At 44.3% G+C, this 57,201-nt stretch carries 58 protein-coding genes (2 of these 58 only partly in view); 32 read left to right on the top strand and 26 right to left on the bottom strand.

The annotated features are described in order from the left end of the window. The 4 genes from nuoL to B0I27_RS11900 form a co-directional block, all read left to right on the top strand. A protein-coding gene (gene nuoL / locus B0I27_RS11915; protein WP_245925500.1) for an NADH-quinone oxidoreductase subunit L crosses the window boundary here: on the top strand, positions 1-1,204 show its 3' portion. Its footprint begins 848 nt before the window's first position; the window shows 1,204 of its 2,052 coding nt (coding positions 849-2,052); its start codon lies beyond the left edge, outside the window; the stop codon is at positions 1,202-1,204. Next, on the top strand, positions 1,201-2,802 hold the full coding sequence (locus B0I27_RS11910) for a complex I subunit 4 family protein (protein ID WP_106293584.1): 1,602 nt from the start codon (positions 1,201-1,203) through the stop codon (positions 2,800-2,802). The genes nuoL and B0I27_RS11910 overlap by 4 nt, the downstream gene beginning before the upstream one ends. Before the next feature lies 1 nt (position 2,803). After that, positions 2,804-4,300: an NADH-quinone oxidoreductase subunit N gene (locus B0I27_RS11905; RefSeq protein ID WP_106293582.1), complete on the top strand. Its 1,497-nt coding sequence runs from the start codon at positions 2,804-2,806 to the stop codon at positions 4,298-4,300. 86 nt (positions 4,301-4,386) lie between these two features. Further along, entirely contained in the window at positions 4,387-6,288 is a 1,902-nt protein-coding gene (locus tag B0I27_RS11900; RefSeq protein WP_106293580.1) for a class II glutamine amidotransferase, read from the top strand. A 12-nt stretch (positions 6,289-6,300) separates the two neighbouring features. Here the strand turns inward: B0I27_RS11900 and B0I27_RS11895 are convergent, their stop codons facing one another. Next, positions 6,301-6,915, bottom strand: a complete 615-nt coding sequence (locus B0I27_RS11895) for a LysE family translocator (RefSeq protein WP_106293578.1) — start codon at positions 6,913-6,915, stop codon at positions 6,301-6,303. Between the two features lie 133 nt (positions 6,916-7,048). On the opposite strand from B0I27_RS11895, the gene B0I27_RS11890 reads away from it, so the two are divergent. Next, positions 7,049-7,513: a deoxycytidylate deaminase gene (locus tag B0I27_RS11890; RefSeq protein ID WP_106293576.1), complete on the top strand. Its 465-nt coding sequence runs from the start codon at positions 7,049-7,051 to the stop codon at positions 7,511-7,513. Here B0I27_RS11890 and B0I27_RS11885 read toward each other — a convergent pair. After that, complete coding sequence (locus B0I27_RS11885; RefSeq protein WP_106293574.1) at positions 7,500-7,985, bottom strand: CinA family protein; 486 nt, start codon at positions 7,983-7,985, stop codon at positions 7,500-7,502. The two genes, B0I27_RS11890 and B0I27_RS11885, sit on opposite strands and share 14 nt — an antisense overlap. A gap of 67 nt (positions 7,986-8,052) precedes the next feature. Here B0I27_RS11885 and B0I27_RS11880 point away from each other — a divergent pair, with 67 nt between their 5' ends. Then, a complete protein-coding gene (locus tag B0I27_RS11880; RefSeq protein WP_245925499.1) occupies positions 8,053-9,021 on the top strand; it encodes a 1-phosphofructokinase family hexose kinase in 969 nt (322 codons plus the stop codon). Here B0I27_RS11880 and B0I27_RS11875 read toward each other — a convergent pair. Then, on the bottom strand, positions 9,011-9,982 hold the full coding sequence (locus tag B0I27_RS11875; protein WP_106293572.1) for a Gfo/Idh/MocA family protein: 972 nt from the start codon (positions 9,980-9,982) through the stop codon (positions 9,011-9,013). The genes B0I27_RS11880 and B0I27_RS11875 overlap by 11 nt on opposite strands. 6 nt (positions 9,983-9,988) lie before the next feature. Continuing rightward, complete coding sequence (locus B0I27_RS11870; RefSeq protein WP_106293570.1) at positions 9,989-10,903, bottom strand: alpha/beta hydrolase; 915 nt, start codon at positions 10,901-10,903, stop codon at positions 9,989-9,991. A gap of 89 nt (positions 10,904-10,992) precedes the next feature. Here B0I27_RS11870 and B0I27_RS11865 point away from each other — a divergent pair, with 89 nt between their 5' ends. The 7 genes from B0I27_RS11865 (at position 10,993) to B0I27_RS11835 (ending at position 17,634) form a co-directional block, all read left to right on the top strand. Then, positions 10,993-11,826 carry an alpha/beta fold hydrolase gene (locus B0I27_RS11865; protein WP_106293568.1) on the top strand — a complete coding sequence of 278 codons (834 nt, stop codon included), beginning with the start codon at positions 10,993-10,995 and terminating at the stop codon, positions 11,824-11,826. Next, positions 11,801-12,871: a DNA topoisomerase IB gene (locus B0I27_RS11860; RefSeq protein ID WP_245925498.1), complete on the top strand. Its 1,071-nt coding sequence runs from the start codon at positions 11,801-11,803 to the stop codon at positions 12,869-12,871. The genes B0I27_RS11865 and B0I27_RS11860 overlap by 26 nt, the downstream gene beginning before the upstream one ends. Positions 12,872-13,224: 353 nt before the next feature. Next, positions 13,225-14,697, top strand: coding sequence for an IMP dehydrogenase (gene guaB / locus B0I27_RS11855; protein ID WP_106293566.1), 1,473 nt, complete (start codon positions 13,225-13,227; stop codon positions 14,695-14,697). A gap of 3 nt (positions 14,698-14,700) precedes the next feature. Beyond that, positions 14,701-15,285 (top strand): LOG family protein, encoded by a 585-nt coding sequence (locus B0I27_RS11850; protein WP_106293564.1) that lies wholly within the window; start codon positions 14,701-14,703, stop codon positions 15,283-15,285. A 52-nt stretch (positions 15,286-15,337) separates the two neighbouring features. Further along, complete coding sequence (trxB, locus tag B0I27_RS11845; RefSeq protein WP_106293562.1) at positions 15,338-16,294, top strand: thioredoxin-disulfide reductase; 957 nt, start codon at positions 15,338-15,340, stop codon at positions 16,292-16,294. A gap of 80 nt (positions 16,295-16,374) precedes the next feature. After that, entirely contained in the window at positions 16,375-16,956 is a 582-nt protein-coding gene (locus tag B0I27_RS11840) for a DUF4230 domain-containing protein (RefSeq protein WP_106293560.1), read from the top strand. Between the two features lie 42 nt (positions 16,957-16,998). Next, complete coding sequence (locus tag B0I27_RS11835) at positions 16,999-17,634, top strand: hypothetical protein (RefSeq protein ID WP_106293558.1); 636 nt, start codon at positions 16,999-17,001, stop codon at positions 17,632-17,634. Here the strand turns inward: B0I27_RS11835 and B0I27_RS11830 are convergent. Genes B0I27_RS11830 through B0I27_RS11820 form a run of 3 tightly spaced genes read right to left on the bottom strand, consistent with a single transcriptional unit; the run spans position 17,631 to position 19,257 of the window. Further along, on the bottom strand, positions 17,631-18,221 hold the full coding sequence (locus B0I27_RS11830) for a hypothetical protein (RefSeq protein WP_106293556.1): 591 nt from the start codon (positions 18,219-18,221) through the stop codon (positions 17,631-17,633). The two genes, B0I27_RS11835 and B0I27_RS11830, sit on opposite strands and share 4 nt — an antisense overlap. Further along, on the bottom strand, positions 18,208-18,705 hold the full coding sequence (locus B0I27_RS11825) for an RNA polymerase sigma factor (RefSeq protein ID WP_106293554.1): 498 nt from the start codon (positions 18,703-18,705) through the stop codon (positions 18,208-18,210). The genes B0I27_RS11830 and B0I27_RS11825 overlap by 14 nt, the downstream gene beginning before the upstream one ends. Positions 18,706-18,735: 30 nt before the next feature. After that, positions 18,736-19,257 (bottom strand): hypothetical protein, encoded by a 522-nt coding sequence (locus B0I27_RS11820; protein ID WP_146133125.1) that lies wholly within the window; start codon positions 19,255-19,257, stop codon positions 18,736-18,738. Positions 19,258-19,323: 66 nt separating this feature from the next. On the opposite strand from B0I27_RS11820, the gene B0I27_RS11815 reads away from it, so the two are divergent. From B0I27_RS11815 to pncA, 3 genes are read left to right on the top strand one after another with little or no spacing between them, the layout of a single operon-like run. Next, a complete protein-coding gene (locus B0I27_RS11815) occupies positions 19,324-20,682 on the top strand; it encodes a dicarboxylate/amino acid:cation symporter (RefSeq protein ID WP_106293550.1) in 1,359 nt (452 codons plus the stop codon). A gap of 7 nt (positions 20,683-20,689) precedes the next feature. Beyond that, entirely contained in the window at positions 20,690-21,190 is a 501-nt protein-coding gene (locus B0I27_RS11810) for a hypothetical protein (protein ID WP_106293548.1), read from the top strand. Between the two features lie 38 nt (positions 21,191-21,228). Further along, positions 21,229-21,843 carry a bifunctional nicotinamidase/pyrazinamidase gene (gene pncA, locus B0I27_RS11805; protein ID WP_106293546.1) on the top strand — a complete coding sequence of 205 codons (615 nt, stop codon included), beginning with the start codon at positions 21,229-21,231 and terminating at the stop codon, positions 21,841-21,843. Here the strand turns inward: pncA and B0I27_RS11800 are convergent. Further along, a complete protein-coding gene (locus B0I27_RS11800) occupies positions 21,840-22,040 on the bottom strand; it encodes a DUF3606 domain-containing protein (RefSeq protein ID WP_181276761.1) in 201 nt (66 codons plus the stop codon). The two genes, pncA and B0I27_RS11800, sit on opposite strands and share 4 nt — an antisense overlap. Positions 22,041-22,190: 150 nt before the next feature. Between B0I27_RS11800 and B0I27_RS11795 the strand changes: the two genes are divergently transcribed. Together B0I27_RS11795 and lysA are read left to right on the top strand one after the other, a co-directional pair. After that, the gene (locus B0I27_RS11795; protein ID WP_106293542.1) at positions 22,191-23,501 is read left to right on the top strand and encodes an aspartate kinase; all 1,311 of its coding nucleotides are present in this window, start codon (positions 22,191-22,193) and stop codon (positions 23,499-23,501) included. A gap of 42 nt (positions 23,502-23,543) precedes the next feature. Further along, positions 23,544-24,707, top strand: a complete 1,164-nt coding sequence (gene lysA, locus B0I27_RS11790; protein ID WP_106293540.1) for a diaminopimelate decarboxylase — start codon at positions 23,544-23,546, stop codon at positions 24,705-24,707. Here the strand turns inward: lysA and B0I27_RS11785 are convergent. The 7 genes from B0I27_RS11785 to B0I27_RS11755 all read right to left on the bottom strand — a co-directional run bounded on the left by B0I27_RS11785 (position 24,694) and on the right by B0I27_RS11755 (position 33,845). After that, positions 24,694-25,287: a chemotaxis protein CheB gene (locus tag B0I27_RS11785; protein WP_106293538.1), complete on the bottom strand. Its 594-nt coding sequence runs from the start codon at positions 25,285-25,287 to the stop codon at positions 24,694-24,696. The genes lysA and B0I27_RS11785 overlap by 14 nt on opposite strands. Continuing rightward, positions 25,269-26,093 (bottom strand): CheR family methyltransferase, encoded by an 825-nt coding sequence (locus B0I27_RS11780; protein ID WP_106293536.1) that lies wholly within the window; start codon positions 26,091-26,093, stop codon positions 25,269-25,271. The genes B0I27_RS11785 and B0I27_RS11780 overlap by 19 nt, the downstream gene beginning before the upstream one ends. Then, positions 26,094-26,462: a response regulator gene (locus B0I27_RS11775; RefSeq protein ID WP_106293647.1), complete on the bottom strand. Its 369-nt coding sequence runs from the start codon at positions 26,460-26,462 to the stop codon at positions 26,094-26,096. A gap of 1 nt (position 26,463) precedes the next feature. Continuing rightward, positions 26,464-30,096, bottom strand: a complete 3,633-nt coding sequence (locus tag B0I27_RS11770) for a response regulator (RefSeq protein ID WP_106293534.1) — start codon at positions 30,094-30,096, stop codon at positions 26,464-26,466. A gap of 26 nt (positions 30,097-30,122) precedes the next feature. Next, positions 30,123-31,607 (bottom strand): hybrid sensor histidine kinase/response regulator, encoded by a 1,485-nt coding sequence (locus tag B0I27_RS11765; RefSeq protein ID WP_106293532.1) that lies wholly within the window; start codon positions 31,605-31,607, stop codon positions 30,123-30,125. 123 nt (positions 31,608-31,730) lie between these two features. After that, positions 31,731-32,918 (bottom strand): glycosyltransferase family 2 protein, encoded by a 1,188-nt coding sequence (locus B0I27_RS11760; protein WP_106293530.1) that lies wholly within the window; start codon positions 32,916-32,918, stop codon positions 31,731-31,733. A 3-nt stretch (positions 32,919-32,921) separates the two neighbouring features. After that, positions 32,922-33,845, bottom strand: a complete 924-nt coding sequence (locus B0I27_RS11755; RefSeq protein ID WP_106293528.1) for a glycosyltransferase family 2 protein — start codon at positions 33,843-33,845, stop codon at positions 32,922-32,924. A gap of 77 nt (positions 33,846-33,922) precedes the next feature. On the opposite strand from B0I27_RS11755, the gene B0I27_RS11750 reads away from it, so the two are divergent. From B0I27_RS11750 to B0I27_RS11720, 7 genes are all read left to right on the top strand, one after another. Continuing rightward, positions 33,923-34,474 carry a hypothetical protein gene (locus tag B0I27_RS11750; protein WP_106293526.1) on the top strand — a complete coding sequence of 184 codons (552 nt, stop codon included), beginning with the start codon at positions 33,923-33,925 and terminating at the stop codon, positions 34,472-34,474. Continuing rightward, positions 34,467-35,597: a fused response regulator/phosphatase gene (locus B0I27_RS11745; protein WP_106293524.1), complete on the top strand. Its 1,131-nt coding sequence runs from the start codon at positions 34,467-34,469 to the stop codon at positions 35,595-35,597. The genes B0I27_RS11750 and B0I27_RS11745 overlap by 8 nt, the downstream gene beginning before the upstream one ends. Positions 35,598-35,612: 15 nt before the next feature. After that, positions 35,613-35,957 carry an STAS domain-containing protein gene (locus tag B0I27_RS11740; protein ID WP_106293522.1) on the top strand — a complete coding sequence of 115 codons (345 nt, stop codon included), beginning with the start codon at positions 35,613-35,615 and terminating at the stop codon, positions 35,955-35,957. Positions 35,958-35,974: 17 nt separating this feature from the next. After that, positions 35,975-36,505: an ATP-binding protein gene (locus tag B0I27_RS11735; protein ID WP_146133124.1), complete on the top strand. Its 531-nt coding sequence runs from the start codon at positions 35,975-35,977 to the stop codon at positions 36,503-36,505. Between the two features lie 124 nt (positions 36,506-36,629). Then, complete coding sequence (gene ald, locus B0I27_RS11730) at positions 36,630-37,745, top strand: alanine dehydrogenase (RefSeq protein ID WP_106293518.1); 1,116 nt, start codon at positions 36,630-36,632, stop codon at positions 37,743-37,745. 60 nt (positions 37,746-37,805) lie between these two features. Further along, the gene (gene queD / locus B0I27_RS11725) at positions 37,806-38,159 is read left to right on the top strand and encodes a 6-carboxytetrahydropterin synthase QueD (RefSeq protein ID WP_106293516.1); all 354 of its coding nucleotides are present in this window, start codon (positions 37,806-37,808) and stop codon (positions 38,157-38,159) included. Between the two features lie 99 nt (positions 38,160-38,258). After that, entirely contained in the window at positions 38,259-39,383 is a 1,125-nt protein-coding gene (locus tag B0I27_RS11720; protein ID WP_106293514.1) for a porin, read from the top strand. Between the two features lie 53 nt (positions 39,384-39,436). Here the strand turns inward: B0I27_RS11720 and htpG are convergent, their stop codons facing one another. From htpG to B0I27_RS11700, 4 genes are all read right to left on the bottom strand, one after another. Beyond that, complete coding sequence (gene htpG, locus B0I27_RS11715; RefSeq protein WP_106293512.1) at positions 39,437-41,320, bottom strand: molecular chaperone HtpG; 1,884 nt, start codon at positions 41,318-41,320, stop codon at positions 39,437-39,439. A 272-nt stretch (positions 41,321-41,592) separates the two neighbouring features. Beyond that, positions 41,593-42,231, bottom strand: coding sequence for a uridine kinase family protein (locus tag B0I27_RS11710; RefSeq protein WP_106293510.1), 639 nt, complete (start codon positions 42,229-42,231; stop codon positions 41,593-41,595). Beyond that, positions 42,224-43,054, bottom strand: a complete 831-nt coding sequence (locus tag B0I27_RS11705; protein WP_106293508.1) for a septal ring lytic transglycosylase RlpA family protein — start codon at positions 43,052-43,054, stop codon at positions 42,224-42,226. The genes B0I27_RS11710 and B0I27_RS11705 overlap by 8 nt, the downstream gene beginning before the upstream one ends. A 36-nt stretch (positions 43,055-43,090) precedes the next feature. Next, complete coding sequence (locus B0I27_RS11700) at positions 43,091-43,864, bottom strand: DUF4905 domain-containing protein (RefSeq protein ID WP_106293506.1); 774 nt, start codon at positions 43,862-43,864, stop codon at positions 43,091-43,093. 17 nt (positions 43,865-43,881) lie between these two features. Between B0I27_RS11700 and B0I27_RS11695 the strand changes: the two genes are divergently transcribed. From B0I27_RS11695 to B0I27_RS11685, 3 genes are all read left to right on the top strand, one after another. Next, a complete protein-coding gene (locus B0I27_RS11695; RefSeq protein WP_106293504.1) occupies positions 43,882-45,225 on the top strand; it encodes an NfeD family protein in 1,344 nt (447 codons plus the stop codon). 49 nt (positions 45,226-45,274) lie between these two features. Beyond that, a complete protein-coding gene (locus tag B0I27_RS11690) occupies positions 45,275-45,754 on the top strand; it encodes a Dps family protein (protein WP_106293502.1) in 480 nt (159 codons plus the stop codon). Between the two features lie 742 nt (positions 45,755-46,496). Then, complete coding sequence (locus tag B0I27_RS11685; RefSeq protein WP_106293500.1) at positions 46,497-46,751, top strand: hypothetical protein; 255 nt, start codon at positions 46,497-46,499, stop codon at positions 46,749-46,751. A 1-nt stretch (position 46,752) separates the two neighbouring features. On the opposite strand, the gene B0I27_RS11680 is transcribed toward B0I27_RS11685, so the two are convergent. From B0I27_RS11680 to B0I27_RS11660, 5 genes are all read right to left on the bottom strand, one after another. Further along, on the bottom strand, positions 46,753-47,514 hold the full coding sequence (locus B0I27_RS11680; RefSeq protein WP_106293498.1) for an SGNH/GDSL hydrolase family protein: 762 nt from the start codon (positions 47,512-47,514) through the stop codon (positions 46,753-46,755). A gap of 57 nt (positions 47,515-47,571) precedes the next feature. Further along, on the bottom strand, positions 47,572-48,195 hold the full coding sequence (locus B0I27_RS11675; protein ID WP_106293496.1) for an HAD family hydrolase: 624 nt from the start codon (positions 48,193-48,195) through the stop codon (positions 47,572-47,574). Between the two features lie 16 nt (positions 48,196-48,211). Beyond that, complete coding sequence (locus B0I27_RS11670; RefSeq protein WP_106293494.1) at positions 48,212-49,597, bottom strand: MBL fold metallo-hydrolase RNA specificity domain-containing protein; 1,386 nt, start codon at positions 49,595-49,597, stop codon at positions 48,212-48,214. Between the two features lie 57 nt (positions 49,598-49,654). Next, complete coding sequence (locus tag B0I27_RS11665; protein ID WP_106293492.1) at positions 49,655-51,478, bottom strand: ABC transporter ATP-binding protein; 1,824 nt, start codon at positions 51,476-51,478, stop codon at positions 49,655-49,657. A gap of 110 nt (positions 51,479-51,588) precedes the next feature. Then, positions 51,589-52,368, bottom strand: a complete 780-nt coding sequence (locus tag B0I27_RS11660) for an SAM hydrolase/SAM-dependent halogenase family protein (protein ID WP_106293490.1) — start codon at positions 52,366-52,368, stop codon at positions 51,589-51,591. A 103-nt stretch (positions 52,369-52,471) separates the two neighbouring features. Here B0I27_RS11660 and B0I27_RS11655 point away from each other — a divergent pair, with 103 nt between their 5' ends. The 4 genes from B0I27_RS11655 to B0I27_RS11640 all read left to right on the top strand — a co-directional run bounded on the left by B0I27_RS11655 (position 52,472) and on the right by B0I27_RS11640 (position 55,797). Beyond that, positions 52,472-53,437 (top strand): PhoH family protein, encoded by a 966-nt coding sequence (locus tag B0I27_RS11655; protein ID WP_106293488.1) that lies wholly within the window; start codon positions 52,472-52,474, stop codon positions 53,435-53,437. A 78-nt stretch (positions 53,438-53,515) separates the two neighbouring features. Next, positions 53,516-54,466: a phosphoribosylaminoimidazolesuccinocarboxamide synthase gene (locus B0I27_RS11650; RefSeq protein WP_106293486.1), complete on the top strand. Its 951-nt coding sequence runs from the start codon at positions 53,516-53,518 to the stop codon at positions 54,464-54,466. Between the two features lie 34 nt (positions 54,467-54,500). After that, positions 54,501-54,878 (top strand): anti-sigma factor antagonist, encoded by a 378-nt coding sequence (locus B0I27_RS11645; RefSeq protein WP_106293484.1) that lies wholly within the window; start codon positions 54,501-54,503, stop codon positions 54,876-54,878. Positions 54,879-54,885: 7 nt separating this feature from the next. Next, on the top strand, positions 54,886-55,797 hold the full coding sequence (locus B0I27_RS11640) for a ribonuclease Z (protein WP_106293482.1): 912 nt from the start codon (positions 54,886-54,888) through the stop codon (positions 55,795-55,797). A gap of 14 nt (positions 55,798-55,811) precedes the next feature. Here the strand turns inward: B0I27_RS11640 and B0I27_RS11635 are convergent, their stop codons facing one another. Both B0I27_RS11635 and B0I27_RS11630 read right to left on the bottom strand, forming a co-directional pair. After that, positions 55,812-56,756: an MlaD family protein gene (locus tag B0I27_RS11635; RefSeq protein WP_106293480.1), complete on the bottom strand. Its 945-nt coding sequence runs from the start codon at positions 56,754-56,756 to the stop codon at positions 55,812-55,814. A 20-nt stretch (positions 56,757-56,776) separates the two neighbouring features. After that, positions 56,777-57,201, bottom strand: partial view of an N-acetylmuramoyl-L-alanine amidase family protein gene (locus B0I27_RS11630; protein WP_106293478.1) — the 3' portion only. 385 nt of this gene lie beyond the right edge of the window; only the last 425 of its 810 coding nucleotides appear in the window; its start codon lies off the right edge, out of view; it ends in the stop codon at positions 56,777-56,779.

The raw sequence follows: 57,201 nt of genomic DNA, 5'->3' as shown, positions 1-57,201 counted from the left end.
AATTGCACGCGTTTATCCCCTCTTTGACGATACGGTACTACTTGTTATTGCTTCGATAGGAGCTTTTACCGCATTTATGGCCGCTACTATTGCTTTGACGCAGAACGACATTAAGCGTATTCTGGCTTATTCTACGATCTCACAGCTCGGTTTTATGATGCTTGCCATGGGAGTGGGTGCTTCAGGTTCCGCGCTGTTTCACCTGGTGACGCATGCATTTTTCAAGTGCCTGCTGTTCCTGGCGGCCGGTGCGATTATTCATGAGATGGCGCATCTGAAAGAGAAGTCGGGCAAGGATTTTGATCCCCAGGACATTCGGAATATGGGTGGGCTAAGAAAGCATATGCCCGTCACCTTCATCACCATGGCAATAGGATCTCTGGCTCTCGTGGCCCTGCCTCTCACATCCGGATATCTTTCGAAAGACGCGATCCTGATCCAGTCATTTGAATGGGCAGAAGGCTCCGCTGGCTGGCATAGGCTGATCCCCGTTTCGGCGATGATCACATCCTGGCTAACGGCGTTTTATATATCGCGACTGATCTTCAAGGTTTTCTTTGGCGAGTTCAGGCTTTCGGCATTGACAGGAGGTCATGTGCATGAGGCTCACGCAGCGATGAGATATGTGCTGGTTATTCTCAGTGTTTTTTGTTTGTTTCCAGTGTTTTCTTTCCATCCCCTGCTGTTTGAAGACGCCTGGATACTGCAGGGTTTTCCACAAATTGATAGTATGACGCGTGTTAACGCCTTCCATACTGTTGTGCCGGCAGCGGTAAATCTGATTTCTATTGCGTTGATCTGCCTGTGTTACAGGTGGTATGCGGCGACAGCTAAAGCACCCGATTACAGCCGAAGCGTATTGTTTAAGTTTTCACAGGATCAATGGCATATCGACCGGTTTTATTCGTCGGTACTGGTAAGCGGAACTACTCGCTTCGCCGGATTGCTATACTGGATTGATCGCCATATTGTAGATGGGCTGGTCAACACAGCAGGCGCGCTGGGAAGGCGGCTGGCGGCTGGTTCACGGTGGATCGACCGGTATGTGGTTGACGGACTGGTAAACTTTTCGGGATACCTGGCAGGCGTTGTGGGAAACTTCGTTCGCCATTTTCAAACAGGACGCCTGCAGCATTATCTTGTTACGATGCTGATCATTATATTGACACTTTTTATTTTTAAATACTACACTGCAGCTATATGAGTTTGCTTTCGATATTAATTTTCCTGCCTTTGCTGGCAGGGCTCCTGATTCTCATCATTCCTGCATCCGCAAGGAACAGCTATAAATATGTGGCGCTGGCTGCGGTGTGTATCCAGGTATTGATAAGCGCTTATATTTATCTGAACTTCAATGGAGACGTCTATTCAGGAGTGGATACAGAAGCGAAGTTTCAATTGGTGGAACGTGTGCCCTGGATAAACTTGAATCTCGGTGCGATGGGTAAGCTGCAGATTGATTACTTCCTGGGGATAGATGGCTTATCAATGCCGTTTCTGGTGCTGACATCCATCGTCATGCTGGTAGCATTAATTGCGTCCTGGGAGATTAAAGTTAACCTGAAAGGGTACTTTGCGCTGTTCTTATTACTGGACACGGCTGTCTTGGGTGTCTTTTCGGCTTTAGACTTCTTCCTGTTTTATATTTTCTATGAGTTGATGTTATTACCGCTTTACTTCCTGATCGGGATGTGGGGAGGAATACGCCGGGAATATGCTGCTATCAAGTTTTTCCTGTATACCCTATTCGGCTCGGTATTTATGCTGCTGGTGATTATTGGGCTGTACTTTTCGGTGACAGATCCGGTTACGGGCAATCATACATTCAACATGCTGAGTATGATGGATCCAAAGAACTACGTTGATGGTTCTATTTTTTCCGCATTGGCTAATGCTGAGTTTTTTGGAATCTCCGCGCGACTGATAGGATTTATTGTGCTTTTTATAGCCTTTGCTATCAAGGTTCCTATTGTTCCGTTGCATACCTGGCTACCGGATGCGCACGTGGAAGCTCCGACACCTGTATCGATCATACTTGCAGGTATCCTGTTGAAGATTGGGGGATATGGAATTTTGAGGGCTTGTGTGAGTATATTTCCCGATGCGGCGGTTCAGTCAGCGTGGTGGTTGGGACTTATTGGTGTGATTTCTATTCTCTATGGTGCATTGAATGCCCTTGCTCAGAAAGACCTCAAGAGGATGATCGCTTATTCTTCGGTATCGCATATGGGTTTCGTGCTCCTGGGAATAGCTTCCGTTACTGCGGAAGGAATCAGCGGAGCGATGATGCAGATGATTAGTCACGGTTTTCTCTCATCGATGTTGTTTTTTCTGGTGGGGGTGATCTACTCCAGGGTGCATGACCGCTCGATACCTAATTTTAGAGGACTTGCGCTGATCATGCCTCGGTACACCGCTTTCATCATGATCGCTTTCTTTGCCTCGCTGGGGTTGCCGGGCTTTTCGGCATTTATAGCGGAGGCTTTTAGTTTAATTGGGGCGTTTAACTCATCGTCGATAAACGGGCTCCTTCCGAGATGGATGGCTGTTTGCGGCTCTATCGGAATATTCCTGAGTGCCTGCTACTTCCTCTGGACGTTGCAAAGGATGTTCTTTGGAGAAACGAGACTAATGGGAGGCGATAAATGGAAGGCGCTTCTTACTGATGTCAACCCGAGAGAGTTGACTGTGCTGTGTATTTTGACGTCTTTCGCACTGGTGCTGGGTATTATGCCGTCTCTGGCTTTTGATAAAATGAACGCTTCTGTGCTTGAACTGATTCGTCTAGTTAATCTGAAATAATATGAACGAGTTTGCAAGTCAGGTACCATCGCTCATGCAAAGTATCCGGGAGGGAATTCCTTACTTTCTTCCGGAGATCGTGCTTATAGCGACTTTCGTTTGTGTGATTGTTACCGACCTCTTCTTCCCGGGAAAAAAGTCAGTATATACGCTCGGCGTGGGAATAGCTGGAATAGCGGTATCGCTTTTTTTTAGTGTATTGCAGTTTCAAGCCCTAAGCGAACCTTTACGTCTCTTTCATGGATCCCTCACGATTGATAGGGTAGCTGGCATCTTTAAAATATTATTTAGCGGAATAGTGCTTGTATATGCACTTTTTATACGGGGAAATACACGCTTGCAAGACCACGTAAAAGGTCCGGGCGATCTATATCTGCTGTTGCCGGGGGTGCTTCTGGGACTAAATCTGATGGCGATGTCGTCTGGTCTGCTGATGATCTATCTTTCCATAGAGATGATCTCCATCGTTTCTTATCTGATGGTGGGTTATGTATCTGATAGTCCCAGGCAATCGGAAGCTGCTATGAAATATGCCTTGTTCGGGGGTGTTTGTTCAGCGATTATGCTATATGGAATATCTCTTCTGTATGCTTTTACGGGTACGCTGATATTGTCAAACCCAGCCTTTATGAATGGATTATCGGAGATGCCGCAGGCTGCGGTTGCCATCGCTGTTATCCTGGTGTTGGTCGGAATAGGCTTTAAGTTGTCTTTTGTCCCGCTTCACTTTTGGAGTCCTGACGTGTACGAGGGGGCACCTCTTCCGGTAACGGCGTTCCTTTCTACAGGACCCAAGCTCGCCGGTTTTGCGATCCTACTTCGTTTCCTTGATCCGTATTATGCTTTTCAAGCTAATGGCCACGCAACAGTGTTTGATTTTATGCCGGTACTTTCGCTTATAGGTATCAGCTCGATGATTGTTGGGAATTTTGCAGCCATTTGGCAGGACAACGTAAAAAGGATGCTTGCCTATTCGTCAATTGGACATACTGGTTTGTTGATGATGGCTGTGGTAGTGCACTCTGCAAACGGAGTAAAAGCTCTAATTTTTTACCTGATGATGTACGCGATTATGAATATGGCCGCATTCATTTTTGCCGCTAAGATTGAAGAGGGCTCGGGTGCCATCAACATCTCAGACTACAAAGGACTGGGCAGAAAATTTACGCTCGAGATGGTTTGCTTTGTGGTGATACTCATGTCGCTCACGGGCCTGCCGCCGCTGGCCGGCTTTATCGGAAAGGTTCTTATTTTTACGGCAGCTATTGAGCAGTATTCGTCAACGAGCTCGGTTTGGTTGCTGCTTCTATTGATTGTAGCTGCCATCACAACGGTTGTTTCTTTATTTTACTACTTCAAAATCCCGTTAAATGCTTTTCTGCGAAGTTCTGAGAAAATGGAGAACATGACGCCGAAGCGTGACTTTCTCACTTATATCGCAGTTGTTCTGACCATGCTGTTATTGGTTTGGGGCATCATGCCAGGGATGCTGGTGTAATTAGATGTTTAGAGTTGTGTCATCTTTTGATATTTAACTTCATTATTACCTTAAATGTTCTAATTTTGCGGGCTCATTGATATTCCATGAGCGAAGCAATAAAACATGAGTGCGGAATAGCATTCATTCGTCTATTAAAACCCCTTTCTTTTTATCAGCAAAAATATGGTACGGCCTTATACGGCTTGAATAAATTGTACCTATTGATGGAGAAACAGCATAACCGAGGCCAGGACGGCGCCGGGATTGCGACCATTAAGCTCGATGTGACGCCAGGAAACCGATACATCAGCCGCTACCGGGCTATGGGTTCTACAGCGGTGTCTGAGGTATTTGAATATGTGCAGAAAAAGTTCGCAGATATTCAAAGTGTTCCGGAACTATTTCAGAATGCTGAGTGGCTAAAAGAAAACGTAAGTTTTACAGGCGAGGTATTGATGGGGCACCTGCGCTATGGTACCCACGGTAAGAACAGTGTAGAAAACTGTCATCCTTTTCTGCGTCAGAACAACTGGATGAGCAGAAACCTGGTGATTGCCGGTAACTTCAACATGACCAATGTTGACGAGCTGCTGGATCAGTTATTTGAGCTGGGGCAGCATCCGAAAGAGCGTGCAGATACCGTGACGGTTCTCGAAAAGATCGGTCATTTTCTGGATGACGAAAATCAGCAGCTTTTTGATCAGTTTAAGCATGAAGGACATACTAATGCAGAGATCAGCAGGCTGATTGCCGATAATATTGATGTTGCGAAAATTCTTAAGCGTTCTGCAAAGACCTGGGACGGAGGCTATACGATAGAAGGGATCTTTGGGCATGGCGATGCATTTGTGATGCGCGATCCTTCAGGAATTCGTCCGGCCTATTATTATCAGGATGACGAGATAGTAGTGGCGGCATCTGAGCGTCCTGCGATTCAGACAGCATTTAACATTCCGATAGACGCTGTGAAGGAGATAAAGCCCGGACATGCGCTGATCGTTAAGAAGAACGGACAGGTTTCAGAGGAGATGTTTCGCGAGCCTGAAGTGCAGAAGTCATGTTCTTTCGAGAGAATCTATTTTTCAAGAGGAAGTGACGCATCTATTTACCGTGAGCGTAAGCAGCTGGGAAGACTACTTTGTCCGCAGATCCTTGACGCTGTTGATCATGACTTAAAGAATACGGTATTCTCTTTCATTCCAAATACTGCTGAAGTAGCTTTTTACGGGATGGTTGAGGGTTTGCATAAATACATCAAACGTTATCAGAAAGATACGCTGCTGAAAAGAAGCGATAAAATTTCTGATGCTGAGCTTGAAGAAGTGCTGAGTATTGCTCCCCGCGTTGAAAAGATTGCGATTAAGGATGTTAAGCTTCGTACGTTTATTACCCAGGATGCCGACAGGCAGGATATGGTGTCCCATGTTTACGATACTACTTATGGCCTTGTAAACGCCCATGCTGATAATCTGGTGGTGCTGGACGATTCGATCGTAAGAGGAACGACGCTGAAGCAGAGTATTCTGAAAATCCTTGATCGTCTTAAACCTAAACAAATCGTTGTGGTTTCGTCTGCTCCGCAGATCAGGTATCCTGACTGCTACGGTATAGATATGTCGAGGATGGGCGAATTTGTGGCGTTTGAAGCCGCGATAGCTTTGCTGAAAGAGACGGGCAGGGAGAATGTTATATATGAAACCTATGAAAAATGTCAGCAGGCTGTGTTGGATGGAAAAGAGAAGCAGGAAAACTTTATAAAGGCAATATATGCGCCATTTACTGATGATGAGATATCGGCCAAGATAGCTCAGATCATATCTCCGAAAGAGATAAATGCTAAAGTTGAGGTAATCTATCAGACGCTGGATAATTTACATAAAGCGTGTCCGGATCATTTGGGAGACTGGTATTTCTCAGGTAATTATCCTACTCCAGGTGGTAATAAGGTGGTGAACAAGGCCTTCATGAACTGGATGGAAGGGAAGAATCAGAGAGCTTACGTTTAAGTTCGCGTTCCGTTAGGACAGCAGATCATATATAAGCTTCAAAGCAAAAATCATAATGAGAGAACCCGCTACTCTGTTTAAGAGTACGATGGTTCTCTCTTTTATTTTATAGCGTAGTTTGTTTGCGTAATAGGCTTTGACGGAATCCATGCTGAACTGTGTGATGAGGATGGAACCGAAGAAGGGAAAGATCTGTTGGGCTTGTATTTCGCCGGTAACGGAGATAATGCTGCTGGTTACGGTGATCCAGTAGATTAAGAGTGATGGATTGAAGATACACATCAGGAAACCTTTGAAGAAGTAGCCCGTGTTTCTTTTGGTGGAAGTGATATTATCGTAGTTGATTTTGACTTTTTTCAGAAGATAGAAGAAGCCTATGCCCATCATAACCGCCGCGCCGGTGAGTCCGATCACATAACGGTATTCGTTTTCAAACTGGATGAAGGAAGAGCCATAAAGGGCTAGCGATACGTAAATTACATCGCTCATAAGTACACCTCCCGCAAGGGAAATGCCTGCATGAAAGCCTTTTTCAATGCTAGTCTTTAAAAGAGCGAAAAAAACCGGTCCAGTTGCAAAAGAAAGAACTATGCCAAGTCCTATACCAGAAATAATTGTTTCAAGCATCTATTAGTGGTTGGAAGTGTGCGAATATCCAAAAAACCTCATAATATCCCAGCAGTATTATAAATTAAATTATTTTTGAAAGGAGTTAGAATAGACTACTCATATACGCAGGAATGTTTTATTTATTGTTCAGATGAAAACAGAGAGACCGAGTTTCGAAAGTATATTTATGAATCTGGCGACTGAGCTTGCACAGCGGTCTCACTGTGTAAAGGCGCAGGTCGGCGCCGTGCTGACCAAGGATACACGAATCATTTCTATAGGGTATAACGGTCCTCCTGCCGGAACCCATAACTGTGATGAGGAATTCCCAGAGACCGGCTGTGCGCGGGATGCAAAGGGAAGCTGTTCACTGGCCCTGCATGCTGAAGAGAACGCGATATTGTATGCCTCAAAAAATGGTGCAGACCTGGAGGGGTCGACCTTGTATGTAACGCTTTCACCCTGCCTGCCCTGCGCCCGATTGATCTTTTCTTCTGGTATAAAAAAAGTATTGTACAGGAACTCTTATGCCGCATACAAGGGCCTTGCCAATGATGAGGGTGTAGATTTTCTGAACCGTTTCGGTGTGGAGACCTTACAAATCAGTGAAGCTTAGTCAGCTCGTCGAGGAGAATGCTGGCAATCGCATCGGAAGTTTGGGCGATGATTTCGTCGGGGCTACCCTCGAAGTATAGCCTGGTCATCCATGCTTTCTGTTTGATGTATCCATTCACAAATATTGTTCCGACCGGCTTTTCGGGAGACTCACTGCCTCCAGGGGAAGCCAGCCCTGTTACCGCAACGATTATGTCGGCGGGCATCAGCCTTTTTAAACCGTCAGCCAGGAGACGAGTAACTTCCTGAGATTCAGGTGTGTATTTTTCGATGATTTCCTCGCTAATTTTAAATAGCTCCTGCTTTACAGATGCGTCGTAGCATACTATTGAGCCTTTCAGGATTTTTCCGCAATCGGGAACTGAACTAAAATCGTATATCAGTTTTCCCGTAGTAACGCTTTCGGCGAAAGAGATGGTCAGGTTTTTTTCTAATAGGGTGTGACAGCAGGCAATGACTGATCTTGATACCATTTGTTTTTATTTTGGGTAGAATTTGGTTAATAACAAACACCATTGTGCTTGGTTTGTATTAAAATGTATGAAAGGATCAAGTATGAAAAATGTCTTAACTATAACATTGAACCCGGCAGTTGATAAAAGCAGTACTGTAGACCGTATTGCTCCTGAAAAGAAATTGCGATGTGAAACACCTGTATTTCAACCTGGCGGTGGCGGGATTAATGTTTCGAGAGGATTGATCAGGCTGGGTGTAGATTCGACGTCATTCTTCCTTTCAGGCGGTAGGACCGGCGCGTTGCTCGAGGAATTGGTGGAAGAAGAAAATGTGAGGGTTAATCCGTTCCCGGTTTCGGGGAATACGCGGGAGAACTTTATAGTAGTGGAAGGTAGTACAAACCAACAGTACCGCTTTGGGATGCCCGGAAATGAAATTACCGAGGAGGAGCAAAGCGGTATTCTGGATACGATCAGCGCCATGACGCCCTTTCCTGACCTCGTTGTGATCAGCGGCAGTCTTCCTCCGGGTATTTCGCCGGCCTATCTCAGGACGCTGGTTAAGTTGGCGAAGGACAAGTCGGCCAAAGTTATCGTGGATACATCTGGTGCCGCATTGAAGGAAGTATTAGAAGAAGGTGTTTATCTGGTGAAGCCCAATCTGGGCGAACTGGGAAACCTTACGGGCATTGATTCTCTGGATAACGATTCAGCAGACGAAGCCGCCCAGGAACTTGTGGATGCAGGAAAGGCCGAAGTAGTGGTCGTTTCTATGGGGGCTCAGGGTGCTTATGTGGTAACAAAAGATCTCAAAGAATATGTTCCGGCGCCTGCTGCGAAGAAATTGACTACGGTTGGTGCGGGAGACAGTATGGTGGCAGGAATGATTTCGGTGCTTGCCAGGGGAGGTGAATGTTCGGAAATGGCCAGAATGGGTGTGGCTTGTGGTACGGCAGCTACTATGAACCCCGGGACGGGATTGTTCAAGAAGCATGATGCGGACCGCTTGTTCAAGTGGTTAAACAAACGGTCTGCAAATGCTGTTACGACGTAAATGTATCCAAAAGCGTCATAACTTCTACACCAGTCTCTGCCGAACAAGGATTGGGCCCTTTATCCAGGAAGTAGTTTACCACTTCCTGGATAAAGGGCGCCTGAATATTCTCAGGATGTTCGAATTCAATTCTTTCTTCATGGCCGTTTTTTGAAAGGATGATGTGGCTGCCAAAAACGGAGAAGCTTATTTTTCCTTCTGAACCCATAATGATACACTGGTCCAGCCGCTCCTCTTTTGGAACGTTAAAACACCACAGGCCTTTGAACATTACGCCGTTATCAAAGAGAAGCGATCCGGAAACGAGATCGTCTGCCGCGTAACGCTGTGCCTGATTCAGTGAACAGCCGCCGGCATCCTTTACGCTGCCAAAGAAGTAGAGCATCAGATCAAGTTGGTGGGGTGCGAGGTCGTGAAAGAGGCCACCGCCGGATACAGCCGGGTTAAGCCTCCAATGATCATCGGTCTTGGTTATCAGATCAGATTCAGCATTCTGTAACATATGAAGGTCAGCGTAGCGGATATCGCCTATTTCTCTGCCATCAATAAGTTCTTTAATTTTATTGAACAGGGGAAGTCCACGGCGGTAATGTGCTACGGTTAGTTTAACGTTTGTTTCTGCTGCTGCGCTGGCCATTACTTCTGCAGACTCGCGTGAAAGTGTCATCGGCTTTTCGACATATACCGGCTTCCCCGCGCGCAGCGCCTCGAGTGTATATTGCTCATGTGAGTCGGGCGGGGTAGCGATGTATATAGCGTTTACCTCTGGATCGTTGATAAGTTGGGTGGCATCAGAATACCATTTGGACACGCCGTGCCGCCTTGCGTAATCTTCTGCTTTTACAGGATCGCGACGCATAACGGCAACCAGTTTTGAATTATTGACTTTGTTAAATGCTGGTCCGCTTTTTTTTTCGGTCACGTCTCCACAACCGATAATTCCCCAGTTAATAGTATTCATACAGTATTAATTAATTTTCTTTATTGCTTTTAACCAATGCTGGACCCGGTCTGTCCAGCGGTCGGGTGTACGACCCGGTACCTGTCCGAAACCATGCCCTCCGGTAGGGTACAAATGCATTTCTGCTGATACGCCATTTTTTATCAGTCCTTCATAGAATTTTATGCTGTTCCCTACCTTAACGCCTTTGTCATCGCCCGCATGTATCAGTAATGTCGGCGGTGTTTGTGCTGTGATTTGCAGGTCGTTGGAATACTGCCTGATCAAAGTTTCGTTTGCGTTGATGCCTAGTAGGTTGTCTCTCGATCCTTTGTGCATAAGGCTGTCGCTGAGGCTGATGACCGGATAGACAAGGACCATGAAATCGGGTCTCAGATTGGTGTTTTCTTTGTTTTCGATAACGGCTTTGCCGAAATGGGTGCCTGCCGTTGAAGCGAGGTGTCCGCCAGCTGAAAAGCCCAGGATACCCACCTTTGTAGGGTCAAGTTTCCATTCAGCCGCCCTCATACGTATCGTTTTGATTGCCTGCTGTGCGTCTTGTAAAGGACCGATAGTCTTGTCGGGCATAATTTTGTCGGAAGGAAGGCGGTATTTCAAAACGAATGCGGCCACACCGAAAGCGTTGAATTCTTTGGCGATATCTGTTCCCTCATGAGTATATGCAATGGCTCCGTATCCTCCACCGGGAATGATAACAACTGCCGCGCCTGTGCGTTTATCAACTGCAGGAAGATAAATTTCGAGTGTTGGCGTACTGACTTTGGTGTAACGGATCTGTCCCTGATCATTTACTGCCTTTTCTTCAAGGTAGTCGGCTTTGATCGAATTAGGGATTTTACCGTTATACAACGGAATAACTGTTTGTCCGGAACCCTGCATAGATGCGAAGATAAGGGACAAAATCATTAAATATTTACTCATATTGGCTAAGTTTTCTGCAATATAGTGATCCTGCAGAAAACACCGGATGAACCAAGTAGAAAGTTTTTTGTTAAGCTTTAAAGAATACTATGATAAAGGAAAAGCAGCTGGAGATTGATGATCTGCAGGTACATTATAAGATCAAAGAAGCTGACCATGCGGATTTAACGGTGGTTTTTATACATGGATTCCCATTTGATTGCAGCATATGGGATAGACAAATGGAAGGCTTACCGGACAATGTACGGGGTATTTCCTACGATATCCGCGGTTTTGGAAGGAGCAGAGGAGGACATCATTTTTTCAGCATAGACCTTTTTGCTTCGGATCTGATAAAATTTCTGAAGAACCTTTCCGTTCAGCGGATTGTACTTTGCGGCGTATCTATGGGAGGTTATATTGCTCTGCGAGCCGTCCAGCGATCTTCTGATCACCTGGCAGGACTTATTTTGTGTGATACAAATGCTTCAGCAGATTCCAATGAAGCCAAACTTAAACGCTTCGAATCTATAGATAAAATCACGAGTGGCGGCAAGGCGCAGTTTATCGAAGAGTTTCTGAAGGGGCTTTTCAGTGAAAAGACGAACGAGGAAAATCGGCAGCTGATCGATCAGATTGCCCATATCATTTCGGAAACCAATGACGACGTTATCTGCGCCGCACAACTTGCGATGGCATCCAGGACGGAGACCGTTTCTTTCCTGCCCGCTATTTCTGTTCCATGCCTGATTATTCGCGGGGCCGAAGATCAGTTGATGTCTATGGAGCAGGCGGAGCAGATGGACACTCAATTGAATTCTCACGGGATTTTGGAAATAGCCCATGCCGGGCATCTTCCCAACGCAGAGAATCCTGATGCCTTCAATGAAGCGATCATCAATTTCTTACAAGCCATTAATGAAGGTTCAGATGACAGAAGTTGAGCAATTATTGGAGGAGAATGATCTTTTTTATCTTTCGGACAACACCAGTGGCATTACCCGCGCCAAAGTTAAGGATGGGTTCGTGTATCATGACAAAAGCGGGAAAGAGATCAGCGACGAGAAAACGCTGGAAAGGATCAAAAAGCTAGCGATTCCACCGGCCTGGGAAAACGTTTGGATAGCACCAAAGAAAAATGCGCATCTACAGGCTACGGGTATTGACCAGGCGGGACGGAAACAATACCGATATCATACTAGCTGGTCTGAGCTACGTAATGAAAGCAAATTTTACAGGCTCCTTGAATTTGGGAAGAAGTTGCCGGAGTTCAGACGCAATCTTCAAAAAGACCTGCGTAGAAAAAATCTTGACGAGCGGAAAGTCTTGGCGGTGGCGGTTAATTTTATGCAAAAGACCAATATCCGCATAGGTAATGAGTCTTACAAAGAACTCTATGGATCTTACGGACTGAGCACCCTGCGTGACAGGCATATTCAGATCAAGGGAAGCAAAATGAAGTTGAGCTTCAAAGGAAAGAAAGGCGTTATGCATGATATGGACATTACCGATGTAAAGCTGGCGAGGTTGGTTCAGAAGTGCAAAGACATACCAGGGCAAGAGCTTTTCCAATACTATACCGCAGAAGGGGAGCGGTGTTCTATAGATTCGGGGATGGTCAACAAGTATATCAAGGAAATTACTTGCTGCGACTTTACGGCTAAAGATTTTCGAACCTGGTCGGGCACACTGGAAGCACTTAGAGCTTATGCCGCTATAGATTATCCGGATAGCCTAACAGCAAGAAAGAGGGTGACTAATGAGGTGCTCGATATGGTGTGCCGTAAGCTGGGAAATACACGGACTGTCTGTAAAAAATATTACGTCTTTCCACCGCTTATAGCAGCATATGAGGATGGTACGTTGGAATCTTATTTGAAGAAGGTCGATACGGAATCATCGCTTGGAACGGAAACCTCGCTTAATCAGGATGAGAAAGTTCTGTTGTCCTTCCTGAGAGCGGAAAGGAAGAAGAAGTCTTTTAGTTAGATCCTGAAATATACGGCGATGATTTGCTGCACACCCCCGACAACGGTCCACATCTTCACTCTTAGTTTTTCGTAAGTTTTCATAAGTATTTGCTTTATACTTAATATCATAGATAAAACCCTGCCAGAAAGTTGAAAATAGTCTTCCTCGACAGGTTTTTTCATTTTGAAGCTGAATATAGAGGGGATCCGAATTGCAAAATTTGCGTATTCTTAGGGGCAATGAGCGGATGGGGTTTATTGTGTCCTAATTCCTGTACGTAATTTGGATTATTTTAGCATTCAGATGATATTCATTTTTGTAATAATTGTGGATTTTTAGTAGCTTTGCCCCGCAAATAATCATTATTTGCTATGCAGCTCGATCCAGAAAAATTCGTTTCAGAAGGTCTCACATACGACGACGTTTTACTTATCCCCGCTTATTCCGAAGTTCTTCCAAGAGATGTGAATACCAGCACTAATCTCACGAAATCTATTCGCTTGAATGTTCCTATTGTATCCGCAGCTATGGATACTGTTACGGAGTCGGGTCTTGCGATTGCGATTGCTCAGGCAGGAGGTATAGGTATATTGCATAAGAACATGACCATAGAGCGTCAGGCTGAGCAGGTCAGAAAGGTAAAGCGTTCTGAAAGCGGGATGATTCAGGATCCGGTCACTCTACCGGAAGATGCTCTGGTTGGGACAGCGAGCAAGATTATGAAGGATAATGGTATCGGTGGTATTCCGGTAATTAATCAATCTGGGGTACTGGTAGGGATCATTACAAACAGAGATCTGCGATTCCAGAAAGATATGAATCTGCCGTTGGGCAAGGTAATGACCAAAGAAAATCTGGTTACGGCACCACACGGAACAACCCTGTTGCAGGCGGAAGAGATTTTGCAGGAATTCAAAATTGAGAAGCTTCCAGTGGTTAACGCAGAGGGCAAACTTGTGGGGCTGATTACTTTTAAGGATATTCAAAAATATAAAAACTATCCGCAGGCTTGTAAAGACGAACATGGCCGCTTAAGGGTCGGTGCGGCAGTAGGCGTTGCGGCAGACAACCTTGACCGTGTAACTGCGCTGGTGCAGGCGGGTGTTGATGTAGTGACAGTTGATACAGCACACGGACATTCAGCTGGAGTTATTAATATGGTTAAAGCCATAAAGGGCTTGTTTCCGGACCTTCAGGTTATTGCCGGGAATATCGGTACGGCTGAAGCCGCTATCGCGCTTGCTGATGCGGGTGCAGACGCTGTGAAGGTGGGTATCGGTCCGGGTTCTATCTGTACTACCCGTATCATAGCAGGAGTAGGTGTACCACAGTTGTACGCAGTATACGAATGTGCTAAAGCTTTGAGAGGTCGTGGAATTCCGGTAATCGCAGATGGCGGAATTAAACAAACCGGGGATATTGTAAAGGCAATTGCTGCTGGCGCAAGTACCATCATGGCAGGCTCGTTATTCGCAGGTGTAGATGAGTCACCGGGTGAGACTATTATTTATGAGGGAAGAAAGTTTAAATCATACAGAGGTATGGGATCAGTTGAAGCGATGGAAAAAGGGTCGAAAGATCGTTATTTCCAGGACGAGACGGATGTCGTAACGAAGCTGGTTCCGGAAGGAATTGTTGGCCGGGTTCCTTATAAAGGTACGCTGAGCGAAGTGATTTATCAGTATATAGGCGGATTGAGGGCTGGAATGCATTATTGCGGTGCTGCGACCATTGATGACCTGCAGAAAGCTCGCTTTGTAAGGATTACCGCTGCGGGAATGAGAGAAAGTCATCCTCACGACGTAACAATCACTAAAGAAGCACCAAACTATACAAGCAGATAATTGATGAAGAGCGTATGTGTCTACTGCGGAGCTTCTTTTAATGGTGATCCTGAACTCGCAAATGCTGTTGAGCAATTGGCTACGGAATTAACTGCAAAAAACATTGACTTGGTTTACGGGGGGGGAAGTGTCGGTGTGATGGGGCTGATTGCTGATGCTGTTATGAACCGTGGCGGACGGGTGACTGGTGTAATCCCGCAATTCTTATTAGACCTTGAGGTTGCTCATCGTGAGGTTACTCATTTGATCGTAACGGAGAATATGCACCAGCGTAAGAAAAACATGGCGGATATTTCAGAGGGGTTCATCATTCTGCCGGGCGGCTTCGGTACTCTGGAGGAGTTTTTTGAAGTGCTCACCTGGCTTCAGCTAGGACTTCATAGCAAGCCCATCGGTGTACTGAATGTAGGCGGTTATTATGATAGTTTGTTTGCTCAGCTGGATGCGATGGTTGAGAGAGGTTTTTTAAAACAGCAAAACCGCGAGCTTGTGTTAGATGAGAGTGATCCCGCCTTGCTACTAAGCAAGATGGAACAGTTTAGTGTCCAGACAGATGATATCTGGCTTAAAGATCGTAATCTTACTTAAGGCTGATTAGGATTGATTATTTAAGTTATAGATTTGTACTAGAAAATATTTTATGTATCAGGAAAAAGAACACGTTCAATGCCTAATCATAGGTTCAGGACCCGCAGGATATACCGCAGCAATTTACGCGGCCAGGGCAGATCTTAAGCCGGTGTTATATACCGGAATTGTGCCTGGCGGACAGCTGACGCAGACTACCGACGTAGAGAACTTTCCCGGATATCCAGAGGGAATAATGGGTCCGGCGATGATGGAGGATTTCCGCAAGCAAGCGGAGCGATTTGGAACGCAGATCAGGTTTGGTTATGCGACATCGGTTGATTTTTCTCAAGCACCTCACAAGGTTGTTATTGATGAAATCAAAACGATCACAGCAGATACGGTTATTATTGCAACCGGGGCGACCGCAAAATGGCTGGGACTTCCGAGTGAGCAGAAATACAACGGTTTCGGTGTGTCAGCCTGCGCCGTGTGCGACGGTTTCTTCTTTAAAAATCAGGAAGTAGCGATTGTTGGGGCAGGTGATACTGCAGCGGAAGAAGCGACTTATCTGGCAAAGTTATGCAGCAAGGTTCATATGCTGGTCAGACGCGACGAGTTCAGAGCCTCCAAGGCCATGCAGCGTCGTGTATTGAACACCGCCAATATTGTGATTCATTATAATACAGAAACACAGGAAATTGTTGGAGATGGGCTCAATGTAACAGGAATCCGCGTAGTTAATAACAAAACTCAGGAAGAAAAGGTCATTGATGTGAGCGGTTTCTTCGTGGCAATTGGACATAAGCCGAATACGGACATTTTCAAAGGCTGGCTTGACATGGATGAAACCGGCTATCTGATAACGAAGAGCGACTCCACCCAAACGAACATTGAAGGAGTATTTGCCTGCGGTGATGCGCAAGACAAGATTTTTCGACAGGCAGTTACCGCTGCCGGAACAGGCTGTATGGCAGCACTGGAAGCGGAACGTTATCTCGCAGCGAAAGAATATGAAACTGTGATTTAGAAATTTTCCATAGCTTGAGATATAGAAGTGCCATAATCAGGCACTTTTTTCGTTATATACATGTTGTATTTACCATATTTATGAGATCAAGAAACATATTCACCATTATTATATCCTTTGCAACCGTTGCTTTTTTCGCATACCTCTTCTTTTACATCAAGAGAGAAACGTTTGAAACAAAGACGGAAATTACGGAGGATGTTATGATTGAAAAAATAACCAATATTGGTAGACTGGAACTTGTGAAGTACAATATGAAGGATGTGATTGAAAAAAAAGAGTTGAGGACTCTGCTGCCAGATAGAAAGATACTTCTCGTCGCGGCAGGTGAAGTAGCAGGATGCATCGATCTGACCAAGATCAAGAAGCAGGATATTGAAAACGTAAGTCCCGATTCTGTTACTGTATACCTTCCTGAACCCGAAGTATGCTATTTTAAGCTCGATCATAAACGATCCAGGGTGTATGATGTGACCGGTGCCTGGTTTTCAACTGATACGAAGGCGATGGTCGAGGATATTTATAAAGTTGCCGAACAAAGGATTCTTGAAAATGCCAAAGAAATGGATATTCTGGGAAAGACACGCGAGAATGCATTTGTTATTTTTAAACCGATCCTGGAAAATATTTCGGGCAAAAAGGTAGGGATCAAGTTCAAATAAGTAATTTAGTTTCTTATAGTTTCTAATCAAGTTATAACGTATATGAAATTAACTGCCGCCTCGCTTGCATCAATCAAATTTCTGGTATTCACATTGTTCCCCTTGGCGATGGTCTCTTCCTGCAATAGTGCCGATGAGAAAAAGGAGCTGAAGCCGGAAACCCGTGTGGTTCTTCCCGAGCCTTTTCGTGCTCATAAGGTGGTGGAAGTGCGTCCCGGCCTCACTTTTGATATTTTAAGCTGGGGGAGAGGCTCGCAGGAAAGCGGTGCTTTCCTCATCCTGAGATCGGACTCCTCGGCGATTGAATACCGTTCTGTATCCGCTGAGCTTGAAGGAAAGATCACCGATGCCTGGAACATGGATCTGGATTCAGACGGAAATCCAGAGATATTTGTTCAGGCTATGGCAGGAAGTACGAACGACAATCTTATGATGTATGTCTATGAATTCAGCGATAACGGCTCTGCACGGGAGATACGATTTCCAGATCTCACATCCGCAACGAAAAAACAGTATAAGGGCAAAGACTCAGTTTATGTAAAGGAGGGATCCTTGTTTAGAGAGTTTCCTTTATTTGAAAGCGGCGATACCTCCGCGGCTAAGGCTGTAGGAAAAAAGAAGCTGGAGTATTTGCTGAGAGGCAATAGTTTTTCTATCAAGGAGCACAAAGAAGACTAATCGAATTGCTTTTTTATTCTCTCCAGTTTTGTGATCATTTCATTTATTCTCTCCTGTTCCTTTATTCGATAGCTGATCATCAATCTCCAGCACATAATGAACCATCCGATTGAAAAAATCAGGCAGATAATGCTTTGCCATACGGGGGATATATAATAGAGCTCAATCGCAAATAATGCGAGAGCAATGCCAATAAAGATGCTATAGATTTTGTAGTTACGCGTGTTGAAGTTGTATCGTTCACGCTGGTATTTTTGAAGATAGCTTATATATAAGTCTGGTTTCTGGAGTACGTCTTTACCGGATGAAAGGCGCCGGTAATCAGTCAGTTGTACCGTTAAATAATAGATACAGCATGCGACCAGGATTGCGATGGAAAGATGCGTTGTCCACAGCAGGAATGAGCCCTCCAGCCAGATCCACCCGAACGTCATAACTCCAGCGAGCATAGCCAGAGACTCGGTCATCAACCTGTTTGCCATAGCAGATCCGGATTTTCTCACATCTTTCAGCACTCCTTCATAATCCATTTTCGGATCATTCGTTTGACCGCTCCACAAATCTTTCAATGCATCAAAATCTTTCATACCGGTTATATATTTCAGTCAGCTTGTGTTTTATACGATGTATTTTCACCCTTAGGTTTCCTTCAGAAACGCTCGATATCTCGGCTATTTCAGGGTAGGGGACTTCATCGAGAACCATGGTGATGATAAGGCGTTCGTTTTCTTCCAGTTGAGCTATACATTTATACAGTTTTTCAACCTGATCATTCTTTTCTGATATCTCTTCGCGGCTGTTTTCAATGATGTAATCAGTAAGGGGATCTTTGGCTTGCCTCTTCTCGACACGGAGCCACGACAGGCAGGTGTTGACCGCTATACGGTACACCCAGGTAGAAATCATGGCCTGATTCCTGAAACCCTCAAGATTTTGCCACACTTTCATGAAAGTCTCCTGCATAAGGTCGTGGGCGGCAGCTTCATCTCCGGTGTAGCCGTAGCACAGGTGATAGATTTTCTTCGAGTTTGCCTTGAAAATTTCACCAAAAAGAACTTCCTTTTTCGCCATTTTTATTTAGAGCTGCGCCACTGCAATATGTTACAGTTTGTACTGGTCTTTGTTAAATCCGCTGATATCGTCAGCAGACCTATCGAGCAAGTCATCGTAGGGTTGTTTGTAGTCAAACTGCAAGTCTTCATGTAGCTTTGGAAATGTTTTTCTTATTTTTTCGATCTGGCGAACGAAAAGTGTATAAAGCGCTTTATTCGAATGGCGTACTCCTGCATGCGCAACAAGCATATCCGCGAACCAAATAAGCAGCGTTATTTCGACCTCGGCGGAAGACGTATAACGAATATGGCGGGACAGGTGTCTCAGATGCTTGCGAAGCTCTTTTACTTTCAAGCTGGGATGACGGTTAAGATTGGTCAACGAATTATGTAATGATTCTTTTACATCTTCGGCGTAAGCAAGGGGATCTGAGGATTCGAAAAGCAAAAAGTGAAGGTATTCTTTGTTATCCTTCTTGAAACGCGCAAGTTTTACACATATTTCCGCAAGTTCTGCCTGACTGATGTTTTTAATACTTTTTTTAATCTCCGCAATTCCATTGGTTTTCATCAGCACGCCCTTTTTATTGTGTGGTAAAGTTAAAAAAATTACATTTGTTGCGTTTATTACGTCCATATGAAGTTAAAACAAGCGGGATTCACTGCGATTATCACGGTTTTTATAGCCGCACTTTTACTTTTCCTGAACCATTATAACATAGTCGCTATTCCGCATGTTGCGTTACTTTTCTCCAGATGGCTTGCGATCGCGGGTCTTGTATTCTTTGGATTAATGAAACGATCACTCACATCTTGGATACTCATCTCGATGGTAATAGGGGCGGAGATAGGGAACGACTATCCACAACTGGCTATGGACTTGCAGGTACTGAGCAAGATTTTCCTGAAGATGATCAAGACGATTGTGGCACCTCTTCTGTTTGCTACATTGGTTTATGGTATTGCAGGGCACGCAGACTTGAAGCAAGTTGGTAGAATGGGATGGAAGTCAATTGTATACTTTGAAGTTGTTACCACCATTGCGTTATTTATAGGCCTGGCTGCAATTAATATCTCAAAAGCCGGGGTTGGGATAGCCGTACCCGAAAGTATTCATGAGGAGCTGCCTTCAATACCTCCACAAACCACCACTGATATTATACTACACATCTTTCCGGAAAATATAGCCAAATCAATTGCCGAAGGACAGATTTTGCAGATCGTGATATTTAGTGTGCTGTTTGGTGTTGCCCTGGCGATGGTTCGCGAAGATAAGCGCCTGCCTATGCTGAAATTTACGGAAAGCCTTTCTGAAGTCATGTTCAAGTTTACCAATATAGTGATGTACTTTGCTCCGATCGGCGTCGGCGCAGCAATCGCTTATACTGTGGGACATATGGGATTAGGAATTTTGGTAAACCTCTTTCAGCTCCTGGCGACGCTCTATGTAGCTTTGATTGTATTCCTGCTTGGTGTATTACTTCCTATTGCGCTGATAGTGCGCGTACCAATAAAAAAGTTCTTGCAGGCAATCGCGGGTCCGGTCTCTATTGCTTTTGCCACCACGAGCTCTGAAGCGGCATTACCCAGAGCTATGGAGAATCTCGAGAAGTTGGGTGTGCCAAGGAAAATTGTCGCATTTGTAATGCCTACCGGATATAGTTTTAATCTCGACGGAACGACGCTTTATCTGGCTTTGGCCTCAGTTTTCGTTGCTCAGGCAGCGGGCATGGAGATGAGCCTTGGTCATCAGTTGGTCATCGTATTTACATTGATGCTTACCAGTAAAGGTGTAGCAGGTGTTCCGCGTGCATCTTTGGTGATCTTATTGGGTACCGCTTCTTCATTCGGCATGCCTGCATGGCCAATTTTTGTTATCTTGGGCATCGACGAGTTGATGGATATGGCACGAACCTCTGTGAATGTAATTGGTAATTGCCTGGCTACGATTGTTATAGCGAAGTGGGAAAATGAATTTAATCCGATAGAGGATTAGTAAGAATATGAAGGACAAGGGAAAAAAAATATTTTTGGCGGCAAGTATAGTGCTGCCCTTTCTGCTGTATTGTGGGTATTACTACGGGATGATGATCAAGAACGCGCCGTATAAGTTTTCTGAATTTGAAAGCCTGACATTGAATTATGGAACGGGCGATTCGCTGCTGAATCAATTTGATTCAAGGTCGCAACATTTTCAATATGTGGATAAAAGCGGTTCAGTAGTGACGGGCAAGCTGAAGCTTACGAAAGATGATTTGCTGTATCTGCATCGTAAGGCTGCAGATTATGGTTATTGGGACTTTCCGTCGGATATGACATCGGAGGTAAGAAATCCCAGTTCGCCACGTTATCACATTAAATTCCAGTACCAGCGTAAGACTAAAGAGGTCTATTTTGATCTCGATTACAATGGAAATCCGCGCTTAAAGGACGCCGTGAGGTTACTGATTGAAACGATCAACAAAACTATGGACGAAGCTGTAAAGCGGACAGAAACAAAATAACATCGGCCGACGTTTGCAGTGTATAGTTTACGTTCAATATGGAAGCGCTATTGTTAATAGATGTTCAAAATGATTTTCTTGGGGGGGGATCTCTCGCCGTAGTGGGAGGAGATGAGGTGATTCCCGTAATTAACAAACTCCAGGAACATTTCCAGCTCGTGATAGCTACTCAGGACTGGCATCCGATATCTCATAAAAGTTTTGTATCTAACCACCCGGGGAAATCAGTTTACGATGTTATTGAAGTTAGGGGAAAGAGTCAGATATTATGGCCTGACCATTGTGTTCAGGCGTCGGACGGTGCATCACTTTCAGGAAAATTGAGTCAGCATAGAATCGAGGCTGTATTTAGAAAAGGCACTAATCCGGAGATTGATAGCTATAGTGCGTTTTATGATAATGAGCGGTTGAAGTCAACAGGTCTTGCAGACTTTCTGAGAGGGCGGGGTGTAAAACGTTTATATATTGCCGGACTTGCAGGTGATTTTTGTGTTTACTATTCTGCCAAGGATGCGATAAGTGAAGGCTTTGTAACTTATATTATAGAAGACGCCGTCAGGTCAGTATATCCGGAGAAGTTTCCTGCAGTTGTCGCAGACGTTCTCAAGCAAGGTGGCTTCGTGATAGACAGTACCGACTTACTCGGAACTTAGTCGGCAAGCTCTGATATTTGCTTATTCTTCAGAAGATATTCTTGCACGGATGAAATGCTGTTTGAGCGGGAAGCTTTCACCGCGGACTTAATACTTTCTCTGCTTACGCCCCATTTATTAGCCCAGTAGTTGAGATCTTCTTCGATGTGTATACTAATAAGCATTTTTTCGCTGTACCTGATATTTGCCCTGGTCATAACTGATGTTTTTAATAAAATGGGCCGGCGATCATTTTGTTTTAAATATTTATTTTTTTCAAACCTCATAAAAGTGCATTCAGCACGAATAATCCCATGGTTTTAATTATTTTTATCACCTGAAGAACAACTTAGGAATAGCTCTACATAATGAAAATTAAGAAATTCGGAGGTACATCAGTCGGAAGTCCCGAAAAGATGAAGAACCTTCTCAGGATAATCCAGACAGGGGAAAAACAAATAGTCGTTTTATCTGCAGTAGCCGGTACTACAAATAGCCTGGTTGAGATATCTCAGGCGTATCTTGCTGGTGATAAGCGTTTAGCTAAGCAGCTTACCGATACATTATTCGAAACTTATCAACGCTTTGTTGATGAACTGTTTTCTACAGAAGAGGGCAGGAAGAATGGTACGGATTTAATCAACTACCATTTCAGCATCATTGGATCGTTCAGTACTGACCTGTTTACTCCCGTTGAAGAAAAGGTTATTCTTGCACAGGGAGAATTGTTGTCCACCACGCTTTATCACTTTTACCTTACGGAACAAGGGGTGAGATCTGTTTTGCTTCCGGCGCTCGACTTTATGAAGATCGACGATGATAACGAGCCCATGGTTGAATATCTTGCCACGCATCTGAAGCCGCTGCTGGATGGTAAGCCGGATCATAGCTTGTTTATTACTCAAGGATATATATGCCGTAATTTCTTCGGAGAAACCGACAATTTGCGAAGGGGCGGGAGCGATTACACGGCTTCTCTTATTGGTGCCGCTGTAGAGGCTGAGGAGGTTCAGATCTGGACTGATATAGACGGAATGCATAACAATGATCCGAGGATCGTGAAAGGAACCACCCCGATTGCCCAGTTATCATTTGATGAGGCCGCCGAGTTAGCTTATTTCGGTGCGAAGATTTTGCATCCACAGAGCGTATTCCCGGCGCAAAAGTATAAGATTCCCGTCAGGTTACTGAATACAATGGACCCGTCTGCTCCGGGAACTCTCATTTCGAATACCAGTGAGCGGGGCAAGATCAAGTCTATAGCGGCTAAAGATGGAATAACTTCAATAAAAATACAATCTAGCAGGATGCTTCTGGCCTATGGCTTTCTGCGGAAGGTGTTTGAAGTGTTTGAGCGGTATAAAACGCCAATCGACATGATCACAACATCTGAGGTGGCCGTATCCGTAACAATCGATGATAGACGTTATCTGACGGAAATACTGAAGGAGCTGGAAGTGTTTGGTACAGTAGATTCCATATCTGATCAATCCATTATTTGCGTTGTAGGAGATTTTTCTTATCAGTCGCATGGATTTTCATCGAGAGTTTTTGAGGCATTGAAGCACTTGTCTATCCGCATGATATCATACGGAGCCAGTAACTGCAATATTTCGCTTGTCGTTGATACTTCAGACAAGACAGAAGCGCTGCGTAGCCTTCATAATCGCCTGTTTTAATTATTTGCTTCCTATATCTTATTTGAAGCTTAGATATACATTATGTTTTCAAAAGAAACGATAGCCGCATTTGGAGCGCGCAAAACACCTTTCTATTTTTATGATTTAGCACTGCTGGACGACACATTATCCGCGTGCAAGAAGGCGGCTGATCAATACGGTTTTCATGTGCATTATGCGATGAAAGCAAATTTCAATCATGAGGTTCTCAAAGCTATCCAAGCCCAGGGATTTGGAGCAGATTGCGTCAGTGGTAATGAAGTTAAGAAAGCCATCGAAGTCGGTTTTCCTGCTGATAAAGTGGTGTTTGCCGGAGTTGGAAAATCGGACGATGAGATTATTGCAGCGTTGCAATTCGATATTTTCTGCTTCAATGTAGAGTCAGTTCAAGAGCTCTGCGTGATAAACGAGCTGGCTGGCAAGGTTGGGAAAACGGCGAGGGTCGCTCTGCGGATCAATCCCAATGTAGATGCATATACGCATCATAATATCACCACTGGTCTTGAGGAGAATAAATTCGGAATTAACCAATGGGAACTACCTGCCTGTGCAGAATACCTGAATACGGCTGAACATCTCTGGCTTGAGGGAATCCACTTTCATATTGGTTCTCAAATAACCAACCTGACTGTTTTCAAGAGTTTGTGTATACGGGTGAATGAGATAAAGACATGGTTTGAAGAGCGAGGCTTTAATCTCCGGGTGCTAAATGTGGGTGGAGGCTTGGGTGTTGACTACATGGAGCCTGATCAAAATAACATTGCCAACTTCAGTGGATATTTTGAAATATTTAACCAGTTTCTTGACAGGAAGCTGGGCCAGGAGGTTCATTTCGAGCTGGGAAGGGCACTGGTTGCTCATTGTGGAAGCCTCATCAGTAGAGTGCTCTATGTCAAGAACGGTATCAAAAAGCATTTTCTGGTTCTTGATGCAGGGATGACCGAGCTAATGCGTCCGGCGCTATATCAGGCTTACCATAAGATAGAAAACCTAACCCGAGGAGACATTAAGGAGCATGATCAAAAGTATGATATTGTAGGGCCCATATGTGAATCTACAGACTGCTTTGGAAAAGAAGTTCAGCTTGGAGAATCGTTCCGGGGCGATCTGATTGCTATACGCACGGCAGGCGCCTACGGTGATGTTATGTCCTCTCGTTACAATTTGAGAGAGCAGTCAGAGCCTTTTTATCTCAGAAAGTCATAGCAGATAGCTTATTGATGAAATAAGCTATCTCATCAACTTCTAACACATAATCTATTTTTGCGGTTTGCAGGGCTTGGTTAGGCATGAAGGAAACTTCCGCCGTTGCCGGGTTCTGTACCGCTGTGATGCCACCCGCCTGTTTGATCCTCTTTAATCCTTTTGCGCCGTCTGAATTTGCTCCCGAGAGAAGTATGGCTGCCGCCCTGTCCTTGTATACTTCTGCTACGTTTTCGAGCGTCACATCAATACATGGTCTGGAATATTGAATTTTCTCAGAGTAGTCGAGCGACAGAGAACGATCCGATTCTATAAGGAGATGGTAGTCTGCCGGTGCCAGATAGACTACACCTTTCCGCAGTTGATCTTTTTCTTCTGCCTCGACAACAGGTATCGTCGTTCTGGTTGCCAGCAAATCTGCCAACGATGAGTCGTAAGAAGCTTTTCTATGCAGCACAACGATGATTGGAAAGTTCACTTCAACGTCAAGGCGGGGAAGCATCTTCAGTATTACATCTAGGCTCCCTGCAGACCCGGCTATTACCAAGATCTCAACAGAACGGTTTAAGCTATCTTTCTCCATATTTTCTCCCTATCAATTTTCTTGAATCTGGAAATTATTGACGAAAAACGAAGTGTTTCCTTTGATCCTAAAGCCAGGTAGCCCAAATTATCAAGGCTCTGCTCGAAAAGGTCGAAAACTTTTGCCTGTAGATCTTTGTCAAAATAGATAAGAACATTGCGACAAAGAATGAGCTGAAACTCATTGAACGAATGGTCGGATACAAGGTTATGAGTAGAAAATATCATCTTTTCCCGCAAGCCTTCATCGAACTTCGCCTTATCATAGTTAGCGGTGTAGTACTTGGAAAATTCGTTAGTTCCCCCAGACTGAATGTAATTTTCGGAATATTGTTTCATCTGACTGAGCGGGAAGATACCTTTACGAGCTTTCTCGAGTACCTGGGGGTTCAGGTCAGTGGCATACAGGAGGGATTTATGGAACAAGTTTGCTTCTTTCAGCAGTATCGCCATGGAGTAAACCTCTTCACCTGTAGAGCAGCCGGCATGCCATATCCTGATAAAAGGATAGGTGCCGAGGGTGGGAAGGACCTGCTCCCGAAGTGCCTTGTAAAACATAGGATCCCGAAACATCTCAGTCACGGTTACCGTGATCTGTTCGATAAAATGAGGAATATACCCCGGATCGTTCTTTATTCTGTACCTGAACTCCGCAAAGCTCATAAACCGATCTATTGTAAACAAACGGTTTATCCTTCGCTTGATAGATGCTTTGGAGTATTCCGTAAAATCGTAACCATAAATCTCAAGCAGATCATTCAATATTATTTCTACTTCGTCGTCTTGGATAACGTTTAAATCTAACATTTATGTGTTTAAATATTGACCCAGTAATTCAACAAGAATATCGATGTCAATAGGTTTCGATATATAGTCGTTGGCACCGGCGGCGATACACTTTTCACGGTCGCCGACCATTGCCTGAGCCGTAACTGCAATTATCGGAACCTTATTGACCAATTCATTCTTCCTGATCTCGGCTATTGCCTCATAGCCATCCATATCAGGCATCATCATATCCATAAGAATGATGCCAATATCGGGTTGCCTTAAGAGTGTTTTAATCCCTTCTTCTGCAGAAGAAGCCGTCAGGCAAACAAATTTCTTTGTTTTTAATACTGCAACCAGCGCAAAAATATTCCTGGGGTCGTCATCAATGATCAGTATCGTATCCATCTTATAAATATCTATCATAAAGCCATACTCTCAGCAAGGAAATCAACTGGTCAATATCCACGGGTTTGGATATATAATCGGAAGCACCTGCTGCAATGCACTTCTCCCTATCGCCAACCATGGCTTTCGCTGTTACTGCGAGAATAGGCAGATTCTTATGTTTAGGCCTTTGGCGAATTTCCATGATCGACTGATAGCCATCCATTTCAGGCATCATTATGTCCATCAGCACGACATCAGTTTGCGGGTTTTCCTCAAGAATTCTCAAAGCCTCTTTGCCGTCCGTGGCCGATATTACCTTCATTTTCAACTGCTCGAGTGCTTTAGTCAGCGAGAATATATTCCTTACGTCGTCGTCAGCTATCAGCACCGTCTTATTCTGCAATACCTCGTTAAGAGCGACTGCGTTACGCATTGCCGCTGCATTTCCGGAGACCGGATGTTTAGCTTCAACGAGGTGCAGAAATAGCGCAACTTCATCAAGGATACGCTGATAGGAATGGGCCGTTTTCATAACGATGCTATCGGCGTACTGTTTAATTCTACTCTCTTCTGCTTTAGACAAGTTCTTGCCAGTAAAAATAATAATAGGCAGGTTCTCGAGTCCCGGGCTCTTCTTCACAGTCTCCAGCGTCAGGTATGCGTTCATGTCCGGGATTCCCATATCCAGGATTACGCAATCTATTTCCTTCTTCTTTAGTGCATCAACCCCGTCAGCTACAGATCCCTTAATCTCAGCGTTGACGTTGTAGGTGTCAAGGAAATAGGCCAGCGCACGTGCGTGTTTAGGATTTTCCTCAATAATGAGCACCTTTTTCGGTTCTTTGTTAAGAGCGTTTTCAATACTGGAAAACATGTGCTGCATCTGTTCTACCGCAACAGGTTTATTAATGAAGTCAACAGCACCTTTGATAAGACTTTCTTTTTTGACCTCCATCGATGACATGATGTGAACCGGGATATGCCGCGTCTGCGGGTTGCTTTTCAGTTCTTCCATAACTTCCCAACCGTCTTTCACCGGCAACTGAATATCCAGGAGGATGGCGAGCGGTTTGTATTGGCGAGCCATCTCTATGCCCTGGTCTCCCCGAACGGCCACAATGCCCTTGTAATCGTTCTGGCGGGTGTAGCTCAGCAATGCCTTTGCGAAGTTTGTATCATCTTCGATGATAAGTAAAAGCTTGTCTTCTGGCATGAGGTTATCCCGATCATCGGCAAGCTCAGGAGGAATGACATTGGTTACATAACGTTTCTTTATCTGCTCAAGCCCTTCTTCCGTTTGATTTATAGAAATTTTAGGTGGAGCCGGAGGGATCTCAAGGTCCGGTAGCGGTCTCTCGGCGTCCGGTAATTTTTGAATAAACTGAGGATCGACGGGGATACTGATTGTAAAGGTGCTTCCTTTATCAGGCTCGCTCTCCAAAATAAGTTCACCACCCTGAAGCTTTGCGAGTTCACGGCTGATCGACAATCCTAACCCTGTACCGCCGTATTTGCGTCTGGTAGAACCGTCTGCTTGTTGAAATGCTTCAAAGATATGATCCTGCTTATCTCTAGGAATACCGATACCCGAATCCTTCACCGAGAAGTTGATAAACCCTTCCTGATCAGACGGAGCTATATCAAGCGTAACGAAGCCTTTTTTAGTGAACTTAAGGGCATTAGACAAGAGGTTCTTAAGAATCTGTTCAAACCTCATTTTGTCAACGGCTATCCTTTTAGGAACGCCTTCATTAATATTGGTGGTAAATGATAGGGATTTTTCTTTGGCAAGGGGATTAAAAAGCGAATGCATATCCGTAACGATCTCCTTTATCGCTGTGTCCTGATATTCGAGTTCCATCTTGCCCGCCTCGATCTTGGATAAATCAAGAATCTCATCTATGAGCGTCAGCAGGCCATTTCCGGAACTGTGGATCACTCGTCCATATTCTATCTGATCCTCATTGAGGTTTTTGTCGGAATTTTCAGACAAAAGCCTCGACAGCAGCAATATGGAATTAAGCGGCGTTCGTAACTCGTGAGACATGTTCGCGAGAAATTCAGATTTATACTTGGTACTGAGTTCGAGCTCCTCTGCCTTTTTCTGGATGTCCAGATTACGCTCAACAATAAGCTGATTTTTCTCTTCGAGTATTTTGCTTCGCTCTTCCAGCTCCTGATTGGCCTGTAATAGTTCTTCTTGCTGAACCTTAAGTTCTTCTTCCGAGGCCTGAAGCTTCTGCGCCTGCGCCTCAAGTTCTGTGTTGAGATTTTCGAGTTCGCTGTGCTGCGCCTGCAGTTCTTCTGACTGCGCTTGCGTTTCTTCCAGTAATTCCTGTAGCTTCACCCGGTTCTGCGCGGTGTTAAGCACTACTCCGGCACTGTGTGATATCGAATGGAAATATTCAACGGTTACTTTACTAAAGTTTTCAGTCGAGGCTATCTCAATAATTCCTTTGATCTTATTTTCGAAAATGATCGGAAAGGCGATGATCGCTTTCGGGCGGACGCTACCACTTGTAAAAGCAATAACCATGTCATTCTCGCTAATGTCTGTTAGAGATATAGCCTTTTTGTTGGCGGCGCACTGGCCCACAATACCTTCGCCAACTTTAACGACTTCACGCCTGGAGTCAGCTGTAAGGGCATAACTGCTTATCAATTCAAGATTTTCTTCATCCTGCATCAGATAAAACGCTCCCATGGTGCTGTTTGTGTATTTGATAACATGGTCGAGGATACCCTGGGTGAGTGGTTGAACTTCAGTCTCTCCAATCATGCGATCATTCAAAGAAGCAACGCCCGCCTGCAGCCATTCACGCTCAGACAGTGACTGGAATGAGTAGTCCAGGGATTCCGCCATTTTGTTCAGGGAAAGCGCTAGTCCGCCCAGACTGTCTGCATCCGTTTCGTCCTTTACGCGAGTTGAATAGTCGCCTGCAGATATCCTTCTTGCAATTTCGTCAATAATGACCAGTCTGCGTGCAATATGTTCGTCTTTCTCTTTAAGCTCAGCATACAGAGCGGCCCTATTGTCCAGGTCTTTTTTCGCCCGCATATAAGATACCAGTGCAATAACGAGAGAAAGCAAGGCTGCGATAACAATCAGGATAGGGGTATACGTAGAGTAGGTGTCGAGGCTTTCCGTGCGTTTCGCCAGGAGGCTGCGTTCAACTTGCTCCATAGTCACGACGATCTCTCTGGCCTCATTCATGAAGCGGCGGCCGGATAACATATCCTCCGGGGATATCATCCCGGTTTTCTTTCGAAGCTCGATAACAGTCGATAGTCGTTCCAGCCTGCTGTCGAGTGCTTTTTTTAACCTTTCACTGTTTCGTAATTGTACAGGGTTGTCTTGCGTGAGTACTCTAACCTGTTCGATATGAGCTTTGATCCTTTCCTGGGCGTTATTAAAGGGAGTCAAAAATTCGGGCATTCCCGTCAGCAAATATCCTCTCTGACCGGTTTCGGCGTCTTTCAAAATGGAAATGGTACTTTCCAGTTCGAGTATCACATTATTTGTATGGTTTACCAGAGCTGAGCTTCTTACCAGGTTCTGGATGGCAAAGTACGAGGCGGCAGAACTGATCAGTAGTAAAAGAACTGAAAATCCGTATCCGATCCTTAAATTTGTAGTAACCTTATTATTCATTAATATTCAGTTATTTGTAGCTTGAATTAAATTGGTTGTCCTGTATACTTCGGAATGGTGAAATAGAAACACGAACCATTGTTTGCATTGCTTTCTACTCCGAAGGTGCCGCTATGTCGCTTGATTATTTCCGAGCAGATGTACAGTCCTATACCGAGGCCCTGGAAGCGGTGAGAGGTTTCCTCAACCCTATAATACTTGTTGAATATCTGAGACTGTTTGTCCGCCGGAATTCCTACACCGAAGTCGACAACTTTTACCAGAATATGTCCCTCCGGAGTAATCGAATTTTCCACCACAACATCTTTTGTATCCGGCGAGTATTTAATGGCGTTGGTAAGATAATTTAATATGACCTGCTCAATGCGTATTTCATCACCATAAATAAGTTCCTCGACTTTGCCCTTACGTATTATGCGAACGTCATGATTGGTCTGCGTGATGATATCAATAGAGCTTGTCAGGAGGTCATCAAATCTAAATACCTTCTTGTTGAACTTCATTCTGCCGCTTTCAATCTTTGATATATCCAGCAAGTCCGCGATCAGACTATGAAGTTTGTCTACCTGAAACTGCGCACGTTTAAGGTAGTTCCCACTATCTGCAGCTGCCGCAAGTTCTGTTGAGAAAGCACGTTCCAAAAGCTGCATATAGGCTTTTATGCTAGTCAGTGGGGTTTTAAGTTCGTGACTGGCGATACTTAAAAATTCGTCTTTTCGCTTTTCGGTCTGCTTTTGGTCTTCTATATCGGTAAAAGTGCCAACCCACTTAATGATGTTGTCTCCTTCTTTGATCGGGGTAGTCCTTAACAGATGACATTGATAGCTTCCTTCCGCCAGGGCTTTAATGCGGACTTCCATTTCTAGCGGCCTGTTTTCTCTGATTGAAGCTTCCCATTGTTCCTTAATTTCAGGGTCATCGGGGTGCGTCTCAGGGAACTCCTCTTGCCTGCTGCTGTAACTATACCACTGCTGATTTACGAATTCAATAGTTCCATTGCTTTTGGCAGTGAATGCAATCTGTGGAATACTCTCCAGTGTCGAACGGAGCTCCTGTACACGTTCCCTCAGTTCTGCCTGAGCCTGTTTGCGGAATTCTATTTCGGCCCTTAATGCAAGATGAGCTTCGTTTAGATCCCTTGTTTGCTCGTAAAGACGGTAAAGCGTCTTCACCTTTAGAATTAGAATGTCGGGATCTACAGGCTTTGTTATGTAATCAACGCCGCCAGAAGCATATCCTTTTGTGATGAAACGCTTATCTGTGTTAACAGCAGAAAGAAATATGATTGGAATATCTTTGGACTTACTGTAGCCTGAAATATTTTCGGCAACTTCAAAACCGTCCATTCCAGGCATTTGAACATCGAGGATGATCAGTGCATAGCTGTGTTTTAGTATTTTTTTTAAAGCTTCTTCGCCCGAAAGGGCCGTATCCACTTCAAAGTTATTTATCTCTAAAATTTTTTTTAATGAGAATATATTTTCTGGTTTGTCATCAACTATTAAAATCATTATAGAGTATAATACGTTAAAGGCTTGCTTGACGGCATGCCGGTATGTAAAAAGTCAGGCTTAGTCGTCTTCTGTCTTTGGTTACAGATAACCATAGGTAACACTTTAAGGCGACTAAGTGTTTTAATTTGTTTTACTATCTTTTCGTTTTGATTTTTCCCACTTCGCGCTCTGTTTTTTGCTGCAATATCTGATTATTCCCCGAAAGACAGCGTAATTCATCACGCAAAAATAGTAAGGAACAAAAAGTACTTTAACTTTTATTTGCTTTTTTTCGAGTAAAAATCCAGCAACAGCTGAAACATAGAAAACAAGCTGAAGTATAAGTAAGATCGTATACAGAGGTTGATTATCCGAAGAAACAAGAAGCAGGTTTAGTACAAAGATCAATATAAGCAGGAAGGGGGTAATGGTCCACCGGAGCACACGATGGCTGATATACTGAAAACTTAGCACCCCGTATCTGAAAATATTCAGCAAGGGAAGCAATTTGATGATCGACTGAATGCCTCCCGCTGCAATCCGAATCTTTCTTTTGAGCTCTTCTTTCACATCGGCTGAGGCATTTTCGATTGCATAAGCATCCGGCTCATACACGATCCGGTAGTTCCGCATGGCTATTAGCATAGAAATCATGAAATCATCGAGGATGATATCACTACCTACCGGTTCATAAAGACTACGCCTGATACTGAACAGTTCCCCCGCCGCGCCAACAACAGAGTGAAGTTCAGAATCCCATTTTTTTAGCGCGGATTCGTATTTCCAGTAAAAACCTTCACCTGCGGAACTGGCGTCGGCTTCCTCTCCTGAAAAAACACGTTTTTCACCGGCAACAGCGCCCACACTTTGATCTTCATAATGCCGGCAAATGATCTGAAGCGCATCTTCGTTCAAGAACGTATTCGCATCTGTGAAAACAATTACATCCGAGCTAACCTGCTCAATTGCCCGATGAACCGCATGAATCTTTCCATGTCTGGACGGCGAATAGAGGTGTGTAATTTGAGGGTACTGCGCTACGATGTCGGGAGTTTGGTCTGTAGAGCCATCGGTTACAAATATGATCTCCAGCTTATGGTCGGGGTATTTCAAATCAAGGGTGTTCCTGATTTTATCGTGCATATATTCCTGTTCATTGTAAGCGGCGATGATTAGCGTACAACTGGGGAGTAAGGAAGTATCCAGCGGCTTCTCCGGTTTATTTCCTCCGACCAGCCGTTTCAACCTGACCAGAATATATAGGAGGACTCCATATCCGATGAAAGTATACAATACGATAAAAACGGAGACCCAGAATGCAATTTCCATATGTTACTTGATTTTATGCACTGGATAGCCAAGTTCTGTGCTGTTCTGATTGTGCGTGAGGTTCCATTTCACTGCGAGAATAAGCTGCCTGCACAGGTCGGATCTTTTTTCGAGAATGTATCTAAGCATGTTTCTGGGGAATACCACGGCCGCAAAATACGCATAAAAGATATATTTGCTCGAGGGAGGCCCGTTCCTGCGTATAAAAAGAATTCTGTTTCTGTTCATGAAATACTCCTTCAGAGCACTTTTCTTTCCCACAGAAACCGACTCTTTGTGATAGATAACGGCTCTCGGTTCTACCCATATCTCGAAGCCGCATTTTCTGATCCGTTCACACCAATCCATCTCCTCATAATATAGAAAGAAGCTTTCAAACATCAGCCCGGCTCTTTCGATTGCCTCTTTTCTGACCATCATAGCAGCACCATGAATGAATCCGGTTTTTCCTGTAGTCTCATCATATTGACCCTCGTCGGTTTCATATTCTCCGATGCATTTGTTCCTAGCTGTATAATAGTCCATCGGCGTAAACCCAACGTATTGAATAACTTGCGGCTGGTCGAAATATCTGATCTTGGGCGAAATCATTCCTATTTGCGAATGCTGATCCATCAAGGCGACGAGAGACTCAACAAGACCTACTGTAAATTCTGTGTCGTTGTTGACGAAGAAAAGGTAGTCGCCATCGGCTAGCGAGACACCTAAGTTGTTTCCGCCGGCAAATCCCAGATTTATTTCTGAACGCAAAAAAGTGTGATCCGGATACTTCTTGCGCCAGTAAGGAATGGGATCTTCGCGACTGCCATTATCCACCACGATGATTTGAAGCGCCTGATATTTGTTATGCTCGGCTATGGATTTTAAAAGTGTTTCTGTAACTTGAGGCTGATTGTAATTGACGGTGATGACGGAAACTTTTTTCATTCGGACAATTATTTCTACTATTGGAAGTATTCCCGTTCATCAAGGGATCAAGGTAAAAATAGGATAATATCGGAACATTGGGAAGCGAGAAGAGTATAAAAAGAGAGATAAAGAAATTCCAGGAGCTTGACGAGGCGCAGGTTTCTGCCGAGAGAAAGCTCGATGAGCTGATCCACCTGCTTGATAACAGTATGCTCGACAGTGACAGTATTGAGAAGCTCCATATTAAGTTTAACGCGGCTATGGAACGCAAATCTGTGTCTCTAAAGGATCTTGATGAGTTTAAAAAGCTGGATGATAATTCTTTGTCGCGGCTCGAAAAAGCAGACGATCTCGAGAAGCTGCTGTCTAAGTATAAGCTCGATAGTAACGATTCTACCAAAATAATAGCCACCGATAAAGGATCAGGAATATCGCTCATGATCCTCGCTGTGCTGCTGATCTTGCTCGGGTTCGCGATGGTTATTATGCCCGCACCGCCCTATTTCGAAATGTTTACCATTTTTTACTTCAGTCAGAATGATGGGGTAACGTTGATGGATCTTATAGCGTTGGTAATTATTTTCACTGGCGTATATTTGTTTTTTAACTCACTGAATAACCTGAAAAGAACCCGTCAGAATGGCTAAGAAAATATTGTTGGTAGACGACGACCGTTTTATACTCCAGTTGATATGTCGTGCCTTGGGCGCTAAGGGGTTCAGCTGCAGGACCGCTAAGTCGGTTCACGAAGCGCTTGGTCTCTTGTATGATGAGATTCCCGACATCGTTTTATCTGACTATTCGATGCCGGAGATAGACGGTTTTGAGTTCAGAAAAGTGCTGTTGAGAGACAAGCGGTATAAAAATATCCCTTTTGTCTTTTACACCTCTTTTGCTGATGAAGACACGATGCAAAAGGGACTTGAAATGCAGGCTGTAGACTATATTGACAAGAATACACCGGTTCACCTGGTAGTCTCAAAACTGAACAATATACTAGACACGATACGAAAACAGCATGAGAAATCGCTGTTCGAGATAGGTGCTGCTGCAGAAGCACTTAATTTACGTTCTGTGCCGCTCGCGGCCCCGACGATCGAGGGATTTAAACTGCAATTCCTTTATCAGACCTATAATCATTATCCCGGTGGCGACTTTATTGACTTCATTAAGACAGATGAGAATACCGTCTTCGTAATCCTTGGCGATGTAATGGGGAAGAAGTGGGGCGCTTGGTTTTTTTCCTTCAATTTTCTCAGTTACATACGATCAGCAATCCGTCTCTGTGTTTTCGACGGAATTTCCTCGCCCGCCAGCATCCTCAATAAGATTAATCGTATAGTTTGTCTGGATCCGGTCCTGGGAGACGTGCTTTCCACACTTTCTCTCATGATGATTGATCAGTCCGCCTCTAAGGTCTACTATGCCGGAGCCGGCGATTTGCCCGTCATACACTTCAGCAAAGCAGACGGAAACATTGCCTGTGTACAATCTGCGGGCCTTTTGCTAGGGATAATGGAAAACGGACTATATCAGGAAGATGTTCTTGAAATGCATACGGGCGACCAGCTGATAGCAATAACGGATGGAATGATTGATTTTATGACTGAGACCGGAAAGACGTCGGATTATACGTTATTTGTGCGAAAGCTCGAGCGGATTCTCGGCCAAAGCGATACTTACAAGGAGATTAAAGATCAGATGTTCTCCGCTACTGAGGACGAAAGTGTAGTTGACGACAGAAGTATAGTTATAATTGAAAAAATATAATAGATAACATTAGTTATGATTGAGATAACAGGATTTAGTAATTATCACATAGCAACCATTATGATTGCTGAAGCCAATATGGAGCAGGCTGATGTTTTCAAGCACGAACTTATTACAGAGATGGATTCGGGGAAAAAGCAAATTCTTATTTCATTTGAAAATGTTCAGTATATAGATAGTTCATTTCTTGGTGCGTTGGTCGCTTCGCTTAAATATGCTTTGACCATCGGAGGTGACCTGGCAGTCTATGGTCTTAATGAAAACATCCTTAATTTGTTTGAGATGATCAGAATGGATAAGGTATTTAAGGTGTTTAAAACGGTACCCGCTTCGTATGAAGACGGTTGGATTGCCGGATAGCGTAAGACTATATGTTTTTGAACAAGCAGTTTATTTTTGATAATAAAGTACAGAGTATTCAACCCCTGATGCATGAAGTCCTGAACTTTATCAGGGAGAACGTCTCGCCGGACCGGTACGCAGTTAAGGTGAACAATTGCCGCCATGTTCTGGTGGAACTGCTAACGAATGCGGTCAAACATTCTGGTGTAGAAAACAGCATACTGAGTATTGATATCGGAGACAAGGTAATTAATATAAGAAAAACGGATAACGGGAGACCTTTTTACTTGAAGGAATACGGCAATTTTCCTTTACATGCTTCTTTTGTGGGCGAGCAGATCGAAATACATAAAGATGAGCTGTATTGTATTTATGCTATTGTAGAATCTACTAATTCGCTTTCGTTCGAGGTCGTCGAGTATCCAATACACTCTCTTGACCAGATTATGGATATGGAAGAGCATTATGGCTTATTGATTTTACTTAAATCATCAGATTCGGTACGTTATCTTTTTAAGGAAGTCGACGGATCGAACCATTTCGATATATCGGTATCGCTCGCATGACATTATATTTAAAATAATGTCGTTTTTTATTATCTAATTTGTCATTTTCGTATATTTGTTATGCTTTTCCTGTCTTATTCTTTACATAAGGCTTCTTTGTTTTAAAATATTAAAACTTTAATCTATGCGTATTGCAGTTCCTGCAGAAATTAAAAATAATGAAAGCAGGGTGGCTATGACCCCGGCCGGAGTTGTTTATTTAGTCCGTTTTGGTCATGAGGTTTTCATCGAAAGAGGTGCCGGACTGGGTTCAGGTTTTTCTGATAAGCAATATCAGGATGCAGGGGCTTTGATCTTAGATAGTCCATCGGAAATTTGGGCCATGGATATGATCATGAAGGTTAAAGAACCTATCCCTTCAGAGTACAGGTACTTCCGACCCGGTCTTATCTTATTTACATATCTCCATCTTGCAGCGGAGCCCGAGCTTACAAAAGCGCTGATTGACAACGAGGTGGTTGGCATAGCATACGAAACGGTTCAGCTAGACAACGGATCTTTGCCTTTATTAACCCCCATGAGTGAAGTGGCCGGTAGAATGGCGGCCCAGGTTGGTGCAAGATTTCTCGAAAAACCGGAAGGTGGAAAAGGAGTGCTTTTAGGCGGCGTACCGGGGGTAAGACGTGCCAGGGTAACGATAATAGGAGGAGGAGTGGCAGGAACCAATGCAGCAAAAATTGCTGTGGGTCTGGGTGCGGATGTAACTATCATCGACCTGAATCCCGATCGCCTGCGTCAGCTGGATGATATCTTTGGCAGTAATATCAACACGATTATGTCAAACCCCCACAACATCGCGGAAGCCGTGAAAGAGTCTGACCTTGTCATAGGCGCTGTGTTGATTCCGGGTGCTAAGGCGCCAACCCTCGTATCCGAAGAAATGGTCATGTCGATGGAAGCCGGCTCTGTGCTGGTTGATATTGCAGTGGACCAGGGAGGAAGCTTCGAAACAACAGATCGAATTACCACTCATGACAATCCGGTATTCTTGAAACATGGGATCGTACATTATTCTGTCGCAAATATGCCTGGCGCCGTACCTCATACATCGACGCTTGCCTTGACAAATGTCACCGTCCCGTATGCAATACAGATTGCTAATAAAGGATATAAGAGAGCTTGTCTGGAGAATGAAGCCCTGCTTAAGGGACTTAATACATTAGGCGGATTTGTTACCTATAAAGCGGTAGCAGACTCCCATGCGTTAGCTTACGAAGACGCCCGCAGACTGCTCCATTAGCAAGAATATTAGGGTCAAATGTAAGTTTTGTCTTATCTTTGACCCTATTCGTTACCCTACATGGTTATTTACAAACAGTTCTCTTTTGATTCCGCACATTACCTTCCCTTCGTAAGTGAAAACCATAAATGCGGGAGAATGCACGGACACACGTACACTTTGACGGTATTCCTGGAAGGCGACGTTGACCCGGCTACCGGTTGGCTGGTTGACTTTACCGACTTGAAAGAAGCGGTAGATCCTTTGGTCAAAAGTTTGGATCACCGCTTGCTAAATGAAATTCCCGGTCTTGAGAATCCAACGAGTGAGCGTCTTGCCGAATGGTTCTGGATCAAAATAAAGCCACTAATGCCCTTACTTTCCAAAATAGAGATTAGCGAAACTCCCACATCCGGTGTGGTTTATACAGGCTAATATCGTTGCCGCTTGGTGGTTCTCACCTCCGGGAGTGATTTGGCGCATATTTATATTCCCCTTTAAGAAGTAATATTGCAAAGTTCACACCGGTTAACTATGCGTATTTACTTTACGATCTTTTCTTTTATTCTCGCCGCGATTCCCTATCAAAGCAAAGCTCAGGAAGATTCATCAGCAATTAATTTCTCAAATTTCAGGCGTAGCACAAACTTCTCGGGCCTGGTGCAGTTCAGATACACGTATTCCATGACAGACAGCGTCGATGTGGGGGGGAATCCCTGTTTAGATAAAGGAGTAAGCAACAGCTTCTCACTTAAACGCGTGAGAGTTATGCTTCGAACGGATATTAATGACCGTTTAGATGCGAACGTCATGGTCAATCTGGCAGACTTCTCCGGTAATCCTCAAGCCAAAGTTCTGGAAAATGCATTTATCCGCTACCGCTTCAGTCCAGCCTTCAATGTGCAGATGGGACAGTTTCGTCCATTCTTCGGAGCCGAAGATATATATCCTGTAGACGTCATCAAATCTCTTGATTACTCCAATCAGTATTACTTGTTCAGTTCAAGCGGATGGCAGGGATTTCAATTGGGAATTACAGTTTTTGGCCAGCTTAAGCCAGCCAAAGTTCCTCTTCGTTACTATGTAGGCGTTTACAATGGTAACAACAGAAATCAGGCTATGGACAACGATAACGGAAAGAATTTTTACGCGAGGTTGGAAGCAGAGTGCTTCAGGCACTTTACTGTGGGCGTAAATGGGGCTGTAGCTGCGCTTGAGGGAGAAAGTGCTTCTGCCTGGGGAGTTGATGCCGCAGTGCTGGTTCCTGTAGCAGATCGTCTTAAACTTGATCTATCTGCAGAGTATAAACAGGGTGCTGATATAACAGCATTCAAGAATGCCGATATCTCCGCAAGAAATCCCCTGGGCCAGTATCAAAACCGCGGTTTTTATTTCTTCCCAAATTTGAGATATGAATATAAGCACCCCCGCCTCCGCTCAGTCGAAATTTCATCACGTTACGAATTTCTTGACGAAGATTACCACATTAACAGAAATCAAAGGCAAACACTTACACCCATGCTCAGCCTTGAATTTACTGACGATTATTTCGCGAGGCTCCAGCTGGGTTACACGATGGAAATGTTCAATCACCAAACGGCTTCCATTCCGAAAAAGAAATACAACATTGCTGTAGCACAGATGCAGGTACGTTTCTAATAAAAAAGCCCCCTGAACCAAAAGGTCGGGGGCTTATTAAACGGTATGTCGCTTTATATTAAACGAACGCTTCTCTTAACAAATTCGGTAAGGTCTGCTCCCGTAAGCAAGCCTTGAGATAGCATAGCCAGATCAACAGCCTGTTTAGCAAGATTTATTTTCTCTTCTTCACTCTCACTCGCAATTATACGTCCGATAAGAGGGTGGTTACCATTTACCGCAACTTTATAGCTGTCTGGGAAGGAACCGTAAAAGCCCATTCCTCCGCCCATCTGAGCCATGTCCTTCATACGTCTCATAAACTCATCCATTGAAACGTGGACCGGTAGCTCTTCCGGACTGATGCTTTCTACTTCCACCTTGTATGTTGGCTTCTGTATAGCTTTATCGAAGATGTCTTTCACGATCTTCACTTGATCTTCAGTTAGGATATGTGCCGGACTATCGTCTTTAGCGATCAGTTTATCTGCAACATCTGCGTCAACACGCTTAAGTGAAGTTTTTTCCAGTTTCTGCTCAAGCTGGTTAATAAAGTGGTTGTCGATAGGAGAGTTCATCACCAGGACATCATAGTCCTTTCTGTTGGCAGACTGGATATACGAATCCTGTTTGGAAGCATCATTTGTATAGAGGTATACCAGATTGCCGTCCTTATCTGTCTGAAGAGTCTGAACTTTAGTTTTGTACTCTTCCATTGTATAATACTCATCCTTAGTGTTCACAAGCAGAGCAAAATCTTTTGCCTTCTCATAAAACTTTTCTTCACTCACCATTCCGTACTTGATAAAGAGGCCAATATCCTGCCATTTCTCTTCATAAGCTTTACGGTCTTTTTTGTAAAGGTCACCCAATTTGTCAGCTACCTTACGGGTGATGTAGTTGTTGATTTTCTTTACGTTGCTGTCTGCCTGCAAGAAGCTTCTTGAAACGTTAAGCGGAATGTCCGGGGAGTCGATAACTCCGTGCAGTAACATCAGGAACTCAGGCACGATATCTTTTACCTCGTCAGTAATGAAAACCTGGCGGGAAAATAGCTTGATCTTATTACGCTGAATATCAAAGTCGTTCTTCACCTTAGGGAAATATAAAACTCCGGTAAGGTTGAAAGGATAATCTACATTAAGATGGATCCAGAAAAGCGGATCTTCAGAGAAAGGGTAAAGTTCTTTATAGAACGCCAGATAATCTTCATCCTTAAGATCAGCAGGAGCTTTTGTCCAGATCGGGTTAGGATTGTTGATGATATTATCAACTTCTACCGTGGTATACTTTGGTTTGCCTTCTTCGTCTTCCCCATCAGGCTCAGTCTCTGTGGTTGTTCCGAACTTGATAGGTACCGGTAAGAAACGGCAGTATTTATCCAGGATCTGCTGAAGCTTTGCCTTATCCAGGAACTCTTCTGATTCAGAGTTAATATGGAGGATAATGTCAGTTCCTCTGGTAGTGCGCGATCCTTCAGTTATCTCAAACTCGGTGCTGCCATCGCATATCCATCGTGCTGGTTGCGCACCTTCCTGATAAGAAAGCGTTTGGATTTCAACATTGTCAGCTACCATAAAGGCTGAATAGAAGCCTAAGCCGAACTTTCCGATCAGTTCATTTGCATCTTTTGCATCCTTAAATTTTTCCACAAATTCTGTGGCTCCGGAAAATGCAATCTGATTGATATATTTCTTGATCTCTTCGGCAGTCATCCCGATACCAGGGTCAGAGATAGTAAGGGTTTTCTTTTCTGCGTCGAAGGCAACTTCGACTTGTAAATTGCCCAGTTCGCCTGTGAACTGGCCGAGGGATGATAAGCGCTTGATCTTCTGGGTCGCATCTACGGCGTTGGATACAAGCTCGCGTAAGAAAATTTCATTGTCAGAATATAAGAACTTCTTAATAATAGGGAAGATGTTCTCGGTGTGGATAGAAATAGTTCCTTTCTCTTGCATAGTCTTTGAAATATATTAATGTTTCGAAGACGTTAGATCAAGGCCTGTTCCAATTATAAATAAATGACAATCTGACATAAAAAAGCCAGTGCTACTTTTTTTTGCCCGGACAATCTTTACACCTTTTCCCTTTTTTATATTTCTTGCAGCATTTCTTGCCTATGCAGCAGGAGAGACATCTTCCTATACCTTTGAACAATTCAGGATCTGTTGGAATGTCGCTTTTCTCACTAATCAAATTCTCCATGTGCAGATGTATTTATGCAAAGATGCTAATAATCAACCAGAACCGAGCCTTTCAATTCAGCAGCGAGCTGTTTTGTTACCTCAATAATATCGTCTGCAACGTGAGAATTATTGGTGATTACTTTGTCAGCACTACCTTTGTATGGCAACAAATAGGAGTTATAGGCCGGTAGCACATGATTGATCCATTGATACATAATCATGTCGTGATCGTACCCCCGTTCTTTTTTGTCACGTCTAAGTCGTCTGTTTAATGTGATTTCCTCGTCCGCATCCATAAAGATCTTCATGTCGAACAAGGAAGCAAGCTCGGCATAATGAAATACAAACAGCCCCTCCACAATAATAATAGGAGCCGGATTAATGGTCAGCATCCTTGCTTTTTCCTTATCGACGTTGAATGTATATTCTTTTTTCTGGATGGGCTGACCGCTAAGTAAGATGGAAAGATCACGTAATAATTTATCATCTTCTATGCATTCAGGAAGATCAAAGTTGACCCAGCCGTTCTCATCACGCGGTTGAACTTCTATGGTCTTGTAATAGTCATCCTGAGATATTAAACTAACCTGATTGGTTGTGAAATGATGCAGAAAACAATTAAGAAAAAATGTTTTGCCCGATCCGCTGCCGCCGGCAATTCCAATTACGAAAGGTTTATTCATTGGGAACACCGTAATCTATAGTCACTAAGAAACGTTTGTCAAGTACACCCAGAAGATCGGCAGTAGCCTGTGTGATGACAATGATCACGTCTTTGGTTGTCGCATTTTCCGTATACTTACCTACCACCTTAGCAAATGTCGTCTTGCTCGTCATGGGGTTGGTAATGCGGATGACGGTACCTACGGGTGCAGTTTTATGAAGCGCGAGCATCTTCGAAGAATCGAGATTTTCATCGGAAATCCAGGTAGCAATACCCTTCTCTGTTTTTTCTGTTAATCCGTATCGGTTCGTCGGCATTTTTGGAATAACCCTGTCAGAATCAGGTTTTGCAGTTTCAATCACCGATTCAACCGGCGGCAAAGGAGCTCCTGCTCCCGGTCTTACCTTTATTACCTGTCCAACGGCCAGACTATTGTTTTTCAAATTATTCAGTTGCTTGATAGACTCCACGTGTGTGTTAAACCGCCTGGCTATCGCAAACAGTGTCTCTTTAGGGCCAACCTTATAATCGACGAGACCATCTTCCTGCTGTTGAGCGGTATTTACCTTGTTCGCTACCGGACGTGTGCTTGCGAACGGACGCTGAGTCGGAACCTTTAACAGGGTGCCAGGTTGTAGAATCTGAGCCTTGTTAAAAGATTGAATGTCCTTCGCCGCTACCTGGTATAAGCGACCTATAGAGTAATATGATTCTTTTGATTTTACGGAATGGATAATAACTAACTTTCCATTGTTGTTTTCACTGCCTACTGAGTCGAGTCGGCTGCTTGCAAATACCCCGCTTGAAACAAATATGCAAACACTTGCTAAAATAAAACGCATTTATTTTCTACTGTATGTTTAAATTAAAGGTTACAATTATACTAAATATGATACAATTTCCGCTTTGTTATTCCTGACGCAGAATAAGTGACCTTGCTCGATATAGAACGGTTCGGGGTTGATTTTTTGTATGTTATGTTCGAGGATTTCTTTGTGCATGATATTGCCATCACTTATTATAAGTAAGTATTGCGAAAGAACAGAATCGGGCGCGGCATGAAATGAAATGCATTTTTTACCGTTGTGAGCGAGATATGACACAGGTCCCACTAATGTTTTTAATTCCTCGATAGCGGGTAGGAGGTCCATTGGCGATATGATTTCCGGAAAGTAAATATTTCTTTCAAGTGGCACAAAGTTGCTGATTCTGAAACTCTCCGTTACCCCGGAGGCCGGATTGAGCAACTCATATTGTTTCTGTTGCACTGACGGATTATACACCACGAGGCCCTCAGCGGTTGCTGTATCCAGCGTGCGGTTGAAAATCTGCCAGGCGATAGATCCGGCGGTGTTCAGCGCAATTATGGATTTGTGTTCAGGAGTCTTTTCATTGACATAGCTGTGCAGATAGACAAAATTGTGGCAAACCTTGTCAAGTCCCCAATGCCAGCTGTCCTGAACGCTTACATCCCTAAACAGTGTAACTCCGGTTTTGAAGTTAAAAGCGGAAAAGCCGGCTGTACGGTCTTCAGGATTTCGCGTTTCAACGGCAATGATCCCATTGATGGGATCTGTTTCAACCTTCCAAATTATTCCTTCAAAGTTTGCCTCAAGGGAGGGTTTTAGCGTATATTTAGTGGTCGAAGACATTTACAAAATTACCGAATATGAATCGATCTGCTGTCCTTGGAATTATATTATTGACTTTCACATTATTTTTCCCGGTTTGTCTCTGGAGCCAGTCATCAAAAGTCTATGTATTCGATCTGCATGATGAAATCGGCCCCCCGTCCTGGAGACAAACAAAAAAGGCATTTGACCAGGCCCGTCTGATAGGTGCTTCGACCGTAATCATCCGGATGAACACTTTTGGCGGTATGGTGGAGTACGCTGACTCCATTAGGTCTACAATCCTCAACTCGCGTATGAAAACGATTGTCTTTATCGATAACAATGCAGCGTCTGCAGGAGCTTTGATATCAATCGCTTGTGATAAGATCTATATGAAGCCCGGTGCCAGTATTGGCGCAGCCAGCGTGGTCGATACTAAGGGTACTGTATTGCCGGAGAAATACCAGTCGTACATGCGCGGACTTATGCGTGCAACTGCGGAGGCAAAGGGTCGGGACCCGATCATCGCAGAGGCGTTTGTTGATCCTGATGTCGAAATAAAAGATGTCAATCCTAAGGGGAAAGTCCTTACGTTAACCAGTAAGGAGGCGATCAAAATTGGCTATTGCGAAGCGGAGGTCGGCAATGTTGAGCAAATATTTGCAGCCGAAGGCCTGGACCTCAAAAGTCGTGTGGACCATCAGGTCACCACAATCGACCGTATCATCGCGTTTCTAATATCCCCGGCGGTCAGTGGATTTTTAATTCTTCTCATAATAGGGGGTATTTATTTCGAGATGCAAACACCCGGAATCGGATTTGCCCTGCTGGTTTCAGTGGTAGCAGCTGCATTGTTTTTTGCACCTTTATATTTGGAAGGACTGGCTGCTCATTGGGAAATTGGCTTATTTTTAATCGGAATTGTTTTGCTGCTGCTGGAAGTCTTCGTTATTCCGGGCTTTGGGGTAGCAGGGATATTAGGTATCATCTTTATAGTAGGAGGCTTGGCTTTAAGTATGGTTTTAAATGATTTTTTCGACTTCAATGTAACAGGTTCTGAACAGCTTACCACTGCGGTAATTATCGTGCTGTTCGCAATGGTTGCTTCGATTGTGATATCTGTTTTACTTGGGAAGTCGATCATGAAGACTCCCGTTTTCAGAAGACTGGTTCTCGAGGACGAACAGCGTTCTGACCAGGGATATGTCAGTGGAATTCAGTCAGCCGGGATTCTCGGAAAAGAAGGCTTTGCCAAGACGGACATGCGTCCTTCCGGAAAGATTGAGATCGACGGCGTTTGGTATGATGCTGTTGCTCTCGATGGATACCTGGAAAAAGGCACACCTGTATATGTTGAAAAGCACGAAAATTATAATGTATTTGTAAGAAAGATGATTTAGCAGAAACCTTATACTGTTGACATTGGTTTTAACAAAAAACAATGCATTTATGAAAGCTGAACAAATCGGATTGAAAGACACTGACGTACGACCAATAGTTGACGAGTTAAATGATTATCTTGCCAACTACCACATCCATTACCAGAAATTAAGAGGAGCCCACTGGAATGTGAAAGGAAAAAGTTTCTTTACTCTCCATGTTAAGTTTGAAGAGTTGTACACCAATGCAGTTGCAACTATTGACGAACTTGCTGAAAGAATCTTAACGCTGGGAAAAGCTCCCTTAAGCACTTATCAGGATTATATAGACATCGCTACAATCAAGGAAATCAATACCATAGGTATGGAAGACCTTAAGTTGGTAGAAGCTATTCTGGAAGACTTTAGTGCGCTGATTGAAATGGAGCGTAAACTGATGGAAGCTACGGCTGCCAGCGGAGATGACGGAACCAACGATATGATAAATCGCTTTATGCAGTTCAAGGAAAAAAACACCTGGATGCTGAGAGCATTCTGCGGAAAAAGTTAGGCTCAATTTATACCGAAACTGATGGAAGAGGGTGGACCGTTTAACGGTGGTCACCCTCTTTTTTTATGCCGGATAAATTAACTATTCTTCCTGATGATGAGGGGTATTTCCCTTGGCCGGGTAGAGACATCGCTTTTATGCAGCCGATAACAAGCGCACTTTCTGCCGTGATAAGTCCGACTTTAACTGCTGAAAGTCGGACTTATCACGGCTTTATATCACCCTAAACACGCTTTGATATAAAAGAAGTTTAAGCTTAATATTTACTATGAAGTTAACAGGTTGATACCTGGTTCTGAAAACGAAGGTGAGAAACAAGACGGCTATAAAGGCAAGAAATAACGACCGATGGAAGAGGTGGGCAATGTCGGTTTTCAGATAGGGATAAGAGGCTGATCATTTATTCCATGATCGCCGCCCCTTTTTAGTAATGTTAATTTTCTACAACAATATCCTGAGCGGATAAAGAATATTTTTCAGTGAGCTGTTGTATCGTACGAAGAACACTTTCATATCTCTTCACCGTGTTTCTAACAACCAATTGTTGAATTAACTGGTTAGTATTGCGGTCTTTAAATAAGTAAGTGGTATAAATGTTGTCATTAATCATACTAGACATAACGCTAAACCTTTGCTATTGTTTGCGGAGACCGTAATTTAGGAAAGCAAATCGTCAGTCATCAATCCACTTTTCATGACAAACTAATTTTTGGCTTAGTGGTTATAAGATGCTGAAAGAGCTATGAAACAACTATTCTTTATATGCCACGAAACAGAAACGGCCGTTCAGGCAGGTATTAGTAATGCGGGCATACCTTGTATCGAGAAAGAACGGATTGCGGCAATGAATGCCTTTATAACGATCAATCATCAAAAGCCCATCATCCCATTATGGGATGATGACGATGAATTTGAAAATATTCTGGATACGTATACTTTTATAACGGTCGATGACGCGAATAAAAGTATTTACAACGATACGAGCCTTGATCAATAAGCTACTTGCGAAATGCCTGCAAGACGCTGCCGGCCATCAACTGTGCCCCTGCTATGGATGGATGCACCCCGTCCGGCGCCCAGTATGACACGGGAGCAAGCTCAAGGGCTTTATCGAATATTTGTTGAAAAGGGATGAAGGTCGCGTTAAATTCGTTAGCGATTTCCCTTGCTGCGGCCCGGTAGTCATGAAACAAAGGAAACCAATCTGGCTTAACAGAAGTCCCCTTGAGTGCAAAAGGTTCGCCGATGATGAGCTGCACATTCGGTAGTTTTTCTTTTGTGAGAGTCAGCAAATTTCTGTAGTCATTCCTGTAGGTTTCCAGCGTGCCTTTGTAAGTTCCATTCATCATGTGCCAGAAGTCGTTTACACCAATTAGGATACTGAGCACATCGGGCTGGATTTCGATTGTGTCGCGTTCCCATCTATCGGCAAGCTGGTAGACCTTGTTTCCGCTGATACCTCTGTTGTAGATCTTCAAAGATTTTTCGGGGTAAGATGCCATTAAGTTTGCTGACGCTAGAAATGCATATCCAGATCCCATTGCTCCGGCATGATTAGGTTTGGTTTCGTTCTTATTTCTTCCTGCGTCGGTTATCGAATCGCCCTGGAAAAGGATAACAGAATTGTTCTTCAACAGGGTCTTCTTTTGCTTCACGTTAGGGGCGGAGGCCAACGCTATCTCAGGGAGGGTCAAAGCAGCCACACCGGCGATTGCAGTACCCTTAAGGAAAGAACGCCTTGGAATTTTAATAGAGTTCATAATGGACTAGGTTAAGCTATGTTTAGCGCGCCGAAGATATAGAGTTTTTCCGATTTTTTAGGAAAAGTGCCTCACAAGACTGTCGAAATTATCGAAGCTGAGATCGTATTTTTCTGCAACGGCAAATCCGTAAGAGACAAAGGCGAATGGGACGCCTGCCTGCTCGCTTTCAACCCGGTCAATATCGGTGTCGCCGACATAAATCGGGCTTTGCAGATGATGCTTCTTGATGAGCAATTTGATGTTGTGGTTTTTGGGCTTCAGGTTGAATCCGTAAGCCATCTCATCGACAATATAATCTGTGATTCCGGCGCGGTTCATGAACAAGGTGATGATGCCTTTGGGACAGTTGCTGACAATGAAAAGCTTGTATTTTTCAGAAAGCTTTTTGATTCCTTCTTTTACACCCGGGTACATCGTTCCTCCACCCGATGTGATGAGCTCCCGCCTGCGTGCGTTAACCGCGTCTGCAATCCGCTGCCGGCCCTCGGCGTTCTGCTCGGGAAGAAGTGTTTCAAGTACGGTTTTTCCGTTAACGCCCATCATGGGTTTGAGGTCTTCAGCGGTTAAAACCTTATCGACGCCAGATGTCTTTAGTCCGCTGTTCCACGCTTGCAGGTAAAGTTCCGTTGGATCCCATAGGGTTCCGTCCATGTCAAAAATTATGCTGTCAAACTTCATATAGTCTTGATTTAAATTATAGTATGAATGTCTCGCCCTTTTCCGGGACCGTTACAGAATACCCCTTGGTTGTCAAGTCTGCTTCCAAAGTGCGCATGCTCTCTGGTTCCCCATGTACAAGGAAGACCGACTTCAATTGCCTCTTGTCCTGTGAAGTTACCAAACTGACCAGATCGTCATGGTCCGCATGTCCGCTAAGCGTATCCGTCCGGGTAATTTTGGCATAGACGGCCAACTCGCGGTCGCGGAGATGTACAAACTGGTCACCTCTCAATAATCGGTGGCCTAAAGTGCCTTTCGCACTGTATCCAACGAACAGTATGGTGCAATAATAGTTTTGTAAATTGTGGTACAGGTGGTCCTGGATCCTGCCACCCTCAAGCATGCCCGCCGAAGAGACGATGATGCAAGGCTCCAGGTAGTTTGACAGCGATTTGCTTTCTTTCATGTTCTGCACATAATGCAGGTTGTCAAACTCGAATTCGTCGCCGTTATGGTTATAGAAAGACTTTGCTTCTTCGTTGAGATAGGCGTGGTGCTTGCGATAAACTTCTGTAGCATAGTTTGCCAGCGGGCTGTCAACAAAGATCTTGACAGGCGGCAGCTTGCCGGTAGAAAAGATCTTATTGAGGGAGTAGACCAGAGCTTGTGTACGGCCAATGCTAAACGCAGGAATGATCAGTCTTCCTGGCGTCTTGATACACGTTTCTTCAATCGTCCGGATCAGCGTCGCTTCGATGGTCTCCTCTCTGCTGTGATAGCGGCCGCCGTAGGTCGATTCACAGACGAGGTAGTCGACTTGCGGAAGCGGCTGAGGATTCACGATGACGGGGTAATCTTTTCTGCCGATATCGCCCGAAAAAGCGATGGTCTTAATCACTCCGTTTTCATTGATTTTAAACACGGCGGATGCAGCGCCCAGTAAATGTCCGGCCGGAACAAGTTGGAGCTCGATGTCACCGTTTAACCTGAAAGGCTTATTGAAGTTGATCGTGACGAACTGCCCGGCTGTCTCCATGACGTGCTTTTGGAGGTAAAGCGGGCGTGGGCCTGAACCCGCCCGTGAGCGACGACCCTTCTTTCGCATTTTTCCCATGAAGAGGTTTACCGAATCAAGGAGCAGTAACTCGGCCAGGTCGGCTGTCGGGGCAGTGCATAAAATTTGCCCCTCAAAGCCCATGCGTAATAAAGTGGGCAGATTTCCCGAATGGTCAATATGGGCATGCGTCAAGACTACCACATCGATCTCTGCAGGCTTAAACGGAAAAATTTCGTTTTCCTCCTGCCGGGTAGTCTTTTCATAATCGAGGCCACAATCTATGAGTATTTTGTATTGGCCAACCTCCAGCAAATGCATGCTTCCGGTAACCTGTTTAGCAGCACCCCAAATTGTTAATTTCATCGTAGGTTATATGGTACCGGCTGTGCCGGTTATGGTAAAAATAAAAAGAGAATGATGCTAAGCTTCAAACTGAAGGTTGCTCAGGTATTTGTAAAGGCCGTTTTCATTTTTTAACAACTCCGTATGAGAACCGCTTTCTACAACGCTTCCTTTTTCCAGCACCAGTATGGAATCTGCTTCTCGTACCGTTGATAAGCGGTGTGCGATGATGATGGAAGTACGGTTCTTCATCAGCACTTCCAGCGCTTCCTGAACAAGGCGTTCAGATTCAGAATCGAGGGAAGAGGTAGCTTCGTCCAGAATTAGGATAGCCGGGTCTTTAAGCAGCGCCCGCGCGATGGCAATTCGTTGCCTCTGTCCGCCCGACAATTTGATTCCACGTTCGCCAACCAATGTCTCATAGCCTTCGGGCAGCGCCATAATGAAATTATGAGCATTGGCCTGCTTAGCTGCCGCGATGATCTCGTCCTGAGAAGCCGTTAGCTTTCCATAGGCGATGTTTTCGCGGATAGATCCTCCAAAGAGCAGAACGTCCTGCGGCACGATCGCAATCTGGTTACGGATATCAGTAAGTGGGTACAGGTTCGAAGGCTTTCCATCAAAAAGGATCTCTCCTTCGGTAGGTTCGTAAAAACGAAGAATCAAGGATGCTATGGTAGATTTTCCGGCGCCGCTTGGTCCAACAAGTGCAATACGTTGTCCGGCCTTCGCTTCAAATGAAACGTCGTGTAAAACCGTTATTTCTTTTCGGGATGTGTAGGAGAAGCGCACCTTTTTAAAGGTCAGATTTCCCTTCAGCAGGGACTTGCTCACGTTATCCGCAGCGTTGATGGATACCGGCTCGTTGTTTTCGTTTAAGATTTCAATGATTCGTTCCGTTGCTCCCAAGGCTTTCTGTACGTTGGCGTACAATTCAGGGAAAGTACCCATGGCAGCACCCACAAACATGGAGTAGATGATATAGGTCGTGAGGCTTCCGATGGTAATGCTCCCATCAGCAACCAGCAGGGAACCAAACCATATCACGGCAACGATAGCCCCAAATAAACAAAAGATAATGAAAGAGGCAAATCCGCCTCTTAAAGTGGCTCCCTTAAGTGCGATCTTAACCACTTCTCTCAGGCTCTTGTCGTAGCGGTTTGCTTCATAGGCCTCATTCGCAAATGCTTTTACGGAGCTTATTCCGTGGAGCGTTTCTTCAACGACGATATTGCTGTCTGCCAGGCGGTCCTGGGCTTGTCTGGATATTTTTCTAATCTTTTTACCGAAGAGCACTGCCGAAAGTACCAGGACCGGCAGGATGGCGAGATTGAATAAGGTCAGTTTCGGAGACACGATGATCAGGAAGGTGATCCCGCCAACCAGCAAGATGATCTGACGTACCATCTCGGCAAGGGTAGTAGTAATGGTGTCTTGTATTTGTGATAGGTCGGCAGACAATCGGCTGTTCAATTCTCCGACCCTTCTGCTTGCAAAGAAGTCCATCGGCAAAGTGATGAGCTTGAAGTAGGTGTTTCGTCGTATATCCGCGATTGTCTTTTCTGCAACTTCCACAAACAGGCGAATCCTGAAGAACGACACAAATGATTGAAAGAATAATATGACAAAAGAAACGACCCCTATCGCATTTATGCTGTCAGGGATGAACCATCTGGGAGATTCACCTTTAGCGACATCGATCATCGCTCCAAGTAAGGCCGGAAATGCAAGACCCGTTAGGCTGGATAAAAGGAGAAATACCAATCCTAATACGAATTTCCAACGGTATGGTCTTAAGTAAGAGAGCAGGCCGGAAGCTGTTTTAATGGTTTGTTTATTAATCTTGGCTTTATTCAGTTCCTGTTCAGGGCTTGTGCCACTATTAAATCTATTTCGAGCCATTGAATTTAGTTATAATGCCAAAAAAGCATGCAAAAATACACTATTATTAAAAAAATGACCTACAAAAGGATCACTTAGACGTCATATTACCCGCTATAAGCCTGCTCCGGCTAGGGGTGGAACGCTACAGTGACGATGTCATTAAGGTAGAGGCCCAGCAATTTGCTGGCGTTTCCTTTGTTTATGGCAATCTCGAGGTGGTTGCTTATGCCAAACAGGCAAAGCTTTTCTCCTTCGGGCACTTCGTTGTAGTGCCAGCTGAGGTGGCTGATCGTCTCGCCCCTCTTGAAGTTCAGGCTGAAGTTTCTGTTCCCCTGGATTTTAGTGAAAAGATCTTTCGAGATGTTGGTAATGACATTCTGAAATGAGTCGATATAGATGACGCTTCCACGGATGATGTCTTTGTCGATAACCGGACTTAGATTTACCTTTTGCCGTAGTTGCTCCACCGGCACACCAATCTCATTCAGTGGTACTCCGGAAGCAATCATGCAACAGGCCTTGGCAAATATGTCGGTCAGCGGAAAGTGCAGGAATTTAAGGTCCTGGATGATATTGATCTCGACAATTTCGGTAGGGTCTTCTTCGAACATCAGGGAAAAAATCCCGTTATCTGAACCTACGAAATAATGGTCGCGGTACTTGATAGCGAGGTAATGCGTATCCCGACTGTACACGCAGTCTATACCTACCAGATGTACGGTGCCTTTCGGGAAATAATGAAATGAGTTTTTTAAAACGAAAGCCGCCTGCGGAATGTTAAATGCTGCAATACTGTGAGTAATGTCAACGATATTTACATTTGGCAGGAGACTGAGGATGCTTCCTTTCAGAGCAGCCTGGTAAAAATCTTTGTCGCCGAGGTCGGTTGTTAAAGTAATTACAGCCATTTAAAAATGTAAATATTTATTGTTATTCTTGTGATACTACGCAAGTGTGCAAATATTGAATTTTAATCGCACATACATACCAGAAACTTAAAAAAAGGACAACTTGAACGAATTAAAGATAGATCTCGAGAATATAAACCCATTGGTACTTTGGGGCCCTAACAATGACTATTTAGAACTTATAAAGAAGCAATTTCCTAAGGTCAAGATGGTTGCGCGGGGTTCAGAATTGAAAGTGCTCGGCGACGAAGCTGAACTTGTTTCATTTCAAGCACGCTTTCAAAAAGTATACGATCATGTAGAAAAATTCGATAACCTAAGTCCGAATGATTTGGAGGGTCTGCTGGGTGCTAAATTAACGTCAAATGCGGAGGCCTCATCGTCTCAATCGGATAAGTCTGGAAACGGATCCGAACCCATTGTTTTCGGTCCCAACGGCATCGTTGTTAAGGCGCGTACTGCCAATCAGCGGCGCATGGTGGAGAGTATCAGTAAGAATGATATTCTTTTTGCAATCGGCCCTGCAGGTACCGGAAAGACTTACACTGCCGTAGCGCTCGCCGTACGTGCCCTGAAGAACAAGGAGATTAAACGCATTATCCTCACCCGACCTGCTGTTGAGGCAGGAGAGAATCTGGGTTTTCTGCCAGGAGATATGAAGGAGAAGATTGATCCCTATCTGCGTCCTTTATACGATGCGCTCGACGACATGATTCCGCCTGAAAAGCTTAAGCATTATCTGGAAAACCGCACCATCGAGATAGCCCCGCTGGCTTTTATGAGAGGGCGGACGCTGGATAACTGTTTCGTTATACTGGACGAAGCGCAAAATGCTACAGATATGCAGCTTAAGATGTTTCTTACACGTATGGGGCCGACCGCTAAATTTATCGTAACAGGAGATGTTACCCAGGTAGACCTTCCCAAGAAGCAACAATCCGGCTTATACACCGCATTGCGGATCCTGACGGATATAAAAGGCATTGAAATTATTTATCTAACCGGTGAAGATGTGGTACGGCATAAACTGGTAAGACGGATTTTGGAAGCATACGGGGATATTCAATAATCTCCGTAGAAAGTGGTTTTTCTGACATTATTTGATAATTTTGGACTATTATTAAGATTAACTTGATCCATTATTTAGATGACAGCTATCAAAGAAACTCACTTTAATTTTCCGGGGCAGACCAAATTTTACAAGGGTAAGGTTCGCGATGTTTATACCATCGGCGACCATTATCTGGTGATGATCGTGAGTGACAGGATCTCTGCCTTCGATGTGATTTTGCCCGAAGCGATACCCTATAAAGGACAAGTGTTGAATCAGATCGCAGCTAAGTTTCTAAGTGCCACGCAGGATATTGTACCAAACTGGGTTGTTGATATTCCGGATCCAAATGTAACGATAGGGAAAATTTGTGAGCCTTTTAAGGTGGAGATGGTCATCCGGGGTTATCTGGCAGGTCATGCCTGGCGGGAATATCAAGCAGGCAGACGCTCAGTTTGCGGAGTATCGCTTCCGGAGGGCTTAAAAGAGAATGATAAGTTACCAGCTCCAATTATAACACCAACAACGAAGGCGGCCGTCGGTCATGATGAAGACATCTCCCGTGAGGATATACTTGATCAGGGAATTGTTTCAGAGGAAGATTATCTGCAATTAGAACAGTACACACGCGAGCTTTTTCAACGTGGAACAGATATCGCCGCCGATAGGGGTCTTATCCTTGTGGATACTAAGTATGAGTTCGGCAAAGCCGCAGACGGGAAAATTTATTTGATAGACGAGATACACACCCCGGATTCGTCCAGGTATTTCTATGAGGATTCATATACCCAGCTGCAAAGGGAGTCGAAACCGCAAAGGCAATTGTCTAAAGAGTTTTTAAGACAGTGGCTGATCGAGAACGGCTTTCAGGGCAAAGAGGGGCAAGAGGTTCCCTATATGTCGCCTGAACTTGTCAAATCCATTTCGGAGCGTTACATTGAACTGTACGAGCACATCACGGGCGAGTCGTTCCGCAAATCAGCATCTTCAGAAATAAATGACCGGATCAGAACCAACGTGGAGGAAAGCCTCAAGCGATTAAGTTAATACAGATAGCACACTATTTCTAACCAATAAAGTAATGAAATATACATTAGACAGGCACGAGAAATACGTACTTATTATACTGGAAGAAAAGAAGCTGAACTCTCTTATTTCGCCGAAGCTGAAATCGGAGATGATTCTGATCAATACAGAGGGAATAAGAAACATCATCCTGGATTTATCTCATGTGCTGTATTCAGATTCTTCCGGACTAAGTAGTTTACTTGTCGGACACAGGTTATGCAAAAATTCGGCCGGCAGTTTTATCATTTCCGGATTGAGTGAAAGTGTAGAGCGATTGATCCAAATTTCGCAGCTCCAGGACGTTCTAAGCATAACACAGTCAGTAGAAGAGGCCATCGATTTGTTATTCATGGAAGAGATTGAGAGAGATTTAAACAGATCCGAGGAGTAAAAATCTAATGAAGTTTGAGGTAACGATCCTGGGAAGTAGCTCTGCCACTCCCATATTTAATAGAAATCCGAGTGCTCAGGTGCTAAACGTAAATGAGCGTCTGTTTCTTATTGACTGTGGTGAGGGTACGCAGCAACAGCTTTTGAAGAACGGCATCAAAGCACAGCGGTTGAACCATATATTTATCAGCCATCTTCATGGCGACCATTATCTCGGTCTGGTTGGCCTTTTGTCTTCACTGCACCTTTACGGACGTACGCGACCGATGTACGTTTTTGGTCCGCCAGAGTTGAAGGAGATATTGGATATCCAGTTTAAATACTCACAGACGGAGCTCCGATACCCCCTTGAGTTTTATGCTACGCAGGCGGAAAAGAACGAGCTGATTTACGAGAACCCTGACATCAGAATTGAGACTTTCCCTCTCGAACACCGTATTCCGTGTACAGGCTTTCGATTTAATCAGAAGAAACGACTACCTAAAATCATAAAAGAGAAAGTTGAGGAGTTGGGCATTCCTATAGAAATGATTCCCTTAATCAAGAGAGGTATTGATTTTACGGATAAAAAGGGGGTAGTTCATGCTGCTGCTGAGTTGACCCAGGAGGCCGATCCGCCGAGGTCGTATGCCTATTGCTCGGATACCATTTGCAACTGGAAGTATATCGATCAGATTCAGGGTGTTAGCACGCTTTATCATGAAGCAACTTTTATGCATGACATGTCCACAAGGGCGGCGGAGACTTTTCATACCACTTCGCTTGAGGCGGCTCAGATTGCCGCGAAGGCAGGGGCGGAACAGTTATTACTCGGGCATTTCTCCGCGCGTTACCGTGAGCTAGAACCTCTTCAGGAAGAGGCTCGTACCGTTTTTGCTAATGCTAAATTAGCGTTAGAAGGTCACACCTTTGCAGTGTAACCTTCTTTATTTCATTAATCCTTTTTACCTCCGAATACGGAGAAGCTGACATATCTTTTGGGATGTGCTTTCAGGTCGATCATCAGATTATCGAGATTCTTGGCTGCATTATTCAGATTGTTATAGAGGCTGTCGTCATTTACCAGCTTGCCGATGGAGCCCTGGCCGTTATTTACCTTGTTGATTGCAAGCTGCAGATCTGCAACGGCCTTGTCTGCATTTTTGATGGTTTGTTCAAAGTTCGATCTGGCAACCTGATCGGTAATGCTTTCGAGGTTCGTCATTATTCCCGTCACCTTAGCATTGTTGTTCTTGAAGTTGGCGGAGATAGATTCCAGATTAGCGAATATACTCGTCAGACGGTTGCTTTGGGTGCCTACCATGCCATCAACTTTTTGAGTTGTAGCCTCCAGAGTCCGCAGAATATTGGCAATACTGGCAAAGCTCCTGTTGAAGTTTTGCTGAAACTCCGGATTAATGGTGTTATTCAGAGATGTGAGAATGGAATCAAGTCTTCCAACCATTGCTTCGGCTTTTTCCTGAACCGGCTTTACCTGTTGCATCAGGTTTTGCTGAACGTTTGCTTGGAGCGTGTCTCCATTTTGAGCATACTGCTTGCTGTTTCCAATGTCAAAGACGATCGCCTTTCCCCCAAGAAGACTTGTGCTCTCCAATCGTGCTATGGTATTGATAGGGATTTGATAGTCGGGATTGATCTTTAGCTGCGCGACGATTTTTCCTGACTCTACCAGCGACAGCTTGGATACACGACCGATTTGGTATCCATTTACGAAGACCGGGTTAGATACGACAAGACCTTCAACATTGTCATAGGAAGCATAAAACTCTTGTTCGCTGGAAAAGACGTCGTTCCCTTTCAGAAAGCTGTAACCAATGACGAGGACAGCTATAGCAACTGTCGCAAGGATTCCAACCTTCGTTTCGTTAGTAATCTTCATAAATATACGGTAATATCTGTTTAATTAAGTTCCACCTGCTTCTTGTAGGCCTGAATTGCTTTTAACAAACAAGATACAATTTCGTTTTGACCATTTTCGGAGGTCATGTACTCTTCTTCCTGTGGATTACTTATAAAACCAATTTCCGTTAATATGGCGGGCATACCCGCTTTGGCAAGCACCGCAAGGCTTTGTTCCTTTACGCCGCGGTTTACGCGCCCTGTGGCTTTATACTCGTCCTGAACCAATGTAGCCAAGCGGATGCTTTGCTCGCGGTAGGCGTTTTTCAGCAGCGAAAAGATAATGAAACTTTCAGGATCGTTTGGATCGTAGCCGTCGTAGTTGTCTTTATAGTCTTTTTCGAGTAGGATGGAGGCGTTCTCCCGGATGGCCGTATTCTGTTCGCCTAATCGGTTGAATCCCGATACGAATGTTTCCACACCTT

It is taken from the genome of Arcticibacter pallidicorallinus, assembly GCF_003002875.1.
Taxonomy (GTDB): domain Bacteria; phylum Bacteroidota; class Bacteroidia; order Sphingobacteriales; family Sphingobacteriaceae; genus Arcticibacter; species Arcticibacter pallidicorallinus.
The sequence above is the reverse complement of the archived record's forward strand: the minus strand, read 5'-3'. Positions and strand labels throughout refer to the sequence as shown.

Excerpts from the sequence above, each read along its gene's own strand:
- B0I27_RS11910 (WP_106293584.1), top strand. The coding sequence starts at position 1,201 with ATGAGTTTGCTTTCGATATTAATTTTCCTGCCTTTGCTGGCAGGGCTC.
- B0I27_RS11905 (WP_106293582.1), top strand. The coding sequence starts at position 2,804 with ATGAACGAGTTTGCAAGTCAGGTACCATCGCTCATGCAAAGTATCCGG.
- B0I27_RS11900 (WP_106293580.1), top strand. The coding sequence starts at position 4,387 with ATGAGCGAAGCAATAAAACATGAGTGCGGAATAGCATTCATTCGTCTA.
- B0I27_RS11895 (WP_106293578.1), bottom strand. The coding sequence starts at position 6,915 with ATGCTTGAAACAATTATTTCTGGTATAGGACTTGGCATAGTTCTTTCT.
- B0I27_RS11890 (WP_106293576.1), top strand. The coding sequence starts at position 7,049 with ATGAAAACAGAGAGACCGAGTTTCGAAAGTATATTTATGAATCTGGCG.
- B0I27_RS11885 (WP_106293574.1), bottom strand. The coding sequence starts at position 7,985 with ATGGTATCAAGATCAGTCATTGCCTGCTGTCACACCCTATTAGAAAAA.
- B0I27_RS11880 (WP_245925499.1), top strand. The coding sequence starts at position 8,053 with ATGAAAGGATCAAGTATGAAAAATGTCTTAACTATAACATTGAACCCG.
- B0I27_RS11875 (WP_106293572.1), bottom strand. The coding sequence starts at position 9,982 with ATGAATACTATTAACTGGGGAATTATCGGTTGTGGAGACGTGACCGAA.
- B0I27_RS11870 (WP_106293570.1), bottom strand. The coding sequence starts at position 10,903 with ATGAGTAAATATTTAATGATTTTGTCCCTTATCTTCGCATCTATGCAG.
- B0I27_RS11865 (WP_106293568.1), top strand. The coding sequence starts at position 10,993 with ATGATAAAGGAAAAGCAGCTGGAGATTGATGATCTGCAGGTACATTAT.
- B0I27_RS11860 (WP_245925498.1), top strand. The coding sequence starts at position 11,801 with ATGAAGGTTCAGATGACAGAAGTTGAGCAATTATTGGAGGAGAATGAT.
- guaB (WP_106293566.1), top strand. The coding sequence starts at position 13,225 with ATGCAGCTCGATCCAGAAAAATTCGTTTCAGAAGGTCTCACATACGAC.
- B0I27_RS11850 (WP_106293564.1), top strand. The coding sequence starts at position 14,701 with ATGAAGAGCGTATGTGTCTACTGCGGAGCTTCTTTTAATGGTGATCCT.
- trxB (WP_106293562.1), top strand. The coding sequence starts at position 15,338 with ATGTATCAGGAAAAAGAACACGTTCAATGCCTAATCATAGGTTCAGGA.
- B0I27_RS11840 (WP_106293560.1), top strand. The coding sequence starts at position 16,375 with ATGAGATCAAGAAACATATTCACCATTATTATATCCTTTGCAACCGTT.
- B0I27_RS11835 (WP_106293558.1), top strand. The coding sequence starts at position 16,999 with ATGAAATTAACTGCCGCCTCGCTTGCATCAATCAAATTTCTGGTATTC.
- B0I27_RS11830 (WP_106293556.1), bottom strand. The coding sequence starts at position 18,221 with ATGAAAGATTTTGATGCATTGAAAGATTTGTGGAGCGGTCAAACGAAT.
- B0I27_RS11825 (WP_106293554.1), bottom strand. The coding sequence starts at position 18,705 with ATGGCGAAAAAGGAAGTTCTTTTTGGTGAAATTTTCAAGGCAAACTCG.
- B0I27_RS11820 (WP_146133125.1), bottom strand. The coding sequence starts at position 19,257 with ATGAAAACCAATGGAATTGCGGAGATTAAAAAAAGTATTAAAAACATC.
- B0I27_RS11815 (WP_106293550.1), top strand. The coding sequence starts at position 19,324 with ATGAAGTTAAAACAAGCGGGATTCACTGCGATTATCACGGTTTTTATA.
- B0I27_RS11810 (WP_106293548.1), top strand. The coding sequence starts at position 20,690 with ATGAAGGACAAGGGAAAAAAAATATTTTTGGCGGCAAGTATAGTGCTG.
- pncA (WP_106293546.1), top strand. The coding sequence starts at position 21,229 with ATGGAAGCGCTATTGTTAATAGATGTTCAAAATGATTTTCTTGGGGGG.
- B0I27_RS11800 (WP_181276761.1), bottom strand. The coding sequence starts at position 22,040 with ATGACCAGGGCAAATATCAGGTACAGCGAAAAAATGCTTATTAGTATA.
- B0I27_RS11795 (WP_106293542.1), top strand. The coding sequence starts at position 22,191 with ATGAAAATTAAGAAATTCGGAGGTACATCAGTCGGAAGTCCCGAAAAG.
- lysA (WP_106293540.1), top strand. The coding sequence starts at position 23,544 with ATGTTTTCAAAAGAAACGATAGCCGCATTTGGAGCGCGCAAAACACCT.
- B0I27_RS11785 (WP_106293538.1), bottom strand. The coding sequence starts at position 25,287 with ATGGAGAAAGATAGCTTAAACCGTTCTGTTGAGATCTTGGTAATAGCC.
- B0I27_RS11780 (WP_106293536.1), bottom strand. The coding sequence starts at position 26,093 with ATGTTAGATTTAAACGTTATCCAAGACGACGAAGTAGAAATAATATTG.
- B0I27_RS11775 (WP_106293647.1), bottom strand. The coding sequence starts at position 26,462 with ATGGATACGATACTGATCATTGATGACGACCCCAGGAATATTTTTGCG.
- B0I27_RS11770 (WP_106293534.1), bottom strand. The coding sequence starts at position 30,096 with ATGAATAATAAGGTTACTACAAATTTAAGGATCGGATACGGATTTTCA.
- B0I27_RS11765 (WP_106293532.1), bottom strand. The coding sequence starts at position 31,607 with ATGATTTTAATAGTTGATGACAAACCAGAAAATATATTCTCATTAAAA.
- B0I27_RS11760 (WP_106293530.1), bottom strand. The coding sequence starts at position 32,918 with ATGGAAATTGCATTCTGGGTCTCCGTTTTTATCGTATTGTATACTTTC.
- B0I27_RS11755 (WP_106293528.1), bottom strand. The coding sequence starts at position 33,845 with ATGAAAAAAGTTTCCGTCATCACCGTCAATTACAATCAGCCTCAAGTT.
- B0I27_RS11745 (WP_106293524.1), top strand. The coding sequence starts at position 34,467 with ATGGCTAAGAAAATATTGTTGGTAGACGACGACCGTTTTATACTCCAG.
- B0I27_RS11740 (WP_106293522.1), top strand. The coding sequence starts at position 35,613 with ATGATTGAGATAACAGGATTTAGTAATTATCACATAGCAACCATTATG.
- ald (WP_106293518.1), top strand. The coding sequence starts at position 36,630 with ATGCGTATTGCAGTTCCTGCAGAAATTAAAAATAATGAAAGCAGGGTG.
- queD (WP_106293516.1), top strand. The coding sequence starts at position 37,806 with ATGGTTATTTACAAACAGTTCTCTTTTGATTCCGCACATTACCTTCCC.
- B0I27_RS11720 (WP_106293514.1), top strand. The coding sequence starts at position 38,259 with ATGCGTATTTACTTTACGATCTTTTCTTTTATTCTCGCCGCGATTCCC.
- htpG (WP_106293512.1), bottom strand. The coding sequence starts at position 41,320 with ATGCAAGAGAAAGGAACTATTTCTATCCACACCGAGAACATCTTCCCT.
- B0I27_RS11710 (WP_106293510.1), bottom strand. The coding sequence starts at position 42,231 with ATGAATAAACCTTTCGTAATTGGAATTGCCGGCGGCAGCGGATCGGGC.
- B0I27_RS11705 (WP_106293508.1), bottom strand. The coding sequence starts at position 43,054 with ATGCGTTTTATTTTAGCAAGTGTTTGCATATTTGTTTCAAGCGGGGTA.
- B0I27_RS11700 (WP_106293506.1), bottom strand. The coding sequence starts at position 43,864 with ATGTCTTCGACCACTAAATATACGCTAAAACCCTCCCTTGAGGCAAAC.
- B0I27_RS11695 (WP_106293504.1), top strand. The coding sequence starts at position 43,882 with ATGAATCGATCTGCTGTCCTTGGAATTATATTATTGACTTTCACATTA.
- B0I27_RS11690 (WP_106293502.1), top strand. The coding sequence starts at position 45,275 with ATGAAAGCTGAACAAATCGGATTGAAAGACACTGACGTACGACCAATA.
- B0I27_RS11685 (WP_106293500.1), top strand. The coding sequence starts at position 46,497 with ATGAAACAACTATTCTTTATATGCCACGAAACAGAAACGGCCGTTCAG.
- B0I27_RS11680 (WP_106293498.1), bottom strand. The coding sequence starts at position 47,514 with ATGAACTCTATTAAAATTCCAAGGCGTTCTTTCCTTAAGGGTACTGCA.
- B0I27_RS11675 (WP_106293496.1), bottom strand. The coding sequence starts at position 48,195 with ATGAAGTTTGACAGCATAATTTTTGACATGGACGGAACCCTATGGGAT.
- B0I27_RS11670 (WP_106293494.1), bottom strand. The coding sequence starts at position 49,597 with ATGAAATTAACAATTTGGGGTGCTGCTAAACAGGTTACCGGAAGCATG.
- B0I27_RS11665 (WP_106293492.1), bottom strand. The coding sequence starts at position 51,478 with ATGGCTCGAAATAGATTTAATAGTGGCACAAGCCCTGAACAGGAACTG.
- B0I27_RS11660 (WP_106293490.1), bottom strand. The coding sequence starts at position 52,368 with ATGGCTGTAATTACTTTAACAACCGACCTCGGCGACAAAGATTTTTAC.
- B0I27_RS11650 (WP_106293486.1), top strand. The coding sequence starts at position 53,516 with ATGACAGCTATCAAAGAAACTCACTTTAATTTTCCGGGGCAGACCAAA.
- B0I27_RS11645 (WP_106293484.1), top strand. The coding sequence starts at position 54,501 with ATGAAATATACATTAGACAGGCACGAGAAATACGTACTTATTATACTG.
- B0I27_RS11640 (WP_106293482.1), top strand. The coding sequence starts at position 54,886 with ATGAAGTTTGAGGTAACGATCCTGGGAAGTAGCTCTGCCACTCCCATA.
- B0I27_RS11635 (WP_106293480.1), bottom strand. The coding sequence starts at position 56,756 with ATGAAGATTACTAACGAAACGAAGGTTGGAATCCTTGCGACAGTTGCT.